45 protein-coding genes (2 of these 45 only partly in view) are annotated in these 57,671 nt (G+C 64.4%); 15 read left to right on the forward strand and 30 right to left on the reverse strand.

The genetic code is table 11. The features are described 5' to 3' along the window. On the forward strand, positions 1-609 hold the final stretch of the coding sequence (gene htpG, locus AB8841_RS26960; protein ID WP_370438807.1) for a molecular chaperone HtpG. Its footprint begins 1,284 nt before the window's first position; 609 of the gene's 1,893 nt are visible here — the last part of the coding sequence; its start codon lies off the left edge, out of view; the stop codon is at positions 607-609. 196 nt (positions 610-805) lie between these two features. On the opposite strand, the gene AB8841_RS26965 is transcribed toward htpG, so the two are convergent. The 9 genes from AB8841_RS26965 to AB8841_RS27005 form a co-directional block, all read right to left on the reverse strand. Then, entirely contained in the window at positions 806-1,846 is a 1,041-nt protein-coding gene (locus AB8841_RS26965; RefSeq protein WP_370438808.1) for an LLM class flavin-dependent oxidoreductase, read from the reverse strand. A 133-nt stretch (positions 1,847-1,979) separates the two neighbouring features. After that, positions 1,980-3,290, reverse strand: coding sequence for a plasmid replication protein RepC (gene repC / locus AB8841_RS26970; RefSeq protein ID WP_370438809.1), 1,311 nt, complete (start codon positions 3,288-3,290; stop codon positions 1,980-1,982). A gap of 1,026 nt (positions 3,291-4,316) precedes the next feature. Then, positions 4,317-4,766 carry a hypothetical protein gene (locus AB8841_RS26975; RefSeq protein ID WP_370438810.1) on the reverse strand — a complete coding sequence of 150 codons (450 nt, stop codon included), beginning with the start codon at positions 4,764-4,766 and terminating at the stop codon, positions 4,317-4,319. Between the two features lie 8 nt (positions 4,767-4,774). Further along, a complete protein-coding gene (locus AB8841_RS26980) occupies positions 4,775-6,082 on the reverse strand; it encodes an HlyD family type I secretion periplasmic adaptor subunit (RefSeq protein WP_370438811.1) in 1,308 nt (435 codons plus the stop codon). 48 nt (positions 6,083-6,130) lie between these two features. Beyond that, entirely contained in the window at positions 6,131-8,560 is a 2,430-nt protein-coding gene (locus tag AB8841_RS26985) for a cadherin-like domain-containing protein (RefSeq protein WP_370438812.1), read from the reverse strand. Beyond that, the gene (locus AB8841_RS26990; RefSeq protein ID WP_370438813.1) at positions 8,557-10,308 is read right to left on the reverse strand and encodes a type I secretion system permease/ATPase; all 1,752 of its coding nucleotides are present in this window, start codon (positions 10,306-10,308) and stop codon (positions 8,557-8,559) included. Before AB8841_RS26990 ends, AB8841_RS26985 begins: the two co-directional genes overlap by 4 nt. A gap of 86 nt (positions 10,309-10,394) precedes the next feature. Beyond that, positions 10,395-18,389 (reverse strand): peroxidase family protein, encoded by a 7,995-nt coding sequence (locus tag AB8841_RS26995; RefSeq protein WP_370438814.1) that lies wholly within the window; start codon positions 18,387-18,389, stop codon positions 10,395-10,397. 677 nt (positions 18,390-19,066) lie between these two features. After that, positions 19,067-19,717, reverse strand: a complete 651-nt coding sequence (locus AB8841_RS27000; RefSeq protein WP_370438815.1) for a response regulator — start codon at positions 19,715-19,717, stop codon at positions 19,067-19,069. Continuing rightward, the gene (locus AB8841_RS27005) at positions 19,710-21,128 is read right to left on the reverse strand and encodes a sensor histidine kinase (RefSeq protein WP_370438816.1); all 1,419 of its coding nucleotides are present in this window, start codon (positions 21,126-21,128) and stop codon (positions 19,710-19,712) included. Before AB8841_RS27005 ends, AB8841_RS27000 begins: the two co-directional genes overlap by 8 nt. A gap of 391 nt (positions 21,129-21,519) precedes the next feature. Here AB8841_RS27005 and AB8841_RS27010 point away from each other — a divergent pair, with 391 nt between their 5' ends. Beyond that, on the forward strand, positions 21,520-22,242 hold the full coding sequence (locus AB8841_RS27010) for a LuxR C-terminal-related transcriptional regulator (RefSeq protein ID WP_370438817.1): 723 nt from the start codon (positions 21,520-21,522) through the stop codon (positions 22,240-22,242). Positions 22,243-22,567: 325 nt separating this feature from the next. Here the strand turns inward: AB8841_RS27010 and AB8841_RS27015 are convergent, their stop codons facing one another. Continuing rightward, on the reverse strand, positions 22,568-23,095 hold the full coding sequence (locus AB8841_RS27015) for a BA14K family protein (protein WP_370439384.1): 528 nt from the start codon (positions 23,093-23,095) through the stop codon (positions 22,568-22,570). Positions 23,096-23,209: 114 nt separating this feature from the next. Further along, positions 23,210-23,647 (reverse strand): PACE efflux transporter, encoded by a 438-nt coding sequence (locus AB8841_RS27020; RefSeq protein WP_370438818.1) that lies wholly within the window; start codon positions 23,645-23,647, stop codon positions 23,210-23,212. Positions 23,648-23,982: 335 nt separating this feature from the next. On the opposite strand from AB8841_RS27020, the gene AB8841_RS27025 reads away from it, so the two are divergent. Beyond that, on the forward strand, positions 23,983-24,711 hold the full coding sequence (locus tag AB8841_RS27025) for a Crp/Fnr family transcriptional regulator (protein ID WP_370438819.1): 729 nt from the start codon (positions 23,983-23,985) through the stop codon (positions 24,709-24,711). A 235-nt stretch (positions 24,712-24,946) separates the two neighbouring features. On the opposite strand, the gene AB8841_RS27030 is transcribed toward AB8841_RS27025, so the two are convergent. The 5 genes from AB8841_RS27030 to AB8841_RS27050 all read right to left on the reverse strand — a co-directional run bounded on the left by AB8841_RS27030 (position 24,947) and on the right by AB8841_RS27050 (position 32,351). After that, positions 24,947-26,644: a methyl-accepting chemotaxis protein gene (locus AB8841_RS27030; protein WP_370438820.1), complete on the reverse strand. Its 1,698-nt coding sequence runs from the start codon at positions 26,642-26,644 to the stop codon at positions 24,947-24,949. A gap of 208 nt (positions 26,645-26,852) precedes the next feature. Beyond that, on the reverse strand, positions 26,853-28,613 hold the full coding sequence (gene ggt, locus AB8841_RS27035; protein WP_370438821.1) for a gamma-glutamyltransferase: 1,761 nt from the start codon (positions 28,611-28,613) through the stop codon (positions 26,853-26,855). A 267-nt stretch (positions 28,614-28,880) separates the two neighbouring features. Then, positions 28,881-30,305 (reverse strand): FAD-binding oxidoreductase, encoded by a 1,425-nt coding sequence (locus tag AB8841_RS27040; protein WP_370438822.1) that lies wholly within the window; start codon positions 30,303-30,305, stop codon positions 28,881-28,883. Positions 30,306-30,337: 32 nt separating this feature from the next. After that, complete coding sequence (locus tag AB8841_RS27045; protein ID WP_370438823.1) at positions 30,338-31,078, reverse strand: SCO family protein; 741 nt, start codon at positions 31,076-31,078, stop codon at positions 30,338-30,340. Positions 31,079-31,097: 19 nt separating this feature from the next. After that, positions 31,098-32,351: a selenium-binding protein SBP56-related protein gene (locus tag AB8841_RS27050; protein ID WP_370439385.1), complete on the reverse strand. Its 1,254-nt coding sequence runs from the start codon at positions 32,349-32,351 to the stop codon at positions 31,098-31,100. 265 nt (positions 32,352-32,616) lie between these two features. Here AB8841_RS27050 and AB8841_RS27055 point away from each other — a divergent pair, with 265 nt between their 5' ends. Continuing rightward, positions 32,617-33,693, forward strand: coding sequence for a GlxA family transcriptional regulator (locus tag AB8841_RS27055; protein WP_370438824.1), 1,077 nt, complete (start codon positions 32,617-32,619; stop codon positions 33,691-33,693). Between the two features lie 66 nt (positions 33,694-33,759). Here AB8841_RS27055 and AB8841_RS27060 read toward each other — a convergent pair whose 3' ends face one another. The 6 genes from AB8841_RS27060 to AB8841_RS27085 form a co-directional block, all read right to left on the reverse strand. Next, complete coding sequence (locus AB8841_RS27060; RefSeq protein ID WP_370438825.1) at positions 33,760-34,788, reverse strand: 2-hydroxyacid dehydrogenase; 1,029 nt, start codon at positions 34,786-34,788, stop codon at positions 33,760-33,762. Positions 34,789-34,821: 33 nt separating this feature from the next. Beyond that, positions 34,822-35,538, reverse strand: a complete 717-nt coding sequence (locus AB8841_RS27065) for a ribonuclease activity regulator RraA (RefSeq protein WP_370438826.1) — start codon at positions 35,536-35,538, stop codon at positions 34,822-34,824. Between the two features lie 18 nt (positions 35,539-35,556). Continuing rightward, entirely contained in the window at positions 35,557-37,293 is a 1,737-nt protein-coding gene (gene araD, locus AB8841_RS27070) for an L-arabinonate dehydratase (RefSeq protein ID WP_370438827.1), read from the reverse strand. A gap of 50 nt (positions 37,294-37,343) precedes the next feature. After that, positions 37,344-38,186, reverse strand: a complete 843-nt coding sequence (locus tag AB8841_RS27075) for an ABC transporter permease (protein ID WP_370439386.1) — start codon at positions 38,184-38,186, stop codon at positions 37,344-37,346. A gap of 32 nt (positions 38,187-38,218) precedes the next feature. After that, on the reverse strand, positions 38,219-38,980 hold the full coding sequence (locus AB8841_RS27080; protein WP_370438828.1) for an ABC transporter ATP-binding protein: 762 nt from the start codon (positions 38,978-38,980) through the stop codon (positions 38,219-38,221). A gap of 62 nt (positions 38,981-39,042) precedes the next feature. Next, positions 39,043-40,050, reverse strand: a complete 1,008-nt coding sequence (locus tag AB8841_RS27085; RefSeq protein WP_370439387.1) for an ABC transporter substrate-binding protein — start codon at positions 40,048-40,050, stop codon at positions 39,043-39,045. 153 nt (positions 40,051-40,203) lie between these two features. Between AB8841_RS27085 and AB8841_RS27090 the strand changes: the two genes are divergently transcribed. Continuing rightward, positions 40,204-40,926, forward strand: coding sequence for a GntR family transcriptional regulator (locus AB8841_RS27090; protein ID WP_370438829.1), 723 nt, complete (start codon positions 40,204-40,206; stop codon positions 40,924-40,926). A 125-nt stretch (positions 40,927-41,051) separates the two neighbouring features. Continuing rightward, complete coding sequence (locus AB8841_RS27095) at positions 41,052-41,516, forward strand: hypothetical protein (protein WP_370438830.1); 465 nt, start codon at positions 41,052-41,054, stop codon at positions 41,514-41,516. Positions 41,517-41,576: 60 nt separating this feature from the next. On the opposite strand, the gene AB8841_RS27100 is transcribed toward AB8841_RS27095, so the two are convergent. The 3 genes from AB8841_RS27100 to AB8841_RS27110 are packed head-to-tail and all read right to left on the reverse strand — an operon-like array spanning position 41,577 to position 44,413. After that, positions 41,577-42,191 (reverse strand): DUF938 domain-containing protein, encoded by a 615-nt coding sequence (locus AB8841_RS27100; RefSeq protein ID WP_370438831.1) that lies wholly within the window; start codon positions 42,189-42,191, stop codon positions 41,577-41,579. A gap of 39 nt (positions 42,192-42,230) precedes the next feature. Then, positions 42,231-43,829, reverse strand: a complete 1,599-nt coding sequence (locus AB8841_RS27105; RefSeq protein ID WP_370438832.1) for a copper resistance CopC/CopD family protein — start codon at positions 43,827-43,829, stop codon at positions 42,231-42,233. Between the two features lie 50 nt (positions 43,830-43,879). Continuing rightward, positions 43,880-44,413: a YcnI family protein gene (locus AB8841_RS27110; protein WP_370438833.1), complete on the reverse strand. Its 534-nt coding sequence runs from the start codon at positions 44,411-44,413 to the stop codon at positions 43,880-43,882. A 320-nt stretch (positions 44,414-44,733) separates the two neighbouring features. On the opposite strand from AB8841_RS27110, the gene AB8841_RS27115 reads away from it, so the two are divergent. From AB8841_RS27115 to AB8841_RS27155, 9 genes are all read left to right on the forward strand, one after another. Beyond that, positions 44,734-45,003 (forward strand): hypothetical protein, encoded by a 270-nt coding sequence (locus AB8841_RS27115; protein ID WP_370438834.1) that lies wholly within the window; start codon positions 44,734-44,736, stop codon positions 45,001-45,003. A gap of 355 nt (positions 45,004-45,358) precedes the next feature. After that, positions 45,359-47,290: an ATP-dependent zinc metalloprotease FtsH gene (gene ftsH, locus AB8841_RS27120; protein ID WP_370438835.1), complete on the forward strand. Its 1,932-nt coding sequence runs from the start codon at positions 45,359-45,361 to the stop codon at positions 47,288-47,290. 451 nt (positions 47,291-47,741) lie between these two features. Beyond that, positions 47,742-48,290, forward strand: a complete 549-nt coding sequence (locus AB8841_RS27125; RefSeq protein WP_370438836.1) for a sigma-70 family RNA polymerase sigma factor — start codon at positions 47,742-47,744, stop codon at positions 48,288-48,290. Next, positions 48,283-49,044 carry an anti-sigma factor gene (locus AB8841_RS27130; RefSeq protein ID WP_370438837.1) on the forward strand — a complete coding sequence of 254 codons (762 nt, stop codon included), beginning with the start codon at positions 48,283-48,285 and terminating at the stop codon, positions 49,042-49,044. The genes AB8841_RS27125 and AB8841_RS27130 overlap by 8 nt, the downstream gene beginning before the upstream one ends. A gap of 15 nt (positions 49,045-49,059) precedes the next feature. Further along, positions 49,060-49,776, forward strand: coding sequence for a Bax inhibitor-1/YccA family protein (locus AB8841_RS27135; RefSeq protein ID WP_370438838.1), 717 nt, complete (start codon positions 49,060-49,062; stop codon positions 49,774-49,776). Between the two features lie 32 nt (positions 49,777-49,808). After that, positions 49,809-50,390 (forward strand): DUF2076 domain-containing protein, encoded by a 582-nt coding sequence (locus AB8841_RS27140; RefSeq protein WP_370438839.1) that lies wholly within the window; start codon positions 49,809-49,811, stop codon positions 50,388-50,390. A gap of 239 nt (positions 50,391-50,629) precedes the next feature. Continuing rightward, positions 50,630-51,298 carry an exopolysaccharide biosynthesis protein gene (locus AB8841_RS27145; RefSeq protein WP_370438840.1) on the forward strand — a complete coding sequence of 223 codons (669 nt, stop codon included), beginning with the start codon at positions 50,630-50,632 and terminating at the stop codon, positions 51,296-51,298. A gap of 162 nt (positions 51,299-51,460) precedes the next feature. Continuing rightward, entirely contained in the window at positions 51,461-52,219 is a 759-nt protein-coding gene (locus AB8841_RS27150; protein WP_370438841.1) for a TerC family protein, read from the forward strand. Between the two features lie 268 nt (positions 52,220-52,487). After that, on the forward strand, positions 52,488-52,946 hold the full coding sequence (locus AB8841_RS27155; protein WP_370438842.1) for a hypothetical protein: 459 nt from the start codon (positions 52,488-52,490) through the stop codon (positions 52,944-52,946). Positions 52,947-52,976: 30 nt separating this feature from the next. Here the strand turns inward: AB8841_RS27155 and AB8841_RS27160 are convergent, their stop codons facing one another. The 5 genes from AB8841_RS27160 to AB8841_RS27180 form a co-directional block, all read right to left on the reverse strand. After that, positions 52,977-53,774: a putative hydro-lyase gene (locus tag AB8841_RS27160; RefSeq protein WP_370438843.1), complete on the reverse strand. Its 798-nt coding sequence runs from the start codon at positions 53,772-53,774 to the stop codon at positions 52,977-52,979. Positions 53,775-53,798: 24 nt separating this feature from the next. Next, the gene (locus AB8841_RS27165; RefSeq protein ID WP_370438844.1) at positions 53,799-55,154 is read right to left on the reverse strand and encodes an amidase; all 1,356 of its coding nucleotides are present in this window, start codon (positions 55,152-55,154) and stop codon (positions 53,799-53,801) included. Between the two features lie 40 nt (positions 55,155-55,194). Then, positions 55,195-55,878: a DUF2848 domain-containing protein gene (locus AB8841_RS27170; RefSeq protein WP_370438845.1), complete on the reverse strand. Its 684-nt coding sequence runs from the start codon at positions 55,876-55,878 to the stop codon at positions 55,195-55,197. Between the two features lie 165 nt (positions 55,879-56,043). Next, positions 56,044-57,327, reverse strand: coding sequence for a TRAP transporter large permease (locus tag AB8841_RS27175; RefSeq protein ID WP_370438846.1), 1,284 nt, complete (start codon positions 57,325-57,327; stop codon positions 56,044-56,046). 6 nt (positions 57,328-57,333) lie between these two features. After that, on the reverse strand, positions 57,334-57,671 hold the 3' portion of the coding sequence (locus tag AB8841_RS27180) for a TRAP transporter small permease subunit (protein WP_370438847.1). It continues 262 nt past the right edge of the window; 338 of the gene's 600 nt are visible here — the last part of the coding sequence; its start codon lies beyond the right edge, outside the window — the gene reads right to left on this strand; the stop codon is at positions 57,334-57,336.

The following is a 57,671-nucleotide window of genomic DNA, read 5'->3' on the forward strand; positions in this document are numbered from 1 at the left end:
ATCTACTATGTGACCGGAACCGATCTCGCCCGGCTCGAGGCCTCACCGCAGCTCGAAGGCTTCCGGGCGCGCGGCATCGAGGTGCTGCTGCTGCCGGATGCGGTCGACAGCTTCTGGGTCACGGCGGGCGTCGAGTACGAAGGCAAGCCGTTCAAGTCGGTGACCCAGGGCGCCGCGGATCTGGCGCAGATTCCCCTCGTCGAGCCTCAGGAGAACGCGGGCGCACCGTCGACGGAGGCGGTGACGGGGTTCATCCAATCCGTGAAGTCCACCCTCGGGGACGCCGTCGCCGATGTTCGCGCCTCCGAACGGCTGACGGAAAGCGCCGTCTGTCTCGTGGCATCCGAGACCGGGATGGACCGCCAACTGGAGCGGCTTCTCGCCCGAGCAGGTCAGCCGACATCCGCCGTCAAACCCGTTCTGGAGATCAACCCGCGCCATGACCTCGTCGTGGCCCTGGCCAACCTTGGCGAGGATCAGCAGGCCCTGCGCGAAGACGCTGCTTACCTGCTGTTGGACGAAGCGCGGATCCTTGATGGAGACCTACCGGCTGACGCGAAGGCATTCTCGCAGCGTCTTGCGCGTGTGATGCGGCGGTGCGTGCCTTAGAGCATCGGACGCAAAAGTGGGAACCGGTTTTGCGTGAAAAGATGCTCAAGACCATAGACTGACGGCATCGGACGCGGGAAGTGGAATCCACTTTTGGGATTCCACTCCGATGCTCTCACGATAGAACAGCGCATCGTTCTCGCGAAAAACCGGGCGATCCACCTGCCATGATCGGGAGAGCCGCCCCCAGGGCCTGTCACCCGGAGGCGAGCGCCTTGCGCACCTCCGGCGCAACCTTCGTTCCCAGGATTTCGATCGCTCGCATCAGCTTGGCATGATCCATCACGCCGATGGCCATCTGGATCAGGAAGCGGTCGAACCGGAAGGTCTCGTGCGCGGCCAGGATCTTGTCCGTCACCTCCGCGGGGCTTCCGACGAACAGCGCGCCGCGCGGTCCGCGAGCCGCGTCGAACTGCTGGCGGCTCGTGGGCGGCCAGCCGCGCTCCCGCCCGATCCGGTTCATCACCTCTGCCTGCGGCGCATAGAAGATGTCGGCAGCCTCCTGAGTCGTGTCGGCCACGAAGCCGTGCACGTTGATAGACGTCTTCAGGGTTGCGGGATCTTTACCGGAACGCTGGGCCGCCTGCCGGTAGAGATCGAACAGGGGCGCGAAACGGGCCGGCTCGCCGCCGATGATGGCCAGCGCCAGCGGCAGACCGAGCACTCCTGCCCGCGCGACCGACTGGGGCGTCCCGCCCACCGCGATCCAGATCGGCAACGTGTCCTGACAGGGACGCGGATAGACGCCACGATCCGCGATCGGTGGCGTATGCTGCCCGCCGGGCCAGCTGATGCGCTCGCCTTCGTTGAGCCGCATGAGAAGCTGCAGCTTCTCCGCAAAGAGCGTGTCATAATCGTCGAGATCGTAGCCGAAGAGTGGAAACGACTCGATGAAGGAGCCGCGGCCGGCCATGATCTCGGCCCGCCCCTGGCTGAGATTGTCCAAGGTGGCGAACTGTTGGAACACCCGGATCGGATCGTCGGAACTGAGCACCGTCACGGCGCTCGTCAGGCGAATGTGCCTGGTCTGGGTCGCCGCCGCGGCCAGCGCGACAGCCGGAGCCGAGATCGCATAGTCGGGCCGGTGGTGCTCGCCGAGGCCGAACACGTCGAGCCCCACCTGATCGGCGTGGACGATCTCCTCCACGAGATTCCGCAGGCGCTCGGCCGGGCCGATCCGATGTCCCGTCACAGGATCGGCGCCCATGTCACCGAAGGTGTAGAGTCCGATTTCCATCAGAATGGTCCTTCTGCAAAGCCTTCGATTGCGCCGTCATCCGATGCTCCCGTCTTGGAACGAGCGCATCGCTTGCTGCGTAAAACCATGGCCACTTTTTCGCACGATGCGTCAGCATGATGCCAGTCATCTCTTAGACTGCAACACATCTGCTGCCCTGCGCGATTGCGCTTTGCATGGAGATCCGGCTGGTGCCGATCCTCGCCCGACGGCGAGAGAGATGATCGGCCCGCGGCTCGCGGTCGGGACACGGAGCATCGCATAGCCCACGCCGCGACCAGGCATTTCCATCCCGTTGAGCCTGCTTGTGCCTGCGCAAGGTCAGCAATTCGGCCTGTAGGTCGATCTCGGTGTTCTTGATCAGGCGCACCACCGACCGGAAATATCCTCCGGGATTTCGAATGCTGTTTTTACCGCTTGCGACATCGTCTTCGTGAAGCTGCAGGACAAAGATGACGGCCGTGGCAGCCCGGATGGCGCCGAGTTCCTCCACCGCTTCGGTCCAGGCGCTCGGATGTGCCCCCAGGCAGGCACGCAGGAACTGCCCCGCCGCGACGAGATCGGCCGTATCCCGGATCGGGTGAGCATAACCAGCGATCACGGGGCAGGCTTCGACCACCAGGGCCGGCAGCGTCTGATGAAGCGGCGGCGTGTTTGGGGCGGCTGGCTCAGAGTCGTTCTCGCCGCCGTTGTGACAAGTCTCACTGAAGGATTCTTTCTCTGCCTCAATGTGCCGGAATGTCGTGCCGTCACAGCTTGCCAAATAGAAGGCTTCTTCAGCGAGATGCCTCATCTCGCTCCAGGCTTCTGCAAGCCCGGCCGGGAGCGCTGTCCCAGAGCGTTTCGGAGTGCGGGCTTTCAGCACATCGAGACGCCTCTCGAGATCGGTGCGGTCGACAGAGGCGTGGCATCGGGCAAGGGCATGCAGCGCCTCTTCCGTGGCGCGACGGCAGATCGTGATGTCGTCGAAGGAGCGTTTCAGGAGCTCTTTCATTTGCCGTTGTGCGGTGGTGGTGGCGGCCCATTCGTCTCGACGCGCATAAAGCGGCGTCAGATCGAAGCCGAAGGCATCAATGATATTGCCTCTCTCGTCCCGGACGGCGTAGCGCTTGCCGTTCGGGGAATCCTTCGGGAGCAACAGCTGGAGTTCGGTCAGGGCGCGGACGGCGTTGCGGATCGACCGCTCGGATAGGCCAGTGGCCGACGTCAGCCGCTGGTTGGACGGCCAGACGAGCAGCCTGCCGATGCCGTGTTCGCCCCAGCAGACGACCAGCTGGCTCAAGACCAGTCGTTGCGGCGCGCTCAGGCAAAGCGCCTTCGCGGCATCGCGAGCCGCCGCCGAGAGCTCTTTTCGAGTCACGGTTCGCCCGGAATCCAGCACGAACTTCCTCGCGGCCAGAGCGGCATGTCTCAGCCGCCGGCCTCCAGACGATGCAAGCTGCATCGTACCCTCCATGTTGAGGGCAAAGCGGGAGCGTTCACCGAATCCGATGTCCTTGACATGCAGCTTGTCGGGATGGCATAAGGAAGTCGCTCAAAACATTCCTGTCGCCGATCCCTCGGTGACTCCAAAGGCCCTCGAAGTTTCCAGCTTCGTGGGCCTTTTGCTTTGCCTGGCCTTAGTTCACGGTCTTCTCCTGTTCGAAGAGAGTTACGCCGTCGTGGATGATAACAACCCGACGAGACCGAGGACGCTCTCTTGCACCGGTCCCGTCACCGACATCCCTGAGCGCCAATACCGCAACCTTCCGAAGGCCGGTCTTTCGAGGACCTGTCGGAAGCGCTGTCGATCTGGCGGCTCAAGCTGTCGGTGGTTGTGAACACCACTGTGTCGCAACATCCGAGTGATGGCTGATTCGGTGTTGCGTGTGGAGTCGATCAGTAAGAAATGATTAATGCTGATCCCGCTTTCCACCGGGTGGCCGGGCCAAGCGAATCAAAAGTCCAAGCAAATCGAGTCAAGCCATGGAGCGAATATTTATTTGTTACCTCGCTGACGACTCAGCTTGACTCTATCCTGCTCAAGACCGGACCATGAATCGGATCCTTATCGGAAAGACTATCTGCGAATTTTACTCCATAACGGTGAGACCACTCGCAGATATTCCTAATGAATCTTGATGGCTGTTTGCTGGATCCGCTCAAGCCAAATGCCCCGGATCAGACTCGGCGGTCAGGACAGTGGTTTATCCTAATCGCGAATGGTGGAACCGGGCGTCTCTCCGGTCGGCATATCTTTGGATTACATCGACCGCCCCGGACTTCGGCCCCTTTCGGCTAGCGCATCGTTCGAAAAAGTGACTCCGGTTTCTCGCGAGAACGATGTGCTGTTCTAGAGCATCGGACGCAAAAGTGGGGACCGGTTTTGCGTGGAAAGATGCTCAAAACCATCAACTTACAGCATCGGATGTGGGTCCGATTTCACACCCGATGCTCTAAATGACTCAAGCAGAGCCCGGCCCATCGCAGATCAGAGAGCACATGATGGCCCGAAGCTCTCCACCACGCGGACTTCGCTGTTCCCGCAACGGGGACAGATCGTCCGGCAGATGACCATCATCGGATAGACAGGCTCCATCCCGAGGGGCAGCCCGCCCTCGATCGTGACCTGGATTGCTTCCGATGCAGGGACGTCAGTCCGCCCCGCGGATCGCGCCCGCAATAGGGACGCGGGGCATCCAGCGTCAGGCGGCGCCGTGGGCGGCAGGGCGATCCTTTCGAGTTGCTCGCGGATTCTCCCCGCCGCCTTCCGGCCGATGCCGGGCACGATCTGCTCGATGCGGGGAGCGATGGCCGTGAGCTGGGCGAGTGTCCGGATATTGTCGTTCTCCAGCGCCGCCCACACCCGCCGCGTTAACATGACTCCCTTGATGGGGCCGCTCCTCAGCACGCTGGGCGGCACTCCGCTCGCTCGGCTCATGGCAGCCCTCACTCTTCCCTGAACGCCTTGGCAAACTGGTCGGTGAACGGCTTGGTCAGGTAGGTCATCGCGGTCCTGTCCTGGGTCGCCACGAACACCTCGACGGGCATCCCGGGCTTGAGGGGCTGGTCCGCGAGCTTCTCCATCTCGCTGGGATCGATCTGGACATCGGCCAGATAGTGAGTGGTGTTCGTCGCCGGATCGCGCGTGGTCGCGGCCGAGACGTACGAAATCCTTCCCTTCAGCTCGGGCGTGGTGCGCTGGTTGAAGGCCGAGAACCGGAGCTTGGCCGACTGCCCTACGAAGACCTGGTCGACGTCGACGGGCGAGAGCCTGGCCTCGATCTTCAGCTTCGCCTGCTCCGGCACGATGGTGGCGAGGGTCTCCGCGGGCGTGATGACACCTCCGACGGTGTGGATCGACAGCTCGTTGACAACCCCAGACATGGGTGCGCGAATGTCCGTTCGCGCGAGGCGGTCCACGAGCGCGATGCGACGGTCGTTGAGCTCGGAAATCCTGGTCACGACGGCACTCAGCTCGCGCTGGGCCTCGGTGCGGGCGTTCTCGTCGACCGAGATGATCTGCAGCCTGATACTGCTCATCCGCGCCCGTGCGCGCGCAATGCTGGCTCCGATTTCCCCGACCTCTCCTGAGAGACGGGCAAGATCGCGGTTGATGCCGTACATCCGCGCCCCCTCGATCAGCCCCTTGTCGGCCAATCCCTTCAGCTTGCCGTGCTCGGCACGGACAAGGTCAAGCTCATGACTCTTGGCGGACTGCTGGGCCTGGAGGCCGTTGATCTCCTGCTCGAGCTGAGCGATCTCGGAGTTGAGCTGCTCCTTCTGGCTCTCCCGGTGCGCCCGGTTGCCCTCGAACAGCCTCACCTCGCCATAGGTGGCGAGATCGGCCAGCGTAACGGGGACCGCGTCCATCAACGGAACCACTATCTCGTTCATGCCCTCGCGCTCCGAGGTCAGCCTGACCTTGCGGGCTACGAGTTCGGAGAGTTGCGAGCTGACGATCGAGAGTTCCGCCTTGGTCTGCACGTCGTCGAGGCGCAGCATCACCTGCCCGGCCTTGACGAAGTCGCCTTCGCGCACGCTGATCTGGCTGACGATCCCGCCGTCCCTGTGCTGGATCACCTTCAGGTTCTGGTCGACCTTGACCAAGCCATGGGCGATCACCGAGCCGTTGATCTGGGCCACCGCTGCCCAGCCGCCGCATCCCACTACCAGAAGCGCCCCAAGGGCTATTCCTGCCGTGACCCGGCCGCCGAGATGGAAGTCGTCGTTGTCCTTCCCCGCGTGATTGCTCATTCCCTGTCTCCCTGATGCCGCGGTCGGAGCCTGCGGTCGTTGTCGTGCTTAGGCCTGTTCGACGATGACGATGGCCCTGTGGCCGTCGAGATAGATGGTGGTCTCGTAGATGCTGTCGCGGTCGATATCGGCCTCGATCACCGTGCGGTCGATGCTCTCCGACCGCTCGTGGCGGAAGCGGATCCGTGCATCGTCATCGTCAACCTTCTTGCCGTAGATGTTCTCGAACTGGTCCTCGAGCCTGTCGAAGACCTTCTCGAAGATGTCGTACTTGGACATCCGGATGCGGTCTCCCGCCTTGAAGTCGACGATCTCGTGGAGGACCGGAGCGGGCGCGCTCGCCGGGGGCGGCGGTGTGAACTCGAACAGGTCGCTGCCATCACCGCCCTTCAGCACGACGGGCTGCGGGCCGACAATGAAATGGTCGTCGCCCGATCCTCCGATCACGGTCTCGAAGCCGCTGATTGTGTCGCTCCCGATATCACAGCCGCTGGCTGTTCCTTGGGTGAGGTCGATCGTGATTCCGCTTTGCGAGGACGAGTAGTCCAGGGTGTCGCAGCCCTCGCCGCCGTCATAGACATCGTCCTCCCCATCGGCGGCCGCGCGGATGACGTCATTTCCGGCCCCTCCCGAGACGATGTCCCGCCCGGTCCCGTCGGCGAGGATGTCGTTACCGGCGCCGCCGTTCAGGGTGTCGTTGCCCGTGCCGCCATCGAGGCAATCATGGCCGTCGCCGCCATCCAGCGCATCGTCGCCGCCACGTCCGTCGATGCGGTCGTCACCCGCCCCGCCCGAGAGGGTCTCGTCGCCTCCGGAACCTGAGATCGCATCATGGCCGGAGCCGCCCCGGACGATCTCGAATCCGGCCACCGCGTTGTCTCCGATCTCGCAGCCCCCGGCGGATCCTCGGGCCAGGTCGACATGGACGCCGCGCTCGGTGGAGGACAGGTCCAGCGTGTCGATCCCGGCACCGCCATCGTAAACGTCCCTGTCGCCGTCGAGGGCGACGACGACATGATCGTCGCCCTCGCCAGCGGAAACGGTGTCCCGCCCCGCTCCGTCGAGGAGGAGGTCGGCACCCGCCCCGCCCTCGATCAGGTCGTCGCCGTCACCGCCCGAAACCACGTCGTTGCCTTCGCCGCCTCGCAGGGTGTCGTTGCCCGCGTTGCCCTCGATCCTGTCGTCCCCGGAATCGCCGCTGACGAGGTCGTCTCCGGCACCGCCGAACAGCATGTCGTTCCCATTGCCGCCGTGGATCTGGTCATTGCCGCCGTCCCCGAACACGGTGTCGTCGCCGTCGCCGCCGAACAGGCGATCATCGCCCTCGCCACCCGAGATTTGGTCGTGGCCGGCCCCGCCGAGGATGACGTCGTTCCCATCGCCGCCGCGGAGGATGTCGTTGCCGGCTCCTCCCACGATGTGGTCATCGCCCGCGCCACCGTCGATGAGGTCGTCCCCGTCCCGCCCGTCGATGAGATCGTTTCCGCCTTTGCCCTCGATCACGTCGGCGCACGCGGTGCCGAGAAGGACATCGTCGCCGTCGGTGCCGATGATGGAGTTTCTGACGACCGAGAAATAGGCGTGCTGGACAACCGTCGCCCTGCCGTCCGTGATCTCGTACGTGACCGTCACGGGGCCGAGACCGTTCGGGTCGTAGAGCCAACCGTTCGCGGTCCAGGTGATGGTGCCCGAGGATACCTTCAGGTTCCGGATCGACAGGGCATCCCCGTCAGGATCCGACGCGTTCGCCAGGAACTCCGAAAGGCCGATGAGGACGGCCGGGCAGCCTGCCACGTCGCGAAGATAGACGGGGCCGCTCGTCCGCGGCGCGCGGTTGGCCGAACCACGAGGATCGTCATCGTCTCTCTCCGCTGGCTTCGGGATTGGGTTCGAATGCCCTGGTTCGTCGTCTCCCGTGTCATCGCCGGGAGGGCTGTCGGCAGGATCGTCACCCCTTGGCTTCGAACCGCCGCCGGTGCTTCCGCCAGGGCGGCTGCCGGTGACGGATCCGACATTGTCGTTGGACGCTCGAAGCCCCCCCTCGAGCCGCGCAAGCCTGCTGACGTCCGCCCGCTGGACGAACGGTGCCGCGAACTGGAGCGGCGGCGAGTCGACCATCAGAAAGGTCGGCTCGGAAAGGCGGTTGTCGAAGGGCGTGCCGGAGCCGATCCGGAGCAGCTGGTCTTCCGGCTGGGAATCGCCTTGCTTCAGCGGCTCCAACGGACCGGACAGCAACCCGCCATCGACGAGCTTGAGGTGCGATTTCCCGCCGTCTTCGGGATGCAGAGGAGCCTCGCCCTCATCGGGGAGACGACCCCAGCCCGGCATGGCGCTCTTCAGGTAGGCGGCGATCCCGAGCACCAGGGCCCCGAATGCCAGCGGCATCTTCGAGAGCTTGGACTCCTTCAGCTCGTAGCGCTGGCGGGGAGCGGCCTCGTTGGCCTGCCCGCTCTTCGTACCTTTGACGTCGATGATCATGCCGGGACCCTCGCCGTGGCAGGTGCCTTCGCCATCGAGGCGGCTGCGTTCACCGACTCACGGATGCCGATGATCTCCTCCTTCGGCCCGAAGGCCGTCATGCGCCCGCCTTGGATGACGGCGACGAGATCGACCGCCACCAAGGCGCTCGGACGGTGGGCGATCACGAGAGCGATGCCGCGTCGCGCACGGACGGTCTTGATGGCCTCGGTGAGGGCTGCCTCGCCCTCCCCGTCGAGGTTGGAGTTGGGCTCGTCCATGACCACGAGGAAGGGATCCTTGTAGAGCGCGCGGGCGAGGCCGATGCGTTGCCGCTGCCCGGCCGAGAGGGCTGCGCCCTGCGCGCCCAGCCTGGTACGATAGCCATCGGGCAGGCGCACGATCATCTCGTGGATGCCCGCGGCCTGAGCCGCTGCCACGATGGCTCGGGAATCGTTCTCGGCATCGAAACGGGAGATGTTCTCCGCGACGGTGCCGTCGAGCAGGGACACGTCCTGGGGCAGGTAGCCGATATGGCGGCCGAGGTCCTCGTCCTTCCACTGGGTGAGCTCGGCCCCGTCGAGACGGACGCTGCCGCGCAGCACGGGCCAGATGCCGGTCAATGCACGCACCAGGGTCGTCTTGCCGCCGCCGCTCGGGCCGATGATGCCGAGCGCCTGCCCGGCGGCGACTTGGAAATCCACGTCGCTGAGCAGCACCCGGCCGGAATCGGGAGCCGCGACCGTCACGCGCTCGACCTGAAGCGTGCCCTTGGGGACCGGGAGGGAGAGCGGATTCTCCACGTCGGCGAGGGCGATCACCGTCTCCTTGAGCCGCTGGAAGGCGGTTCGGGCGGCGACCACGCCCTTCCAGTTGCCGATGGCCTGGTCGACCGGGGCGAGAGCGCGGGCCGAGGCCACGGAGCAGGCGATGATCGCACCGGCCGACAGCTCGCCCTGGATCGTCAGGTAGGCACCGAGGCCCAGCGTCGCCGATTGCAGGATCATGCGCAGCACCTTGGAGATCGCTCCGAAGGTGCCGCTGATGTCGTTGGTGCGCGTCTGGAGGCTCAGGTGCTCGGCGTTGGCCTTGGCGAACCGGGCGACCGCGCGCGATGCCATGCCCATGGCCTTGAGGATCTCGGCATTACGGGCATTGGAGTCGGCGATGGCGTTGCGCTCGATCGCCGCCTGGTGCGTCGCGCCGGCCAGGCGTCGGGTCATGATCTCTGTGGCGATGGTGAGCATCGTCAGGACGACGGCACCGCCCAGCACGAGAGCGCCGAGGAGCGGATGGAGGAAATAGACGAAGGCGAGATAGAGCGGCATCCACGGCAGATCGAAGAGAGCCGTCGGTCCCTGTCCGCCGAGGAAGCCGCGCACGGTGTCGACGTCCCGTCCGCGCTCCAATGCCTCGGAAGTCGAGAAGCCGAAGCGGGGCATATCGATGGCGACCTGATGCGCCAGGGGCGCGATGCGCTTGTCGAGCCGTGCGCCGACCCGGACGAGCACCTGCGACCGGATCACGTCGAAGAGTCCCTGGAACAGGTAGAGGCCGACGGCCAGGACCGAGAGCGCCACCAGGGTCGGCACGCTGCCGCTGCCCAGCGCCCGATCGTAGATCTGGAGCATGTAGAAGGAGCCGGTCAACGCGAGGACGTTGATGATGCCGGATACCGAAAAGAGGAAAATGACGATTCCCCGAAGCCCCTGGGTCAGCTTTTCCGCTGCCTTTCGCTTCTGGGCTGAGGTGAAACTGGTCCCGCGCATTTGGGCGTCCCTGTCGATGTTGTTGTTGTCTGTTCGGGTGGCCGGCGGGCCCTAGGGTCCGCCGGCCGTCCTCCCTCCCGTGGGGTTTAGGAGAGAACGAAGTCGGACGGCTTGAGGTCGTGGTTGCCCTTGAGGCTGATCTTGAATTCAGCCGCGTCGGGACCGGTGGTGTTGCCGCTGACAACCGTGTACTCGCCGTCTGCGCGGGTCTCGTGGGAGATCACGAGCTGGGCTGGCCCGGTGAAGGACGAGCCGTTCGCCAGCGTGAAGGCCTGCTTGCCCGCCGCACCCGTGTTGGCGTCGATCGCCGAGAGGTCGAGACGGTCACCTGGCTGGAAGCCGAGGATCGTGTCGCCGTTGGCGTCGGCCGCCGACAGGAAGCGGAAGACGTCATTGCCCGCACCGCCGTCGATCACGTTCACGGCGCGGCTCGCCGTGATCACGTCGTTGCCCGACCCGGTCACGATGTTCTCGATGCCCCAGATCGTGTCGATACCGGTCTGGCTGCTCGACACGGTGCCGTAGCTGGTGCCGTTGCCGCCGAGGTTCGCCGTGATGTTGGCGGTGATTGCCGACATGTCCAGGGTGTCGATCCCGGTGCCGCCCGTCATGTCGTCGCCGTAGTAGACGTCGTTGCCGTCGTTCACGGAGGCCACGATGGTGTCGTTCCCGGCCCCGCCATAGACGGTATCGTTGCCCGCCCCGGCATCGATCATGTCGTCGCCGGCATCGCCGAAGATGCGGTCGTTCCCGGCCTCGCCATAGAGCATGTCGGCATCGTCGCCGCCGAGCATGGTGTCGTCGCCGTCACCGCCGAACATGACGTCCCGCCCGGCCTCGCCGCTCAGGAAGTCGTTGCCCGCACCGCCATTGACGATGTCGTTTCCGGCTCCGGCGACCACGTTGTCGTTGCCGTCGAGCGCCATGATCGTCTCGCCCCTGGCCGTGCCGACCAGCACCTCGGTGCCGTTCGTTCCGGCGATCGGCGCGCCCACCGAGGTGTCGGGCTGGGTCACGGGAGGAGTCGTGCCGCCCCTATTGTCTCCCGGTCCGGCACCCTCGCCGTCATGACCGCAAGAGTCGTCGTCCTCCTCATCATCGTCGCCAGAGCCGCTGTCATCGCCCGGAGTGACGACCTGCCCGTCATCATTGCCCGGGTTGCTGACATCATCGTCCTCACCCTCGCCATCGTCGTTGCCGGAGCCGAACTGAGGCAACCCGCCCACGCTGGTGAAGCAGATGCTATGGCCGTCGCGGGTCATCGTGGTCACGCCGTTCTCGCCGGTCGTGATCTCGTAATCCCCCGGCACCGCTCCAGCCGGCAGCTCGATCACGTCCTGCGGGCGCAGTGTGCCCACGATGGTGTCGTTGCCGCCGTTGGAGCGGAACACGATCCGGTGTGACGAGGTCAGGGCCGAGATGTCCACCGTGTCGTCACCTGCGTTGCCATCGATGGTGATGGTGTTCGGACGCAGACTCGTGCCCGAGAAGTCGCCGACGATGTTGATCGTGTCCCCACCGATCGTTCCGGTGGCCGTAGGCTCGTTGCCGTTGATCCGGATCTCCTCGATGTCGACCAGCTCCGCGATGATCGCGGCGTTGTTAGTGCCGTTCCGGGTGATGACGATCTCCGTATCGCCTCTCAGGCTCGAGAGATTGTTGCCGGGGAGAGCGTCCCAGGCCGCCCTGGTGAAGATGGAGTAGGTCTCCGCCGAGGCATTGCCGTTGATGACGAACGTGTCGCCGAGGCCGCCCTCCGTGCCGCCGTTGACGTAGTCACGGCCGTCCGTTGTTCCTCCGACCGCATTGGCATTCCAGATGATCGTGTCGTCCCCGGTTCCGCCATTGAGGGTGTCGTTGCCGAGTCCTCCGATGAGCGTGTCGTTGCCTCCGTTCCCGTTGACCATGTCGTTGCCCGCGAGGGCGTCGATCAGGTCGTTGTTGTTGCCGCCGTTGAGGGTGTTGTTGCCGGTCGTGCCTGTGATCGTAGTGGCTGCGGCCGGAGCGAGGACGAAGTCGCTCTGGTCGATGGCAGAGGGAGCAACACCGTTGAGACGGATGGTGCCGATCTCGGCGCCGTTCGCATCGCGGATCGTCAGCAGCGTATTGTTGGTGCCGCCGACGGCCGCGATTCCGACCCGTGCGGTGAAGGTGGCCGCCGTGATGCCGAGGGTGCTGAGATCGATCCGGTCCTGGCCGCCCTGGGCGTTCGCATCGAAGGTGTTGATGACGTCCGCCCCGAAGCCGGGTGCCGTGTAGGCGATGACGTCGTTGCCGCCGCCGCCGAGGTTGATCGTGTCGTTGCCGGCACCGCCGATGATCGTGTCGTCGCCGCTTCCGCCGTCGAGGGTATCGTCGCCGCTTCCGCCGTCGAGCACGTCGTTCCCGCCGCCGCCGTTCAGGATGTCATTGCCGCCGCCCCCGAAGAGCTGGTTGGCGGCACCGTTGCCGGTGATCGTGTTGGCAAGTTCGTTGCCTGTGCCGTTGATCGCGGTGTTCCCCGTGAGCGTCAGGTTCTCGACGTTTGCCCGGAGGGTATAGCTGACGGATGCCTGGACCGTGTCCGTCCCGGCGTTCGCGGCCTCGACGACCACGTCTCCGGCATTGTCGACGATGTAGGTGTCATTGCCGACGCCGCCTTCCATGGTGTCGGCTCCAGCCCCGCCGTCGAGCCTGTCGTTGCCTTCCATGCCCAACAGGGTGTCGGCCCCCGTGCCGCCGGTGATGGTGTTGTTCAAGGCATTGCCGGTTCCGGTAAAGGCTCCACCCCCGGTATAGGTCAGGTTCTCTACGTTGGCACCCAAGGTGTAGGCTCCGAGGGTGGTCTGAACCTCGTCGGTGCCGCCGTTGGCGGCCTCGACGACCGCGTCTCCGGCATTGTCGACGACGTAGGTGTCGTTTCCAGCACCGCCGACCATGACGTCGGCACCGGTTCCGCCATCCAACTGGTCATTCCCGCTGCCTGCGACCAGCAGGTCGGCCCCGGCGCCGCCGTTCAGCTCGTTGTTCCCTCCGCTACCGAAGATCAGGTCGTTGCCTGCGCCGCCGATGATGGTCTCGGCGCCGCTCTCGCCGGCCACCAGGTTGTTGACGGTGGACCCGGAGAGATCGATCGTCCTTGGGAGCAGCCCGAACACCGGGCCGGCCGGGTCTTCCTTGCTGACGACGTAGTCCCCATTGCCGAGAGCGTAGCCCTCGTACGTGGCATTGTCGAAATTGATGAGTTCGACGCCGGTCTGGACGTTGGTCCCGCTGAAATGACCCGCGACTGTGATCCGCTGACCGTTGAAGTCGATGACGAGATTGCCGGCATTGGTTCCGGTATCGCTGTCCGACACGTTGAGGCCCGTCAGGGCCGCGCCGCCCGCCATGATGACGATGCGGTCAGCGGTACCGGAGTTGGAGCCTTCGTTGATCGTGTCGTTCCCGTCGGCCAGGCCGAAGGAATACGTATCGTTGCCCGCACCGCCGTTCAGGGTGTCGTTCCCGGCACCGCCCAGGAGAATGTCGTTGCCGGCATTCCCGTTCAGGACGTCATTCCCGCCGAGGCCGAGAATGATGTCGTCCTGCGCGGTCCCGTTCAGTGAGGGGGACTGACCGGACGGCCCGCTGTCATTGCCGGCGGTGCCCGTGATGACGTTGAGGGTGCTGCCCTGGAACTGGAGTCTCTCGATGTTGCGCAGCGTGTCGGTCCCGTCGGACACCGCGTTGACCTCTTCCGGGAGGGCGGGCGGAGTGAAGTTGGCGTGGGAGATCACCAGCGAACCGTCGGCATTGGTCGCGAACGTATAGTTCCCGACTACGTCCGTATAGACGGCGGTGTCGATGTCTCCGGCCTTGTTGCCGTCGACGATCTCGCGGACGATCGAGAGCTGGCCGGGGTTGAGCGTCCGGTCGAACATCGTCTGCTGGAGGGTCTTGCCGCCGAACTGCGCCAGCGCTCCCGCGACGACCACCCCGTTCACGTAGTCCGCCTCGCGGTAGATCTTTCCGTCCAACGTGTCAGCCGTGTAGGTCTGATTACCGACCGTGATACGGATGCGCACGTTGAGCCACTTGTCGCCGTCGATGATGTCGTTGCCGCCACCTCCCTTGATCGTATCGCTGCCACCGCCGCCGAGCAGGATGTCGGAGGCATCGTCCGTGTTCATCACGGCCCACTGTTTCCTACCGTCCGCGCCAGTCAGCTCGAAGCGCTGAAGGTGCGCCACGAGCTTGTCGAGACCGTCGATCAGCTTGACGTTCTTCTCCAGCAGCGCGTTGGAGTAGGACTCCAGCGGGGCATTGGGGCCGATCTGGGCGGCGTTGCCGTTCGCGTCGAAGGCACCCATGACCACATCCCGGCCGGTCAGCTTGTCGCTGAACTTCCAACCTGAGAGGCCTTCGACCAGGTCGAAGCGGTCCCGCAGGATGTTGTTCTGCTGGTTCTGGAAGATCGTGACCGTCATGTCCGAGTCGGCGGCCTGGTTGTGACCCTTGTGGATCGCCCAGTCGAAGCCGGCCATGCCGTTGTTGCGCTCGATGCCCTCGTTCTGGAACATGATGTCGTCGCCGGACTCGGCGTCGTAGTCGTTGTCGTTCCCGCGCCCGTTCAGGACGTCGTGGCCGATGATCGTCGAGTTGAAGAACAGCTCGGAGTTGTCACCCGCCAAGGTGTCGAAGCTCTCCCCGCCCTCGATCCAGTCGTCGCCCTCATTGCCCTTCAGGAAGTTGATGCCCGTGCCGCCGCGGATGAAGTCGTTGTCCAGGCCGCCATTGATGTCCTTGGCCTCGGTGCCGCCGAAGATGAAGTCCTGGCCGCTGCCGCCGAAGACGAGGTCGAGGCCGCTGCCCGGGTTGATGACGTCGTTGCCCGCGTCGCCGTGGATCACGTCGCCCGCACCGATATCCGTGCCGCTGTCGGTGATGATGTCGTCGCCGTCGCCGCCGTGGAGATGGTCGACGCCGTAGCCGCCCTCGAGGTAGTCGTCGCCGCCGTCGCCCCAGAGCGTGTCGTCGCCCTCGCCGCCGATCAGGGTCTCGCCCCGGTTCGAGCCGCCAAGTACGACGTGGTCGGTGCCGCTATAGCGAAGATAGTCGATAATCCCGTCGCCATTGACGTCCTTGCGGATGACCATTGGGCTGATCGCGCCGAGGATCGGGTCGTCATGCTGGGGATCGTCGTGGATCTGCCGGTTCCGGTCGATCTCGAGGATGTGGTCGGCCGTCTGGAACGCGGCGCCGTTGATGTGCGTCGACCTCCCGTCTCCGAGGCTGGTGTTGCGCATGATGAGCTGGGCGAAGGAGTCGGCCTCGAGCTCGTTGAGCAGGTTCAGGCCCTGCGTACGGCTCAGGTAGTAGAACCGGTCACCTGCCTGGAGCTGCTCCATCTGGTACTCGAAGACGTACGTGAAGGTCGATCCCAGCATCGACCCGAAGGTCATCTTCTTCTCCGCAAGGCCGCCGATCCAGAAGTCGACGTCATTGAGACCGCCGAGCCTGCCCTCCTCCGTGTCCCTGTAGGCACCCTGTCCGTGCAGGAAATCCAGCCGGTCGGCTGGGGCACCGTTGCCGCCCATCACGAGCAGGGTCGCCGCCGCGCGCTTGGCCTCGAGCGTGGTGGCCGAGGTGATGGACAGGTGCGTCCCGTAAGCGGCGATGAAGTTGATCACCGAGGCCGTGTTCTTCAGCGAGAGCGCGAAGTCGTACCAGCTCTCGTAGGGCTTGACGCGGGTGTCCTGTGTGTCCGCGTAGAACTGCTTGCGGGCCTCGTTGAGCGAGGGCACGCCCGTCTCGCGGGCACGGGCGATATTGGTCGCGCCGAGGTCGAGCGGCAGGCCGACGAGGTTGTTGCGCAGGGCGCCTGTCAGGAATTCGTCGATCTCGTTGCCGACCTGACGGGACATGCCGTTCAGGATGGCGCCTGCCGCCTCGTTCGGGTCCACGCCGGCGTTGCCGAAGGCGAGCGGGTTGAGGAAGGCCTCGATCAGGCCGATCTCGCTCTGGACGGGCCTGCCGTCCTCCCCGATGTGGACCATGTCGATGGTCTCGGTCAGCATCGAATGGCCGAAGCGGTATACCACGTGGGCAAACTCGGCCACGATGGCACCGGAAACGGTGGTGGTGTTGGAGAACAGGAAGGGATTCACGTCCGGCGCGGCGGCGCGGGCGAACTCCTCGAAGACGAGGTGCTGGTAGACCATCTCGGTGGAGAAGCGGGCTGCCTGGAAGAGGCGCTCGCCGTCCCAGACCAGGGCATCGATCTCCGCCTGCGTCGTCGGGATTTGCGTCACGTCGACGGCCAGCCACTCGTTGAGGAACGCGAGATCGCCGGACTCGAGCGCGATCTTCTTCGTCTCCTCAAGAATGCGGTTGTGCTCGGAGTGGAAGACGTGGTGGATCGAGGTCAGGCCGATGTTCTCGTTGCCGCGTCCGTCGCCCACGATGACGTGGCGGTCGAGCAGTTCGTTGTCGTAGGTTGTGTTGACCCCCATCGGGTTGGGAATGATCGGGTTACCGGCGACGTCGTCGCTGTCGGCGGCCTTGATCCCGTCGGCCACGCCGTCATGGTTGAGGTCATAGGTGCCGGGGACGGCGTTGTGGGCGATGTCGTTCAGGAAGGCGCGTCCGGCCGACATGGCTTCAGAAGCTGCAACGGGCTGATCGAGGTTGCCTTCCAGAGCCGGTGCCCCTTGGCGAACGAGTTGTGGGAAGCCGTTCGGACCGCGCACGAACTCGCCGTAGACGTCGGTCAGCAATCCGGGAACGCGCAGGACGTCCATGTCGGTCAGGAGGATGCCGAGCTTGGTCGCCGCCTGTTCCTTCACGTCAGCCCAGGTGGCCGGGCCGCCGTTCTTGCCCTCGAGCATGCGCCCTGTCGCGACGGGCTTGCCATCGACCAGCGTGTACTCGCGCAGGAAGACCTGGTGAGACGGGTTGGACGTGTAGACCTGGTTGAGGTCGATCCACGGCGTGGTCTCGTTGCGGTGGCCGAGAAGGACGTCGTCGGCCGTGCCCATCTGCCCGTCGGCCCCCGCGCCCATCACCGGGCTGGCGCGGGTCAGGACCATGAAGTTTGTGTAGCTGCCCTCGACGTAAAGTGGGTCGTCGGGCTGGAGCGGGATGTAGACCGTGCCGTTGTCGCCCTTGCTGACGAGGTCGAGTCCGTGGTCGAAGAACTGGCCGAACAGGGTGAAGAAGCCGTTGAAGGGCGCCGTGTCGCCGAGGTCGGCCGAGACGTTGTCGATCATGACGGTCTTGGGCGTCATCTCGATGTAGTCGATGCGGGCGAGTTCCAGCGTGTTAGTGGTAGCCCGCAGCTCGACGACCGAGCTCGGGCCGATCTTCACATTTTCGAAGGTGATGGTGCGCAGGTTTGCGGCCTGGGCGCCGTCACCGGGCTGGTTCGGGGCATCGAGCATCCATCTGTCGACCATCTTGCCATCGACCCAGAGTTCCATGGGGATGGCGCCGTCGTTCTCGTCGAGATAGGCGATCTTGATGTCATGGAAGGCGGATGAGGCTTCGTTCGACGATACGGTGGTCGAGGCCGCGCCGGTCTGGTTGGCACCGAGGCGAATGACCGTGTTTCCAGATGTGCCGCTGATCGTCTCCTCGAAGAAGGCGCCGGGATCCGTGAAATCCTCCGCTTCGATCCTGGTCGTCTCGCCGTATACGTAGTGAGCCTTGCCCTGCTGGATGAGCGCCTTGATGGCCGGGTTGTCGGGTGACTGGTCCGAGATCAGGTTCGAGATGATACGAGGGTCGGCATCCCACACGTCGCCCGTGTTCCCGTAGTGGGTCGGCTCCGCGCTTGCCGGCGATCCCGGCCCCTGCGCTCCGGCGGGCCTGTGGTCGGCGGGGACATACTTCGGATTGAGCAGGCGCGGCATGATCTGGTCTGCGGCGCCGTTCCACTCCTGGCCCGGGATCAGGTTGTTGTAGCTGCCGTCGACCGTGCGCAGGCCGTAGGGCAGCAGGTGGTGGCTGACGAGATCGGCGAGCGGTTTCGCGGCGTCGCCCGAGTGAGCGACAGAGTTCGCCTCGCCAACCTTGATCTGCGTCAGGATGAATTCGAGGTCATGTTTGACCAGTTGGACCATGATGCTTCTCCCTCTGAGGCCTAGCCTTGTGCGCGCATTGTCCCGGCCTGGGCTGCCTCGCCCATCGGCCCGCAATTTCGTCGACGATCTTGGCCAAGGCCCGCACGGACCGCATCGGCTGGAGGTACAGTGATTTTCCTGGCCATCGGTCGAGGTCGCGCCTCGTCTTTGGTCCAGGTGCGCCGGACCAAGGTCCAGGCCTTCCACGGAGCCCGACCGTGTCCACAAGGATGCTCGCTACCGTGCGGGGCGACGCGGGCGGCCGAGGCAACACGGATTGCGAGGCTGGGAATTGGGATGCGCCGCACGCCGTGAACCGACACGCGGCATTGCCCAGGAAAGTGCGGAGCACCTGAAGCAAAGTCAGGAGAACAACAGGCGTTCAACCGGCATATTTTGGATGGACCTTGAGGCGCTTGGACGGCTCGCGGATCACCGCGATGCAGAGCCTCCAAAGCCCTGCATCCGGACGCTGGCGCATCATGCGAAAAAGTGGACCCGGTTTTTCGCAGCAAGCGATGCGCTGTTCTCTACAGCATCGGACGTGAAAAGTGGATTTGCACTTTTCACGTCCGTCCCAGGCACGGCGCCGCCGTGCGGATTCGGTTCACGCCGGCATGCCGGGCCTTGAACGATCACTCGTGGTTTGCGCAGCGTGCGGCAACCCGAGCGTCGGCTCACATGATTCGTTCCACGGGTTCGCCCCATTCGCGCTGGGCGATGAGCACCGCCTCGACCCGGTTCCTGGCCTTGAGCTTCCTCAGGATGTTGGTCACGTGGTACTTGACGGTCTTTTCCTGCACGTCCAGCCGCTCGCCGACCTCGCGGTTGCTTAGCCCCGTGGCGATCAGGCGCAGGGTGCGCCTCTCCTGGTCGGAAAGGGATGTCAGAGGGCCGGTCTCCGTCCGCGCCTTGTTCGCCAGCAGGCGCAGTGCGAGATCGGGAGCCACGAACGTGCGCCCGCCCTTGAGGCTCTTGACCGTCGCAATCAGGTCGGACGCCCGGATGCCCTTGGGAAGGTAGCCGGCCGCACCTGCGTCCAGCGCATCCATCACGTCGTCGTCGTCCTCCGAAACCGTCAGCATCGCGACACGGGGCGGTTCCGGCATCCGGAGAATCTCGCGGGCTGCTTCGATCCCGTTTCCGGGCATCGACACATCCAGCAGGATGAGGTCGGGCGCAAGCTCCTTCGCGAGCTGCACGGCCTCGTCGGCCGAGGCTCCCTCCCCCACAACCTCGATCGCGCCATCGAGGGCGAGCGACTGGATGACCCCGGCCCGGAACAGCGCATGATCGTCGACCACGACGACACGGATCTTATCAACCATTCCGATCCCCCCCAGGAACATTCATGATCATCTCGACCCTTGTCCCGCCGCCTGGGGTCTTGCCCATACAGAACGTGCCGCCAAGGCTCTCCACGCGCTCCCGCAATCCAACGAGGCCAAGGCCGGATTCGAGTCCAGCCGAGCGGCCCGTGCCCGGACCTCCGTGGTCTTCCACCGACAGGCACAGCATGGTGCCCTCGACCGTGCAGGCCACGGCTTGACCGTTGCCTCCAGCATGGCGGAAGGCGTTGTTGAGCCCTTCCTGAACGAACCGGTACGCGCAGATCTTGATTGCGGGTGGGAGCGACGAGGTGACGTCCGCACAGCAGACGGCCACCGCGGTCCCGGTGCGCCGCTCGTGAGCGCGGGCCGCGTGCCTGATGACCTCCGCGAGCGGCAATCCCTCGATCTCCGGCAGCATCAATCCCTTCGAGATGGCGCGTATATCGCGGTTCGCGTCCTCAAGAACGGAATCCAGTGCCAGCAATTCCCTCTCCTGCTCGACGGCCGTGCTGGCGCGCCGGACGTGCTCCACTTTCAGCGCAGCCAGCCCGATGAGCTGGGCGGGACCGTCATGCAGATCCGCGCCGAGCCCGCGCAGGTAGCGCTCGGTCAATTCGGCGACGCGGCCCGAGGCACGCTGAACCCGCTCCCGGAGGACCCGGTTGTAACGGGACGTTCGTTCGACATCCGACATGCGCTCACGGAGCTGATCCTGCTGGGTCATGATGATCCTGTTGCCGCGATGGACGACCCAGAACAGGCCGGCCATGATCAGGGCAGTGGCGGCGATCCGCGCGAGCCAGCTCGACAGGCGCAACCACCACAGCCTTCTCTCCAGCGGCTCCGTCACCTCATGAATCTCCGCAACGGCGATGATCTGCCCGGTGAGGTGCTCTCGGATGGGGGCGTAGATCTCGAGATAGCGGGAGGTGAACCCCCGGGCCTCGTGCTCGGCGGCCTCCAGGTCGGTGTAATGCGCAGAAACCTCCCCGGCCAGGGCGGCGACAAGCCCGGCGGGTGGGGTGAACGTGCGTCCGATCAGCTCGGGTGATCTCGAATAGGCGACGAGGCCCCCCTTCTTCCAGATCTCGAGATGGGGAAAACGGCTCTCGAAGTCATCCCTGTCCAGCAGTTGGTCGAGTTCAGCCCGCTCGTTAGCAGGCAATGCGCCAGCAGTCGCAAGATGAGCGCCCAAAGGTGACAGGAAGCTATCCATGAACAGCGCGGTCGTCGCAGCGCTCCGGTCGATCGCATTCCTCGAGATGATCTCGGCGGTGAAGAGCCCTTCCACGATCATCGCCAGGAGCATGATGGTGCCGCCCGTCACTGCGAACTGGCGTGTCAGGCTCCAGGATTCCAGGACGCTGCTCCAGCGACGCGATCCCAGCCGTACCTCCAACCCCGACATGTCCTGCCCCGATCTTTCCCTTGGAAGCATGAGGATATGCAGGACGAGTTTCCCTGCAATTGACTAAAGTCCAACGCGGGACTGGACTTTGGTCCAGGGCCTGCTTTGGCCAGGCACAAGGGCTCGTGGTAGGGGCAGGGATGCGGACACGCTCTCGAACGGAATTTTCCCATATGGGCCAAGCCTTTGCGCAATCCGGAGGGCTTTGGGCGAGCGGGCGTCGCACATGCCGAGCCACCTCCAATGGAGTAATACCTCCTGCCATGTCTCTCCCTCGTCGGAGTGAAGGACATGTTTCCGGTTCGACGGCTACGTTTTTTAGGCAGGCTGGCCTGGGATCGCGAGATTCTACCGGATCCCTCCCCGCCAGATATGCGTCCGGGGGTACTTCATGAGTTCGATTTCGGTTGCCTTGATCGATGGCCATCCCGTCACGATCGAGGGTTTGGCGCACGTGCTTGCCTTGCAAGGCGCGTTCACCGTGGTGGCTTGCGGGACGAGCTCCACGGACGCGCTCACGATCGCCGAGCGGCATCGCCCCGACCTCATGATCATGGACTTGGCGATCCCCGGAAACGCCATCGCGGCGATCTCACAGATCGCAGCCGACCACCTGGGGACTAGGATCATCGCCTTCACGGCGGTGCCCGGCGTGGACCGTGCCGTGAAGGCCCTCGAGGCGGGAGCGCGGGGCTACGTGTCCAAATCCTGCGGGACGGACGAGATCGTCAGCGCCGCACGGGCCGTGGCCGCGGGGGACACTTACGTGTCGCAGAACTTCGGGAGCGAGGCGATCGCGGCGCTGCGGAACGCCTCAGTGCGCCGGATCGCCATGCAGGCCCTCAGGCTGAGCGCCCGCGAGGACCAGATCGTCCAGTTCCTGCTCGGTGGAAAGACCAACAAGGAGATCGCATCCAGGCTTGGGATCACCGAAAGGACGGTCAAGCACTACATGACGGTACTGATGCAGAAACTGAATGCGCGCAACCGCGTCGAGGTCGCGATGGCGGCACAGCATCTCAAGCGCATCCCGGCCGGACGGCACGAAGCCGAGCTCGGCCACCTGAGAAGCGGTGAGACGTTCACGCCAGATGGCGGACGATACCTCTCGTGACGTCCTGACCGGTTCGGCGTCCCATTGGTAAGTCTGCCTCTACGCAGGATGATCCGATGCTCTGTCTCTACACGAGCGCGCCGTGAAACGCGGACCCGGAGTATCGTGTCCGAGACATCGGGATCGCTTCTCGCTGCCCCTATCCTCCAGGTCCGTATGATGCGTTACAGCATCGGACGTGACATCAACCCCACATCCGATGCTGGAAGCCTATGGTCTCGAGCATCTTTGCGCGCAAAACCGGTTTCCACTTCCCGCGTTCGATGCTCTCCTTGCTTGAGCATCTTTTCACGCAAAACCGGTTTCCACTTTTGCGCTCGATGCTCTAGCCGCCGTAGGGCGACACGCAGACCTGCCTCGGTCCGCTCAAGGGCTGGTAACTGTTGTCCGACACGCGGTAGGACTTCCAGCGATTCGTGCACCAATTGACGTGTGCAGCGCTCAAGCGAACCGGAGCATAGACGGGCGGGGCAGCGACGACAGGAGGTTGACCGGCGACAGCGCCTCCAATGATTGCTCCCGCGAGGAAAGCTGCCGGCGGGAACCACCACCCATTGTACTGCCGGTAGCCAGGATGGTACTCCCGATATCCTCGGTGCCCGTTGTAGTACCCCCAGTCGCTGCGACGTTCGAAACGAGGACGTTCAACGCGACGCTCATGACGTGGGCGGTCGAACCGACGCTCAACTCTGTTTCTGTCATCGTTGCGACGGAATTGGACCTGCTGCAAGCTGGCGCCAGAGTTGTCCGGTTTCACGAAGGACAAAGGAGACGCACTCGCAGAACTAACCGCAGGTCCAAGCGCCCCAACGGCCAAACAAGTGACAACAATACCAGATACTACTCTCTTCATAACGAACTCCGCAGGCAAAATGTGAATGCATTGCCTGCGTTCAATTTCGATTGCCTTCAGTGAACGATGACTGAATGCTGGCATTAAGCTTTCGTAACCTTCAGGGCCCCGCCATCAAGGCGTCTGCGATGAGGTCTGCCAGGCGGGCAAGGGGAAAACCCGGTCGTAACCCCAATTGAACACGAACGCATAAACCATGTAGAAGACCGCGAAGCTCACATCCATGAAGAAGGCTTGCACGAGGCCGATGCCGAGATACCAGGCAATGAGAGGCATCAGCACGATCAGCAGCCCCGCCTCGAACAGGACTGCATGCGCGACACGGATTGCTACGCTCTTTTGAGTCCCTCCGGTCAGGCGCTGCATCAGAGCGTCAAAACCCAAGTTGTAGACGTAGTTCCAGATCGTCGCGATGGTTGCGGCGCCAACACCGACGACACCGATATCGGCCATGGGCATCCCGAAGATCCACGCGCCGAGGGGCGTGACGAGTGCAAGTCCGATGAGCTCGAAGCTGAGGGCGTGACGGATCCGGTCACGAGTCGTACGCATAGTTCAATCTTCCAACGGGAAAGGTCGGGTCGTCCCGAGTGAATGCCCAAAAAGGGGGAGGTCGTCCTCGCAGAGCCGTCATATATAAGGGGCACAAACCTCAAGCAAGGCGGCAGCCTCGCCATGACTGCCCAGCCTACGAAAGGATCTCAAGACTCCGTCCCGTCAGGTTCCGTGCGCATGCGAACTGGACTTCAGGCTGGACGGCGTCTCCGCGATCCGTTCTGTGAGCTCTGCCCACTCTTGCAATGCTAAAATCCTATATTCCCCGGGGCATCCGATGCGCCACAATCGGCATATGTCCACGTTGTATATAGCGGGGAGTGGAGATCGCCATGACCGAGGCTCTTAGCGCAGATCATCGCACGAACCGATTACTGGCGGCGCTCGAGCCCGAGGACTTTACTTCGCTGTATCCTTACATGGATATTGTACGACTCGCACGGGGCCAAGTGCTCTATGAGGCCGGCGAGCCTCTGCGTTATGTCTACTTCCCCCATAATGCCATGATTTCACTGGTGAATGTCATGGAGGACGGAGGCGCTGTCGAGGTGGCGGTGTTCGGACGAGAGGGCGTCATGGGCCTTCTGGCGGAAATCGCGACGCGAGAAGCATTCGGGCGCTATATCGTCCAGATGGCCGGCAGCGCCTCACGGATTGCATTCGAGCGGCTGAATGACGTGCGCAACGCGCGCCCGAACGTCCGCAAGCTGATAGCCAATTATAGCCAGGCCATTTTGATGCATACTTTCCAGAGCGTCTCCTGCAACGCCGTCCATCCGGTGGAAGCGCGCTCCTGCCGCTGGATCCTGGCCATGCATGATCGGGCTAACCACGATACCCTGCCGCTCACGCACGAGTTTCTGGCCGAGATGCTGGGTGTTCAGCGTTCAACGGTCAGCATGGTGGCCAGAACCCTGCAGACGGCGGGCCTGATCCAGCAGTCCAGAGGAAGCATCACGGTCATTGACCGGGCCGGCCTGGAAGAGGCAGCCTGCGAATGCTACGGCAAGATCCGACGGATTTACGAGCGCCTGCTCCCTGGCACCTATCTTCAAAACTGATCCTGAAAAGATCGACCCGGATCTGATTTTCAGTTGCATGTGGGCGACGGAGAAAGACCGGCACGGCGCGGACTTTCATGTCCTCTCGAACGCATTCGCTAAATCATGATCGAGGAGACGGCCGATCGCTTTAGCCAACTGCTTCAGGGCCAACGGCTTCAAGGCTAAGAGAAAAGGGCCGCTGCTTTCAGCGGCCCTAATGCGGCTTCCACCTCTCGCGTCCGATGCCCTAGCCTCAGGCGGCCTTGACGCCGGAGAGGAAGCTCGCGACCTCGTGGTCGAGCTCGCTGGAGTGGCGCGCCAGCTCCTGGGCGGCGCCCAGCACCTGATGCGCCGCGGCCCCGGTCTCGCCGGCCCCGTTCTGCACATCCGCAATGCTGCCGGTGACCGCCTCGGTGCCGCGCGCCGCCTCCTGGACGTTGCGGGCGATCTCGGCGGTGGCCGCGCCCTGCTCCTCCATGGCGGCCGCGATCGAGGTCGAGATCTGGCTCATCTCGGCAATCGTGCGCGCAATCTCCCGGATCGCCGTCACCGTCTCCTGCGTCGCCTGCTGCACCGCGCCGATCTGGGCCGCGATCTCCTCGGTCGCCTTGGCGGTCTGGGAAGCGAGCTCCTTGACCTCGGTCGCCACCACGGCAAAGCCCCGGCCGGCCTCGCCGGCGCGCGCCGCCTCGATGGTGGCGTTGAGCGCCAGCAGGTTGGTCTGGCCCGCAATCGTGCTGATCAGCTGGATCACGTCGCCGATGCGCTCGGCGGAAGCCGCGAGCGCCTGCACGGTGAGGTTGGTGCGCTCGGTGCCCTGCACGGCCCGTTCGGCCACCTGCGAGGACTGCCCGATCTGGGCGGCGATCTCGCGGATCGAGATCGACAGCTCCTCGGTGGCGGCCGCCACCGTCTGCACATTGGCCGAGGTCTGCTGGGCGGCCGAGGACACCGTCACGGTCTGCCGGCTGGTCTGGCCGGCCACCGCGCTCATCGACTCGGCCGTGGCCTCCATCTCGGTGGCGGCCGCCGACAGCCCTTGCGTCAGGGCCGAGACCTTGCTCTCGAAGCGCTGCGTGAGCGCGTCAAGCACCGCGGCCCGGCGCATCTTGGCCTGGGTCTCCGCCTCCTGCGCGGCCGCAAGACGACGCGCCTCCACCGCATTCTCCTTGAAGACCTGGAGCGCGCGTGCAAGCACGCCGATTTCGTCCTTGCGCGTGGTGCCGCTCACATCGACATTGAGATCACCGTCGGCCAAGCGGCGCATGGATTCGCTCATTCCCGTGAGCGGTCGGGTGATACCAGAGATCGTAATCGAGCAGATGAGCCCGATGGCAAGGCTAAGACCCGCTACTGCGGAACCGATCAGCCACCACATGGTGCTCGCCGCCAGAGCGGCAGAGGCTTCCTTGGCCTGATCGAGCTCCGCCATGACACCCTCGATGCTCGTGGTGATCTGATCGCGCAGTTGCCGGCGTAGATCGCGACCGACACCGTTCGTGATCTCAGTCGCCTGAGCGTCATCTCCCTTCGAGGAGAACGCCAGGCTCTCGTCCAGCTTCTTGAAGTAAGCGACGACCGCAGCCTTGAGGTTCTCGTTGAGGCTCCTAAACTCGGCAGTGCTGGAGAGCGCAACCAATTGATCCAGCTCAGCCAACGTCTTCTTGACGGCATCCTTGTAGGCGTTCTCGACGCTTCTGACGCGATCGGGCAGGTTCTTCGGCGTCAGGATCATGCTCTTTTCCTGGATCGTCGCCTCATTGATCCGCATGTTGATGCTCTCGACCAGGCCCAGGCGCTTGGCATCGGAATTCACCAAATTCTGCGTATCGGCCGCCATATGATCGAGGCCACGTACCGCCGTGGCGATCAGCCCGATGGCGACGGCGACAAAGAACGCGATCGGGATAGCAATCTTCGTAAGTAACTTTAAGTTATTGAGAAGTCTCATGATGCTTCAATGGCCTGCCCACATGGCCGTGGGAAGCACGCGCCCCAGTGACGCGCCGGACACAGGCAATCGAACAGATAGCCGGCGACGCTTGTCTGGAACTGATTGTCCAGGACCTTCCGCAGTCCGGACGGGCAGGTGTCGAAGGGGCCTGGTTCCTCTCTTCCGCATCCTGCCCGCAACTGTGTTGCGGAGCCGGCCAGCCGCATCAATTGCCGATGGCCACGCCCTCGCGGCGGCTGTCGGCGCCACCGGACAGACCCGTCGGGGCCACCACGATCGCCTGAATGCCGGAATTCATCTCGATCGCCTTGACCTCGTGCCCCTTGGCCTCGAGAGCCGCTTTCCAGGTTTCCGCCTCGGTGCCGGCTTCGATCTCCGTGGGACCGTTGCGGCTGCCCACATTCGGCAGATCGACCGCCACTTGCGGGTCGAGCTTCCAGTCCAGGATGGCGACGAGGGTCTTGGTCACGTAGCTGATGATCTGGCTCCCTCCGGGCGAGCCCACGACGGCATAGAGTTTGCCGTTGCCGTCCAGCACGATCGTCGGAGCCATGGAGCTGCGCGGACGCTTGCCGGGCTCGACCCGATTGGCCACCGGCTTTCCGTCCTCGTTGGGCGCGAAATTGAAATCGGTGAGCTCGTTGTTGAGGAGGAAGCCACTCCTAGTCATGAGGCGGGCGCCGAACCCGTCCTCGATGGTGGTGGTCATCGCCACGGCATTGCCTTCGCGGTCGACCACCGAGATGTGGCTCGTACCGAACTCGATCCCGTCGGAGGGAGCGAAGCGGAATTGCGTCTTCTGAAACGGCGGATCGCCGGCCTTCGCCCGGCCCATGGAGCGGTCAGGGCTCACCAGGGCGGCACGGCTCCTGAGGTAATCCGGATCGACAAGGCCGCGGACCGGGACGCTCACGAAGGCCGGATCGCCGAGATAAAGAGCCCGGTCGGCGAAGGCGAGGCGCCCGGCCTCGGCCAGCCAATGCACCGCGTCGGGGCCGGGCTTCATCGCCGCCATGTCCTGGGTCTCGAGCACGCTCATGATCTGCTGGACCGCCACGGCTCCGGAGCTCGGCGGACCCATGCCGCAGATCCGGTAAGTGCGATAAGGGCCACAGACCGGCGCTCTCTCCTCGACCCTGTAGGTCCTGAGATCCTCCAGGGTCATGTCACCCGGATTGCCGGTATGGCGCGTGACCGTCGCAACGATGTCGGCCGCAATATCGCCCGTGTAGAAAACATCCGCTCCTTTTTCGGCGATGTCACGAAGGGTCCTGGCGAAAGCCGGGTTCTTCAGGACAGTGCCGACAGGCTTCGGCGTACCGTCCGCCTGATAGAAATAGGCGCGGGCAATCGGGTCGTTCTGGAGATACTTTTCCTGGCCGAGGAGCCCGTTGAGCCGCGGCGAAATCGTGAAACCGTCCTCTGCGAGGCGCAGTGCCGGCGCGATGACCTGGGGCCAGGGCAGCTTGCCCCAACGCCCATGCGCCGTTTCCAGCAGACGAAGCGTGCCGGGGACGCCGACGGAGCGGCCGCCGACCACGGCATCGTAGAACTTCATCGGCTTGCCGTCGGGCCCTAGAAACCGCTCCGGCTTCGCGGCAGCGGGCGCCGTCTCTCGCCCGTCCAGCGTCACGAGGTTCGTTTTGTCCCAATAGAGCAGGAATGCGCCGCCGCCGATGCCCGAACTCTGCGGCTCCACGAGGTTGAGAACGAGCTGCACGGCGACCGCAGCGTCGACTGCGCTTCCTCCAGCCGCGAGGATCTCCCGTCCGGCCTGTGCGGCCAATGGATTGGCTGCCGCGACCATATCGCGGGTGGACGTGCCGGCCTGCTTCGTGATGCGTCCCGTCGAGGCTTCGGGAGCAGGAGCCTCGGTCTGGGCCTGCACACCAGATCCCCAAAGAGGCGCCAGGGCCAGAAGGCCCGCGCCGATAACACGTTGCCAGGAAAAAGCACGATTGGTCATAGAGCGGTCCTCACGAAGGATGCAGCCGACATGAGGAGCATAGCAGCAGGTTCAGGGTGGAGGAAACTCCGCTGCGTTCGACGGATCACCCTCTCTCGTCTGATGGCCGGAGGTTTCGACTTCACCCCGGGGAAAAGCGTTAGAGGCATCCCTCCTGTCACGGCACAGGAACTTTCTCGCGCATCGTGCGAAACAGTGGTCCGGATTTTTCGCAAGAACGATGCGCTTCTTTCCAAGAAGGAAGCACCGGCGCCCTTCCAGGACGGGTTACTGTGCTGGCCGGATGTTCTGGTTCATCCGAAACATGTTCCGGGGGTCATAGCGTCCCTTGATTTGAGCCAGGCGGGGATAGTTCGCGCCATAGACCTTCTCGATCCGATCGGCTTCGTCCTCCGGCATGAAGTTGACATAGGCGCTCCCCGTCGCGAACGGCTCGGTCGCCCGGAACAGGTTCCGTGCCCAGGCAATGCAGGCAGTGTCGTCCTTGTTCTCGCGCCAGCGGGTATGGACGTTCATGACGAAATGAGCCGTCCGCTGCGGGTAGGCAGTGGCATCGGGCGCGATCTGGCTCATCGCGCCGCCCACGTGAGCGATGAACAACTCGCATTCGTTGCCCGGCAGGGCACGAACCGCCTGGGTGATCAGATCGAGCGCTCCGTCTTCGAGCGTCTCGAAGTCATGGCTTTTCCAGTAGTTGCGGGCGCCGGTCGTCAGAAGCGGATCGAAGGCCGCCTGCCAGTCCACGAACCGGTGCGGGCCCACGACGTCGGCGATGGGATTGCCGAGCGAGCGGAGTTTCTGCGTAACCCTCTCACCTTCGGAAAGATCGCCAGCGTAGCACATGGCGAAGATCAGGACCTCCCGCCCATGCCATTCCGCCGGCAGGAACGGGAGCGGCGGCGCCCTGCGCATCACCACCCAGCACGTGAGTTCCTCGGGGGCGTCGGTCACGGCCTCGCGGTAGGACCTGAGCATGTCACCCGCTTGGTCGAAAGGATGCACCACGAGTCCGGACAGGACCTCAGGCCCGACCGGGTGCAGGTTGAATTCGAAGGAGGTGGCGATTCCGAAATTCCCGCCGCCGCCGCGGATCGCCCAAAACAGGTCCGGATTTTCCTCCGCGCTCGCCCGCAGAAGCCGGCCGTCGGCGGTGACCACATCGGCCGAGACGAGGTTGTCGATGGTCAGACCGTACTTGCGGGTCAGCCAGCCGAAACCGCCGCCAAGGGTCAGGCCCGAGATTCCGGTCGTCGAATTGATTCCCGTCGGCACGGCAAGCCCGAAGGCCTGCGTCTCCCTGTCGACATCGCCCAGCGTTGCGCCGGGTCCGACCCATGCCCGCCTGATCGCGGGATCGACGCGAACCGAGTTCATCGGCGAGAGATCGATCATCAGGCCGCCTTCGCACACGGCGTTGCCGGCGATGTTGTGCCCGCCGCCGCGCACGGCGACGACGAGATCGCGCTCGCGCGCAAAATCGACGGAGCGCATGACGTCGGCCGCCCCGTGGCAGCGCACGATCAGGCCCGGAGAACGGTCTACCATGCCGTTCCAGATGCTGCGCGCCATGTCATACCCGTCCTCGTCCTTGGCCAGGGCCGAGCCGCGCAAGCCTTCCTTCAGGGTCAGCAATGCCTCCGGCGGGATGAACGCCGTCTGGCCGCTGATCGTCGCAATCGAGAGCGTCGTCATCTGACTTTCCTTCCAGGTGGGAGGTGCAGAACTCACCTCGTTGGGGACATGCGTCGGTCATGCTGCTCCTCGTCGAGGATCAGAGTCCTGATGTCGTTGAGCACCAGCTCCGGATCGAGGAAGTCCAGGCTGTAGATGTTGCGAACCTGCCCCGACGGATCGATCAGGAAGACCCGCAGGATATGGGCAAGAGGACCGGTGCTGCTGGGCTCTGTCTTCGGCATGACGGGCTGGTCGTAGGCCGCGAGGATCGGCTGGAGCTGCTTTTGGTCCACCGTGGTCACATAGAGCCATTCCGGCGCATTCGGGTCGACAGAGCGCCAGTGACCCGCATAGTCGGCCATCACATCGGGCGTGTCGTGCTCAGGATCGAAGCTCATGGAGACGAGCCGCAGCCTGCGAGCGATTCCGGGGTTTCCGGCCGCGAGGTCCTGCAGCTGAGACAGGCGCAACGAGGCCGTCGGGCAGACGTCGCCACACCGGGTATAGATGAACGCCAGAATCGAGATTCGACCCCGCATCAGCTCGGCCAGATCGTGCCCCCGTCCCAGTTCGTCGAGAACGCCGCCCCCCGCCGCCGGCTTGATCGCCGGGAGCCGGTACGTTCCAGGCTCCGCGAGAGGAAAGGCATAGTCGGTGCTCGGACCGGCGACCATACTCCCGGCACTTTGGCTTCCGGGGCTTTCCTGATGACCGTCATGGGCGCTCGCCCCGGGCGCTCCGGCCAGGAGCACGAAGCAGACGAGCATGCGTGCGGCACAGGTGTCGATCATGGACCGCCTCTCTTCGTCGTCAGCTCGGGTACAGGCTCCGCGAGCCGAACTGCATGATGTGCGGCCTGCCGAGCTTCTCGGCCATGAAGTCGATCTCGAAACGCGGGGCGAGCTGCTGGCCGTCCCAGCTATAGGCTTTCAGGAATTGCTCGTTGTCCTGACCCGTCTTGTCCCAGTTCGCGAGCAGGGAGCTGGTGTAATAGAGCCGCGTCCCGTCCCAGCTCTGCGACACCATGTTGACCTGGCTGCCGATCTTCTTCTCATAGATCTGCTTCGGCTTATGGGGATCCGACACGTCGAAGACCCGGGTCATGCCATCCATGAAAGTGTCGACGAAGAGCGTCCTGTCGTCGGCGCTCAGGCTGATGTCCACGGGAACGGGCATCTCGGAGGGGGTCCCGATATCGGCAACCGCGCTCGCCTTCCACGCGCCGTCCCGGTCTTCGTAGACGAGCCAGATCTTGGAGGTGAGCGCCGTCGAGGTGAAGGCGTAGTTGTTGTACGGTCCCCAGGCCCAACGAATTTCCAGCGGGGCTCCCGGGACGTGAAAGACCTTCTTCGGCTTGCGGCCATGGAAGTCCCACAGCACCATGGTCTGGCCGAAGTGCTTCATCGCCTCCTGGTCTTTGACGAGATCTCCGAGAGGACGCATGTAGTTGTCGCGGCCGGTGAACGACGAGGTGAGCATGACGTTCTTGCGCGGCAGAACGCGGGCGTCGTAGCCATAACCATCGGCGATCGTCTCCACTTCCGCTCCCTGGGCGTCGGCGGCGGTCGGCATCCAATGGGTCGCGACATACGCGCCATCGTTGGAATATTCGACGAGCGCCGTCCGGCCGCTGCCGTCCTTGTTCGAGAGGGCCGAGATCAGGACGCGCCCCGGCAGCGCATAGGCCCCGTGCGGCCCGACGGCGCCGCCCGACTTTTCAGTGAAGTCATCGATCGTCTTCAGGAGCTTCGGATTTGCCGGATCGCTTGCAATGTCGAAAATGTAGATCCGGCTGTCGTCGAGGCCAGCCATCCATAAATACCGCCGGTCGTCGGTGAAGCCGCCGTGATGAGCTTCGCCGCGGCCGCCAATGGAATCGACGTCGATGACCTTGCCGAAACTGGGAGAATCCTTGCGCACATCGACAGTCACGATCTTGTCGGAGCCATCTCCGACGCCCTCGACGCCAAGGGTCCAGACATAGACGAACTCTTCCTCGCCCGTAATCTTGGCCATATACGGAGATTGACAGGTCTCATCGGCAAAAGCCGTGCTCTCCGCCATGCCGAAGCACAGGATCGGCGCGCTCGCGAGCAGCACCCGGAGGATGCGGTTGCGGGAGGAGGTTACGGATACGTCCCGGAGCGGAGCCGTTACCCTGTTCATGGCCTTCTCCTCTTCTCGCCTTTGACGCCCAATCCGGCTTTTGAATGCCTGTGCTGCGCCACACGTCTTGAACGGGAAGATCCGACTCTGCCCCGGGATTGCCTTGCCGAGGAGCGGCGATCGTGACAACGTGCCGGGGTAAGACTGCCAAGGAGAGTCCCCGATGCTCCACGTGGCTGTTCTGTTTCTCGATGGTGGATGCGCCTCGACGGCCCTTCTGCCGATGGAGGTCTTTCGCAGCGCCGGCGTGCTTTGGAACCTGCTCAACAATCAGGCGCCGGATGCCCGCTTCCGCGTGACGACGGCCTCTGCTGGAGGCGAGCCGGCCGTGACGGACCGGCTGGTCTCCCTCACCCCAGCCTGCGCCCTGGAGACGCTCGAACGCCCGGACATCGTCTTCGTCCCCGCAGGTGGCCTGCCCCTCGAGACGCTGATGCGCACCGGCTACGTCATCGACTCAGTGATGGAGCGAAATGCGCGCGTCATTCCCTGGCTGCGCCGGTGGGCTGCGCAGGGCTCGAAAATCGCAGGCGTCTGCTCGGGCGTGGCCCTGCTGGCCGAGGCCGGCCTTCTCGAGGGCAAGCGCGCGACGACCCACTGGGCGTTGGCCGACATCTATCGGCAGCGTTTCCCGAACGTGGACTGGCAGCCGGAATACCTCATCACCGATGCAGGCGATGTCTTCTGCGGCGGCGGCATCAACTCGGCGGCCGACTTGAGCCTCTATCTGGTCGAGCGGTTCGGCAGCCGGGACCTGGCCCTGGAATGCGCCAAGGCTCTTCTGATCGAGATGCCGCGGACTTGGCAGGTCGCCTTTGCCGATCTGGCGCTGCGCACGAGCCACAACGATGAGAGCATCCGGCTCGCTCAGGACTGGCTGCACCGCCATTATCAGCGGCCTGTCAGCGTGGATGCGGTTGCCGCCCGCGTCGGCATGAGCCCCCGCAACTTCGTCCGGCGCTTCAAGGATGCCACCGGACAAACGCCATTGAGCTACATCCATTGCATTCGGGTGGCCCTGGCCAAGAGATTGCTGGAGGACGGAGGTCAGACCGTTCAGGAGGTGGGCCAGACCGTCGGCTACGAGGACCAGGCCTTTTTCCGGGGGCTGTTCAAGCGCCACACCGGCATCTGTCCGACCGAATACCGAACCCGGTTCGGCACGCTGCCCATCGCCCGTCCGGGCGACAGGACGGTCTCCGGAGGAGGTGCGCTCAAGCCCGCCGATGCCCGGCGCTGACCCCATCTCCGGTACGCGACGGGATGAGGGAGTCTGGCCGGGCGACCGCCCATTCTGGAGCCTGGTTCAAGGGCCTCGACGTGCGATGTCGAGGAGTGCTGCCGAACGATCGGGTGCAGGTCCGAGCACGATCTCGTTCTGCAATGGCCTCCCGTCGAAGAAGGCCGCAATGTTGGACAGGACCGTATCCATCTTGCCCACGAACGAATCCCAGGTTCCGGCCGCGATGTGAGGCGTCAGGACCGTGTTGGGCAGGAGGGCCAACGGGTGGTTTGCCGTCACGGGCTCCGTTTCGAAAACGTCAATGCCTGCAGCACCGGGCCGACCCTCCTTCAGGGCCGCCGCAAGAGCGTCTTCGTCCACGATCCCGCCACGCGCGGTGTTGATGAGGATGGAGTTGGGCTTCATCAGAGAGAGTTCGTCGCGCCCGATCAGGTTGCGGGTGTCCGAGGTCAGCGGCAGATGAAGAGTGACCACGTCGGCCTCGCGCAGAATGCGGTCGAGGGATGCGGGCGCGAGCCCGAGCTCCTCCTCACGTTCGGGCGGCAGGCGCACGTTCGGATCGGCGTAGAGACCCTTCGTCCGAAAACCTCTGAAGCGCTCGGCTGCTGCCTGGCCGATGCGGCCCATTCCAACATACCCGACCGTTTTGCCTGCAAGTTCCATGGAAACCGGTCGCAGGCTATTGGCGTGCCAGCGACCGGTCCGAAGTTCCGGGTCGGCGAAGGTCAGGCGCCGTGCCGCGGCGAGCGCCAGCATGACCGCATGTTCCGCGACCCCGATGGTTCCGGCCGTGCTGACCGCGAGGCGGATGCCGCGCTCGGCCAGCGCCGACACGTCCACGGTGTCGTGATAGCCGACGCCTTGGTGCTGGACGAAGCGCAGGCGAGGAGCCGCCTCGATGGTTCGGCGCGTCAGGCGCGTTGCGGCCGCGATGATCGCTTCGCATTCGCGGACCTTGGCGACGCGCTCCCCGTCGTCATCCCTGTCCAGGAGGACAAGCTCCAGGGACGGCGGCTTCAAACGCTGCATGAGGTCGTAGATCTCAGGCGTGCCGAGGCTGTTGTAGAAGACCTTGACGACGGACGATGCCATTCCTGCCGGCTCCTGTTGCTGACGAGACCTCGGTCAGCGTCTGTTGACCTCGCGCCATGCGGCAAAGTCGGTCAGGGTCTGAGGATCGGTGGCGGGATAGAGGCCCAGGATCGAGCGGCCCTTCAACACCTCCTCCTGAACGAAATCCTCGAAGGCCGTCATCTCGACGGTCTCGTTCGCAATCTCGTCGGCGAGGTGCGCCGGGATCACCACCACGCCCTCGCCGTCTCCGACGACGACATCACCCGGCCAGACCGGCACGTCGCCGCAGCCGATCGGCACATTGATGTCGAGGGCCTGATGATGCGTGAGGTTCGTGGGGGCCGAAGGACGGTTGTGATAGGCCGGGATATCGAGACGGGCGATCTCCGGCGAATCCCGGAAGCCGCCATCGGTCACCACGCCGGCCACGCCGCGCTTCATAAGGCGGGACACCAGGATGCCGCCGGCCGATGCCGCACGCGCATCCTTGCGGCTGTCGATGACCATGACGGCGCCGGGAGGGCATTCCTCGACGGCCTTGCGCTGCGGGTGAGCGCGGTCCTGGAACACGCTGATCGGGTTCAGATCCTCGCGGGCCGGAATGTAGCGCAGGGTGAAGGCCTCCCCCACCATGGTGCCGAGACCGGGATTGAGCGGGCGGACATCCTGGATGAACTGGTTGCGCAGGCCGCGCTTGTAGAGAGCGGTGCAGAGCGTCGCGGTGCTGACGCCTTTGAGCTTCTCACGGGTTTCGGGGTTCAGGGCCATGGTGCTTGTCTCCAATCGTCAGAAGATGGCGGGCTCGCCCACGGGCGCGCCGAAGCTCGTTTCAAGGAAGTCGAAATCGCAGCCCTCATGGGCCTGGCGAATATGGCGTGTGAACATCCACCCGTAGCCGCGCTCGTAGCGCGGTTCCGGCTTCACCCAGGCCGCGCGGCGGCGCTCGATCTCCTCGGCGGGCACGTCGAGAATGATCGTACGGGCGGCGACGTCGAGCGCAATCATGTCGCCGTTTCTCACCAGCGCCAGCGGACCGCCGACATAGGATTCGGGCGACACGTGCAGAATGCATGCGCCATAGCTCGTGCCGCTCATGCGCGCGTCCGACAGGCGCACCATGTCGCGCACGCCCTGCTTCACCAGCTTCCTGGGGATCGGCAGCATGCCCCATTCGGGCATGCCCGGACCGCCCTGAGGACCGGCATTGCGCAGGATCAGAACATGGTCGGGCGTGACGTCGAGGGTCTCGTCCTCGACGGCGGCCTTCATGGAGGGGTAATCGTCGAACACGAGAGCTGGGCCCCGATGCTTCAGGAAGCGCGGGTCACAGGCGCTCGGCTTGATCACGCAGCCGTCGGGCGCGAGATTTCCCTTGAGCACGGCGAGCGCGCCTTCGGCATAAATCGGATCGTCCACCGTTCGGATGACGTCGTCGTTGTAGACCTCGGCCCTCGCGATGTTCTCGCCCAACGTCCGGCCGTTGACGGTAAGGGCATCGAGATCAAGATGCTCCCTGATGCGGGTCATCAGCGCAGGCAGCCCCCCCGCATAGAAGAAGTCCTCCATCAGATACCTGTCGCCGCTCGGGCGCACATTGGCGATGACGGGAACCTTGCGGCTGGCCGCTTCGAATTCTTCGAGGCCGATGCTCTGCCCCGCCCGGCGGGCCTGCGCGATGAGGTGAATGATGGCATTGGTCGAGCATCCCATCGCCATCGCTACCGCGATACCGTTGAGGAACGCGCCCCGTGTCTGAATCCGATCGGGCGTCAGCTCCTCCCACACCATTGCGACGATGCGCCGGCCGCATTCCGTGCTCATGCGGATATGGTTCGAATCCGCGGCCGGGATGGAGGAGGCGCCGGGCAAGGTCATGCCGATGGCCTCCGCGATGGCCGTCATCGTGCTGGCGGTGCCCATCGTCATGCAGGTGCCGTAGCTTCGGGCGATGCCCGCTTCCATGTTGAGCCAGTCCGCATCGGATATCGTGCCGGCACGGCGCTCGTCCCAATACTTCCAGGCATCGGAACCCGAGCCGAGGATCTTGCCCTTCCAGTTCCCGCGCAGCATCGGCCCTGCGGGAAGATAGATCGCGGGCAGCCCTGCGCTCGTGGCCCCGAGCAGCAGGGCCGGCGTGGTCTTGTCGCAGCCTCCCATGAGCACCACCCCGTCCACCGGATGGGAGCGCAGCAACTCCTCCACGTCCATCGCCAGCAGGTTGCGATAGAGCATGGTCGTCGGCTTGACGTACTGCTCCGCCAGGGAGATTCCGGGCAGCTCGACCGGGAATCCGCCCGCCTGGAGCACGCCGCGCTTCACATCGTCGACGCGCTGCTTGAAATGGGCATGGCAGGGATTGATGTCCGACCAGGTGTTGAGAATGGCGATCACCGGGCGGCCTGCCCAATCCTCGGGAGCATAACCCATCTGCATCATGCGGGAGCGATGGCCGAAGCCGCGCAGATCGTCGGGCGCGAACCAGCGTGCGCTGCGCAGCGCATCGGGTGATTTCTTGGCGGACATGAGGAGATCCCTGTTGAATGGTCAGGAGGGGGACGGAGCCGGGCGAAAGCTCAGCTCTGGAGCCCCCATTTCCGGATGGTCTTGCGCTCGATGGTCCTGAAAATCAGGTTCTCGACGATCAGGCCGATGATGATGACGGTCAGCAGGCCCGCGAAGACGGATGGAATATCGAGCAGGTTGCGGTTCTCGAAGATGAACCAGCCCAGTCCGCCCTGCCCCGACGACACCCCGAAGACGAGTTCAGCCGCGATCAGGGTGCGCCACGCGAAAGCCCAGCCGATCTTCAGCCCCGTGAGAATCGAAGGAAAGGCGGCGGGAACCAGGATCCTGAAGACATAGGACAATCCCTTGAGCCCATAGTTGCGTCCCACCATGCGCAGCGTCTGCGACACGCCCAGGAAGCCCGAGTGGGTGTTGAGCGCCACTGCCCAGAGAACCGAGTGAATGAGGATGAAGACGAGACTGCCGTTGCCGAGACCGAACCAGATCAGCGCGAGAGGAAGCAGCGCGATGGCGGGCAGCGGGTTGAACATCGCCGTCATCGTCTCGAGGAAATCCGTACCGATCCGGGTGTTGATGGCGAGGATCGTCAGGATCGCCGCAAGAGTCACGCCGGAGACATAGCCCATCAGGAGCACCTTCAACGACGTCCAGGCTCTCATCGGGAGCGTGCCGTCCGCAATCCGGTCGACCATCGTGGACAGGGTGTCGGAGAGCGTGGGGAAGAGAAGCGGATTGTCGAGGTACCGACCATACACTTCCCAGGCGATGCCGAGAAAGGTGATGATCACGCACTTGCGGACGAAGCCGTTCCCCCAGACGAGCTCGAAGGTGCTGAGCTTGCGCTCCACCTCGCCCGTATGCGCCTGGGTGGGGGCGGTCTCCGCGCGCATCACGATCTGTGCATTGCTCATGAGCGTCATCCCTAATGTGCGCCTTCTTCCGCGAAAAGAAGCTCGTGGATGTGTTTTTCGAGCTGGCCCGCGCTGCCGTCGGTCGGCGAGACGCGATCGACATCGTTCACCTCGGCCTTGACGCGACCCGGATGGGGCGACAGAAGCAGGATGCGGTTACCGATCTTGATGGCTTCGGCAATCGAGTGGGTGACGAAGAGCACCGTGAACTTCGTGTCCTCCCACAATTGCAACAGCTCGTCCTGACAGGTGCGGCGGGTCAATGCGTCGAGTGCCGCGAAGGGCTCGTCCATGAGCAGAATGTCGGGCTCCATGGCCATGCCGCGGGCAATGGCCACGCGCTGCTTCATGCCGCCCGAGAGGGTATGCGGATAGGAGTTGACGGCGCGGGTGAGATTGACCTTCTCGATATAGGCGCGGGCCTTGTCCTCGGCCTCCTTCCGCGGCAGCTTGCGTGCGACGAGGAGCGGGAACATGACGTTCTGCAGCACGGTCTTCCATGGCAAGAGCTGGTCGAACTCCTGAAAGACCATCATCCGGTCCGCGCCGGGCTCCGTGACCTCACGCCCCTTGATCCGGATTTTGCCTTCACTCGGATTGAGGTAGCCGCCGACGGCCTTGAGCAGCGTGGACTTGCCGCAGCCGGACGGTCCGAGCAGCACGAAGCGGTCCGATCGATTGACTTGAAAGCTGACCCTGTCGGTTGCTGTCACGAGAACGCTAGGCGTCTTATAACGCAGCGTCACGCCACTGACGTCGAGAAGAGCGGTCATGATGAAACCCGAAATGACATTGTGGGTGTGCACCTCGCAAAGAGCGAGGCGCACGCGTTCGGTCAGCTGCCGCTCAGGTCGTGGGCAATCGGCAGGTAGAAATCCTTCCAGGAAGCAGGCTTCGTCTTGAGCGTCCCGATCTTGTAGAGGTGCTCGGCGAACTTCATCGTCCCCTGCGGCTGAAGGTTCCACTCCATCATGCCGGGCTCCTTGAGCCATGCGAGCAGGTCCTCGGCGCTCGTCTTGTCGCCGGTGATTTCCTTGTAGATGTCGACGGCTTCCTTCGTATTGGAGCGGATGAAATCCTGCGCCTCCTTGGAAGCGGCCCGAACCGCCTCGATGACTTTCGGATTGGCCTCGGCGAACTTGGTCGTCGTGAAGAACTGTCCTTGCGTGAGCGGCCCACCGATGATGTCGGGCGATTGCAGGATGATGCGCGCGCCCGGCACGGTCTTCATCTCGATGTACTGGAAGGGCGGCGCTGCGAAGTGGCTCTTCACCTCATGCTGCGGGTTCGTCATGGCGACGACCGCATCAGGATGACCGAGCTGAACGGTGTTGGCATCGAGCTTCGACCACTGATCCTCGCCGAATTCCTTGGCGCTTGCCATCTGCAGCAGAATGGCCTGGGTCGAGACCTTGACGGTCGGCACCGCAATCTTGTCGCCAGCCCCGAAATCCTTCAGCGACTTGATCTTGGGATCGTGCGTGACCAGAGCCAGCGGCTGGGCGGATGTGGCCACGATGCCCTTCACGCCCCCCTTCGTGCGGTCCCAGAGCAGGAGCAGATTGCCGACGCCGGTATTGACCATGTCGACGCCGCCCGACAGGAGCGCGTCGGTCTGGGCCCCGCCGCCGCTGAAGGTCACCCACTTCGTCTTGAGTTCAGGCAATCCAAGCTGCGCCGCATGCTTCTCGATCAGATGCTGCTTCTCGATGACATGGGTCGGCAAATAGAGAATGCCGGGCTGACGGGTGATCGAGATCTCGTTCTTTTGCTGGGCCTGAGCGGCCCCTGCGAGCGCAAGCAGCCCGACGGCGGCTGCAATTCCGGCGCCGAGGCGCCTCATCTGCTTCTTCATGGTGCTTCCTCATCATGGCCCCTCTTGGCGGGGGCTTGGGGACAATCCGGCGATTCCGTTCCGGCAACTCATACACTAATGCATTAGTACACAGGCGGCAAGTATGCTATAGAGGCTCAACGAACGATCAGGTTATTCGACATGGCGTCATCGAAAGCAGCATTGAAGCAGCACCTCCCTCTGCGATCCACCGAGCGTCTGGAGCGTGGCCGGCAGGCAGCCCCTCAGGTCTTCGAGCGCCTCAGGGAAGCCATTCTGTCCCTGGAACTCACCCCGGGAACGACCCTGTCCCGGACGACGCTCGCGGGTCAGTTCGGGGTCAGCTCCACCCCGATTCGGGACGCTCTCATGCGGCTCGAGGAAGAAGGTCTGGTCGATGTCTTTCCGCAGCATGCGACGGTCGTCAGTCCCATCGACCTGACGCTCGCCCATCAGGCCCATTTCCTGCGGCGCTCGCTGGAACTGGAGATCGTCCGAAGCTTGGCCCTGAAGCCGGACCCGCGACTGATTGCCCGCCTCAAAGGCATCCTGGCGCAGCAGCAGGCCCTCATGGAAGCCAACGACCTGCAGGCCTTCGAAGTGGCGGATCAGGATTTTCACCGGCACCTCTATGAGGCGGCCCAGATGCAGGATCTCTGGCAGCTGGTGCGCAGCCGCAGCGGACATATCGACCGTCTGCGCCGCCTCAACCTGCCGACGCCCGGCAAGATCGAGAGCATTCTGCGGCATCACAGGCTGATCGTAGAGGCCATCGCCGACGGCAAGCCCGGCGACGCCCAGCAACACCTGCGCGATCACCTCTCGGGCACCCTCTCCCATGTGGACGAGATCAGCGCACGCTATCCTGGCTATGTGAGGAAATAGCCCCCGGTCTGACTCGACTTCGTGTCAGGGCTCGGAAATTCGCCCGCTGAGACGCATCCGTGACACAAAATGGCCGCCGATGTCATGGATAGCTTCGCCCCAAGGACGACAGGGATACTGCACACTTGGGCACCGGCATCATCACCACCGCGCTTCTCATCATCATCGGCTACATCGTCATCACCAAGGTCATCGGGATCGCCTTTCGCCTGGTCGTGCCCGTCGTCCTGATCATTCTTCTCGGAGGCGCAGGCATCTTTGCGGAGTTGTTGCCGCAAAGAAGCCCGGACCAGGACCTCACCCATCGCCACCAGCCATACGGCCAGGACCGCAGCGCGCCGGAGGCTGTCAGCCGCTTAGGGGACATCCGCCTTCGCGACATCGCCGATACGGTCGTCGACGCGACCCGATCCGTCCTGCGGCACGTCGCGGCTCTTCTGGACTACGCTGTGGATGACGAGCGACCGGAGCAATTGCCGCTCTATTCCGATCCCCGTTTCCGGCGCGACCGGTTCGGCGATACCGAGCGTCCTACCTACGGCGAACCCGAGGCGTGGGACGGCGCGCCCCGGCCCGGGCGTACCTATTGAGACGTCTGGCACGACAATCTCTCGGCATGCCCATGAGGAATCTATTTCACCCGCAGACGATCAGCGGCGGAAGATCAGGCTGAGGTTGTGCGCGGGCATGGGAACGCGCTCGATCAGTCTGAGACCGTGGGCATCTGCAAGATTCACCACCTCCTCGAGGTCGCGGACCCCCCATTCCGGATTGCGGCGTCTCAGATCCTGGTCGAAGGCCTCATTGCTTGGCGCTGTTTGAACGCCGTTTTCCTTGTAGGCTCCGTACAGGTAGAGCATGCCTCCCACCGGCAAGACACGGCCCGCACCGGCCATGAGCCCCTGGGTCGCCCGCCAGGGCGAGATATGAACCATGTTGATTGCCACGATGGCATCGGCTCGCTCCACCGGCCAGCCTGCCGCGGCGGCATCAAGAGGCAGCGGAGCAAGGAGATTGGGCAACCCCGCAACCGCCCGATGAGCCGCGATGCTGCTCAAAGCCCGCTCATCCCGGTCGGTGGGCTGCCAAGTCAGGTTCGGCAGGGCTCCGGCAAAATAGACCGCATGCTCGCCCGTTCCGCTGGCGATCTCCAGAACGGTTCCGGTCGGAGGCAGGAACCGTTGCAGGACGGCAAGGATCGGATCGCGGTTTCGCGCCGCCGAGGGAGCCGTCAGGGCTCCGGTTGCGTTCTGTGCATGCGTCATTTCATCCTCACATTCTCCGAACCTGTCCCTCACGACCGCTCAAGGCCGGATCTCGACCGTACCGTCAAGGCTGACCTGCTCAAAATCGGAAATCAGCAGTTCGACACGCACCCGCCACGCCCCGGGAACGGGCAAAACGAGCCCCTGAACGTGCCATGTTCCATCGGCCGCTTTCACGGCACGCCGTTCCATCGGCTCGATCCCGGCCTGCGGCTGCGCCAGCGTGACCGTCACCTCCTTCGGATCGAGCGGCGCAAAATCTCCTGTCATCAGCGATAGGCTCATCGTCACCGGACCAACCCGCCCCGATGACAGCGAGAGCTCGGCCACGGCCTGAGGAGCATGAATGTGCATGGTCACCGACTGAACGGCCGCAACCATGAGAGCTCGCGGCGGCGGAGTGAAGCGCCAAGCCGCCACCAGGCCGAGGATCACGACAGCAAGGCCGATCTCACCCATGATGGAGCGGATCAGATAGCGCGCTCCCGCGTCCTTTCGGCCAAGCATGGGGGTCAGTCGCTGCCGGTTGAGGGCCGCCAGCGCCAGCAGGCCCCCGACGGCCGCCATCTTGGCAAGGAAGATCCGGCCGTAATCCGTGGTGAGCAAAGCGGCCGGGCGCTCGATCTGCACGATACTCAGGAGAATGCCTGCCGCGATCATCACGCCAACGGAGGGAATGGCCAGGGCCGAAAAACGCTGGACGATAGGCAACGCCGCGCCTCGAAGATCGCGCACGATGAGCGCAAGCGGCACCAGCGCACCGACCCAGAACGCGGCGACCGTGCCGTGGACGAACACGGAGGGGCGCGTCAGCCATTGCGGCGCGGCGGCGCTGGCATGGCCGCTCAGCGCCAAAGCGAGACCTGCCCCGCCAAGCCCGATCAGGGCAGCCGACCTCATGCCGAAGCGCATCCCGCTCCAGGCGCATGCCAGCGCGAGGACGGCGGCTCCCACCGTGAGGCCATAGGATGTCTCAAGACCCTCACGCCAAGGATGGAATGCCAAGAGAGCGGAAAGCGGCTCGCCCAGAGCATCGAGCCCCTGCAGGCCGACAGACAGAAAGGCCGCAGCGAGCCCCAGGCCGATGGCCGCTCTCACGGTCGCGCGGGAAGCCGGTGTCGTGGCTTCGCGCCCGATCCAGGTCGTGAAGAAGGCACCGCCCGCACCCGCGAACAGACCGAGATAGAGCACGAGCCGCGTCAGCCAGATCGCATCTGCCAGGGATGAGCTTGCCAGGGATGAGCTGCCGGCCGACACCGGCTCTCCCGGCGAAGCGGTCGGGGCACCGATGGAGAAGACGAGCGAGCCCCCGACCGGATGACCGTCGGACGATATGATCCGGTAGCTCAGAACCTGCGTCCCTCGAGGAAGTCCCTGAGGCAGGTGGACCGTGATCGTCTGGTCCCGGGTTTCGTTATGCAAGCCGTCATGGGTCACGCCGTTGGCATCGACGAGACGAACGACGAGCGGCGTGATGGGCTCGCTGAAGCGAAGACGGACACTCGCTGGTGCGGTGGGGACGACCGCACCGTCCGCGGGCATCGTTCCGATCAGAGAGGCATGCGCCTCGGCCCTCCCGCCCGCCGCGAGGACACAGACGAGGGTCAGGCAGCAGAGGATGTGGCGCAGCCCGATCATGGCGCGCCCCGGAATATACCGATCGTCGGCTGGGACATCCAGGTCATCTATCAGTCGACCGCTTTGGGACGCAGCTTCACGCCGGGCGCGGGAGACTTGTAGTCGTCCGCGCTCCTGCCTTCCGCAGGAATCTCGATCCAGCGTTCAACTCCCTTTTCGCATTCCTGCACGACCGGGAAGTACAGAATCGTATCCGGCTTCAGGCTGTCGGTCAGATACGCCTGGAAGACGAACTCGTCATGATGCCTGTCGGGCAGCTTGCCGGTCCAGACGATCTCCCGCACCCCTTGCGTGATGGGCCTGCCGTTGTCATCGTAGGGCCGCTTGTAAGGGCCCTCGATCGTGTCCGTCTTCCAGCCCGGCTTGGGCATGGGCTCGACGGCGACGACGCCCTCCGGGATCTGAACGCGAATCTTGAGCGTCGGCGAGCCTCCGCAGCCATGGCCGACCCGCATGACGGCCTTGTAGGTCGAGCCTACCTGGGCACTCGGGGCTTCAAGGGTCACGTGGGCGAGAGCCATGGTCGCCGACACCCAGAGGATCGCGGAGGCGGCAATGCCGCAGACAAGTTTCGGAAACATCATTTCGCCTCGTGGAATCCGAATAGGAAATGGAGTGGACCTGCTCAGATCAAGGCCATGAACGCGCGGGTCCTGGGGGCCGTTAGGTACTGTGGCGTTCTCGACAGGCTTCCATGCGCAGTATGGGATTAACACCCTCGCGTGTCTCGTATACGCTGTATGAAACATATCAGATGCTGTCCTGGCGCTGTCGTCATTTCCATCCAGCCAGGCCCATGCAGCCAAGCCGCTGCTGCGGAACCGTCGGCGAGGCCTTGCGCCGTCGACACCTGTCGACTGTTCGGCCGCCGGCATGGCTGCATCAAGCCGCAACGGAGATCTCTATGCGGATAATCTACGCCTCGCGAAGCGGCAAAGCCGGTCCGGCCCCCCTCTGGAGCATAGCGGTCAAGCTCGCCCTGCTGCTCCTGAGCGCCGCCATTGTGCTGGCGGTGATGCTGATCGGCTTGTTTATCGTCCTTCCCGTGATGCTCGTCGGCGGCATTGCCCTGTCCTTCTACCTCCGGCGGAAATCGCGCCAAGCCCGGCGTGCCGCGCCCGAGACCGGCGTGATCGATGCGGAATATACCGTCATCGAGCATGACCGGAGATGACTTTGGCCGAATTCCCGGGATGACGGGCCAGTCTTGAACTCGGCCCTTTCACCCCCCACCTTTCGGAGACCAGGGTCCGGGCCCTCTGACAGCCTGTCCAGGCTGTGATGTCGGACTCTCTCACCTGAGGAGCGATGAACCCGCTCCGCGTCTGGGAGACGGCTGTGGAGTCCTGTTCCGATCCGCGTGTCTTCGACGCCATCGGCATTCGTATGGACGAGACGAGAGGAGGGCGCGATAGCCCTACCTGGTTTCTCGGCCATGCCTGCCCGTCCTCCGGACCCTCTCTCAGGCCATGGCCGGTTCCGGTGACCCCACGATTTGAGGCCCCCTTCTCGATAGGAAAGCAACCCTTATGAACACCCCGAATACCGGACCTGACTTTCGCAATCTCGCGATTGTGGTCGCGGTAATGGCGCTGCTGGCCATGTTCCTGTTTCAGAGCATGCCTTCACAGCAGTCCGATCAAGTCCCTTACTCAGCATTCGTGACAGCCGTCGATCAGAACGAAATTCGCTCGGTCACGATCCAGGGGCAGGAGGTCGTTGCGGAGCGCTCGTCCGGCGGTCGCATCACAACCTATGTTCCCCAAGGGGCCAACCTGATCGCTCAGCTTCAGCAGAAAGGCGTCGTGATCAAGGCCGAACCGCCGCCGCAGCCCAGCCTTATCGGCAGCCTTCTCCTATCGCTGCTGCCGCTCGCCCTGATGATCGGGATCATGGTTTGGATGTCCCGCAAGGCCATGGGCCAGCAGGGCGGTGGCGGCCTGCTGTCGATGGGCAAGTCGAAGGCGAAGCTGCTGACGGAGGCGCATGGGCGGGTGACGTTTGACGACGTGGCGGGGATCGACGAGGCCAAGGAGGACCTGCAGGAGGTGGTGGAGTTTCTGCGCGATCCGCAGAAGTTCCAGCGTCTGGGCGGGCGGATTCCACGCGGCGTGCTGCTGGTCGGCCCGCCCGGCACCGGCAAGACCCTGACGGCGCGCGCGGTGGCGGGCGAGGCCAATGTGCCGTTCTTCACGATCTCGGGCTCGGATTTCGTCGAGATGTTCGTCGGCGTCGGCGCGAGCCGGGTGCGCGACATGTTCGAGCAGGCCAAGAAGAACGCGCCGTGCATCATCTTCATCGACGAGATCGACGCGGTCGGGCGCCATCGCGGCGCCGGCCTGGGCGGCGGCAACGACGAGCGCGAGCAGACCCTCAACCAGCTGCTGGTCGAGATGGACGGGTTCGAGGCCAACGAGGGCGTCATCATCATCGCGGCCACCAACCGGCCCGACGTGCTCGATCCGGCGCTGCTGCGGCCGGGCCGCTTCGACCGCCAGATCGTGGTGCCCAACCCGGACGTGACCGGGCGCGAGAAGATCCTGCGGGTGCATGTGCGCAAGGTGCCGCTGGCGCCCGACGTCGACCTGAAGGTGATCGCGCGCGGCACGCCGGGGTTTTCCGGCGCCGATCTGATGAACCTGGTCAACGAGGCGGCGCTGCTGGCGGCGCGGCGCGGCAAGCGCATCGTGACGATGCGCGAGTTCGAGGACGCCAAGGACAAGGTGATGATGGGGGCCGAGCGGCGCACCCTGGTGATGACCGACGACGAGAAGCGGCTGACCGCCTATCACGAGGCCGGGCATGCGATCGTGGCGCTGAACGTGCCGGCGACCGACCCGGTGCACAAGGCGACGATCATTCCGCGCGGGCGGGCCCTGGGCATGGTGATGCAGCTGCCTGAGCGCGACAAGCTGTCGATGAGCTTCGAGCAGATGACCTCGCGGCTGGCGATCATGATGGGCGGGCGGATTGCCGAGGAGATGATCTTCGGCAAGGAGAAGGTGACCTCGGGGGCGCAGTCGGACATCGAGCAGGCGACGCGGCTGGCCCGGATGATGGTGACCAAGTGGGGGTTTTCGCCGGAGCTGGGCACGGTGGCCTATGGCGAGAACCAGGACGAGGTGTTTCTGGGCATGCAGATGGGGCGCCAGCAGAACGTGTCGGAGGCGACCGCGCAGAAGATCGACTCGGAGGTGCGGCGTCTGGTCGAGACCGGGCTCAACGATGCGCGCACGATTTTGACCGAGAAGCAGCAGGATCTCGAGGCGCTGGCGCGCGGGCTGTTGGAGTACGAGACCTTGACCGGCGAGGAGATCCGCAACCTGCTCGACGGGCAGCCGCCGGTGCGCGATGCCGGCGGCGACAGCGCCGCCCCGGCGCGCGGCTCGGCCGTGCCCTCGACCCGCACCGGGCGGCCCAGAGAAAACGACGGGGGGCTGGTCCCACGGCCCCAGAACTGAGTGCTTAAGATCCAAGGCGCATGTGGCCCAGCCCCATGCGCCTTCGTTTATCCGGTCTCGCGATCGGCGGCCCTCTTGCAGATCGCAAAGCTGCTCACCACCTCATCCTTGCCTTAGGGTCCGGGCCCCTCTGGCGAGCGGGTCGCCGCTCGCGATGTCGGACTCCTTCTCTTGCCCTTGCGCCCACGAGCGCGACCGCAACTGGAGGATCCGATAATGGATTCCACCCTCGTTCCGACGACGCATCCCGGCATCTTTCCTGTCGGAGGCTCTGCACGCCTTCGCGATCGGACTTCCCCCACACCTGAACAGATGAGCGACGCCACCGTTCCGGCTCGCTGCGGAGCGGGACAGGAGATGCTCGCCCCGCTTGCACAGGCATGAGACCGCGGGCTCGAATTTTTCGATATTCGCCCCGGATGAAGACACCGACCTGCATCGTATACCTCACATGAACGACGCCAAGCACACGGATGTCATCGGACTGCTCGAGCCTTTGCGGCGCTATGCCCGTTCTCTGGCACGGGACGAGGCGCATGCCGAGGATCTCGTGCAGGACACCCTCGTCCGCGCCTATGAGCGGCGAAGCTCGTTCCGCTCCGGGGGGAACCTGCGAGGCTGGCTTCTCTCGATTCTGCACAACACCTTCATCGACACCCGGCGCCGTCGGGCGGCGGAATTCCGCCGCCTGGAGCAGGCGGCCGCCCTTGCGGACACGGCCGCTCCGCCCGAACAGGAAAGCCGTGTCAGGCTTCAGCAGGTCCAGGCGGCTTTCATGAGCCTGCCGGACGAGCAGCGGGCTGCCCTGCATCTCGTTGCCATCGAGGGACTGTCCTACCAGGAAGCCGCGAACGCCCTGAAAATCCCCGTCGGCACCCTCATGTCCCGCCTGGGCCGCGCGCGCGCGGCGCTGCGGGGTTTCGAGGCGGGAGCCGATCTTTCGCAGACGCCCGGCGCCAAGCGGCCAAGCCTGCGCATCGTAGGAGGATCCAGTGTCTGACCCCATCACCGAAGCGGACCTTCTCGCCTATGTGGATGAGCAGCTCGATCCTGCGAGGAGGATCGAGGTCGAGGAACACCTTGCCCGCGACCCCGAAGCCGCCACCCGGATCATGGCCGACCTGAAGGATCGCGACGCCCTCCGGCTGCTCCATGCGGTTCCCCTGCCCCGCCCTGCGGAAGCGATGTTCGCGGCGGCGACAAAGCTCGAACGTGCCCTTGGCTGGCAGGCCTTCGGGCTGAAGCTCCGCCGGGTTGCCGCCGTCGCGGCGCTCGTCGGGTTTGGATGGTTTGCCCACGGGCAGGTCGGCCTGGGGATCTCCGACAGCGAGGCCTCGCCCAAGCCGCCCGCCTTCGTGGAGGATGCCCTGCATTCCCATGAGACGGGCCTTCTGCGCGCCCGCATGACCTCGCAAACCGGTGTCGGAGCCTACGACCCCGCCGAAATTCTGGCCGAGACCGGAATCCAGCTCCCGGCGCTGCCCAAGGATTGGCAGGTCCGCGACGCCCAGGTCTTCCCATCCCGATATGGGCACAGCATCGAGGTCGCCATCGATGCCGGCGATCTCGGCCGGGTGTCTCTCTTCGCCGCGCAGGCTCACGCCTTCAATGTGATCGCCCCCACGCTGGCCCGCTTCGACACGGCGAAGGCCGTGTATTGGCAGACCGGCCAACTCGCCTATGCGCTGACCGGAACCGGCAGCGACAAAGCCCTTGAACGGGCAGCCCTGCGGCTGTCCCGCAAGCTTCAGTAAACCTCGGAGATATTCATGAACACACCCTATGCCTGGCAAACCGCCACGGCCCGCACCAGCGGCGCCCTGTTCGACGAAGGCCTGCGCCAGCACATGCTGCGGGTCTACAACTACATGGGCATCGGCCTTGTCGTGACGGGACTCGTGGCGTTCTTCGTCGCGTCGACTCCGGCCCTGTACGTTCCGATCTTTCAGACGCCGCTCAAGTGGGTCGTGATGCTGGCGCCGCTCGCCTTCATCTTCTTCTTCTCGTTCCGCATGGACCGGATGACGGCGGCGTCCGCGCGCACCGCCTTCTTCGCCTTCTCGGCCGTGATGGGCCTGTCGCTGGCCTCCGTATTCCTCGTCTTCACGGGCACCAGCATCGCCCGCACATTCTTCATCACGGCGACCATGTTCGGCGCCACCAGCCTCTACGGCTATACCACCAAGCGGGACCTGTCGAAGTTCGGCTCCTTCATGATCATGGGTCTGATCGGCGTCATCATCGCCTCCCTGGTGAACATCTTCCTCGCGTCGAGCGCCCTTCAGTTCGCGATCTCGATCATCGGCGTGCTCGTGTTCACGGGGCTGACCGCCTACGACACGCAGTCGATCAAGGAGCAGTACGCCGAGAGCTTCGGTCATGAGGCCAACAACAAGATGGCCGTGTTCGGGGCCCTCTCCCTCTACCTGAATTTCATCAATCTGTTCCAGCTGCTTCTCAGCCTCACCGGGCAGCGGGAAGAGTAATCATCGTCCATTGCCAGAAAGGATCGAATTTCATGGACCATCAGGACCGTCAGGCCATTGAGCAGCTCTTCGGCAAGATCGACCAGGTCGAGCGCCAGTCCACGCCCCCGGACGCGCAGGCGGCGGATTTCATCCGCTCCCGGATCGGCCAGCAGCCGAACGCGCCGTATTACATGGCTCAGACCATCGTGGTGCAGGAACAGGCCCTGAGCGCCGCCCACGGCCGGATCCAGCAGCTCGAACATGAGATCGCCAGCCGTCCGGCGGGCGGCGGCGGGTTCCTGTCCGGCCTCTTCGGCGGCGGACAGCCGCGTCCGCAGCCGCATCAGCCCTATCAGCCGCAGTCGATGCACGGCATGTCGCCCCAGGCGCCCCACATGGCTCCCGGCATGGGCATGGCGCCCGGACGCGGAGGCGGCGGCTTCCTGGCGGGAGCGGCGCAGACCGCCATGGGCGTCGCCGGCGGCGTGCTCCTGGGCAACATGATCGCCAATGCCTTCTCGGGAGGGGGTGAGGCGAACGCAGCCGAGTCCGGCCAGGCCGAGCCGCAACAGGCGGCAGCCGAGGATTTCGGCGATGCGGGAGGCGACTTCGGCTTCGACGAGGAGATCTGACGGGAGCGGGCGTTGCCCCGATCATGACGCCGGGGCCGCGTCCATTCTTGAGAATTGCCGTTCTGCCGGCGCAATGTGCCGGCACGATCGCCCGGGTGCCCTATCGAGGAAAGACCCATGATCGAACCGGCCCCTGCCCCGACACCATTACGAGCTTCCGGCCTCAATGGCTTCACGGCCATGCGAGTGCCTGACCCATTCCACGAATAACGCTTCATCCAAGATCCATAGACAGGACCATGTCCGACCCATCGAGTCGTCTCTCCGCCGCCGTTTCGCCGAAGGGCGGCGGAGAGCACCGGCAACGGTTTTCCGAAGTTCTGAGCACCCTTGCCGGCAGCCCCGGCCCGGTCGTCAGCATCGGCGACGTGCTCAACGCGTTCGGCGACCGGGCCTTCGGCGCCCTGATGCTTCTGTTCGCCGCCCCCAACGTGCTGCCGCTTCCGCCCGGCATGTCGGCGGTTCTGGGAGCCCCCCTCCTCTTCGTCACGGCCCAGCTGATGCTCGGACGCCCGACCTTGTGGATGCCCCGCTTCATCTGCGAGCGCTCCATCTCCCGTGACGTCTTCGTCCTGCTGACGGGAAAGCTCGGCCCCTTCCTGAACCGGTCTGAGCGCCTCCTGCGGCCCCGTGTGGGCATCATGCTCGGACCCATCCTGGAGCGGATCGTGGGTGGCATCTGCCTTCTGCTCGCGATCATCCTCTTCCTGCCGATTCCGTTCGGCAACATGCCTCCGGCTTTCGCCATCACGGCGTTCGCGCTCGGGATCCTGGAACGCGACGGCCTGGCCACGCTCGTGGGTTGGCTTGCGGCCGTCGGCAGCCTTCTGATCCTGGCGGCGATCTCGTCTGCGATCGTCGCCGGCGTCAAGGCCTTCCTCGACCACTTGTGGGGCATCCTCGGATGAGGAGCCTCGTCACGCAACCTGCCGCCTCGCCACCGTAACGGCGCTTAGGCCATCCCCGCCGCCGCTCCTGCGGACCACGATAGACGGGAGCGACCGAACCTGCCCGCGGCTTCGCCCGCGAAGACAATGCCATCCTGTTCACAGGATCGAAAGGAACATCGAATGGACTTCGCCTGGATCGCCGATCCGACCGCCTTGGCGGCGCTGGCAACCCTCATCGTAATGGAGGTGGTGCTCGGCATCGACAACCTCATCTTCATCTCGATCCTCACCAACAAGCTGCCGGAGCACCAACGCTCAAGAGCGCGCCGCATCGGCATCGGCCTGGCGCTGATCCTGCGCCTCGGCCTGCTCGGCACCATTGCGATCATCGTCACCCTGACCGAGCCGATCTTCGCGGTCTTCGGCCATGGATTCTCCTGGCGCGACCTGATCCTGATCGGCGGCGGCCTCTTCCTCGTCTGGAAGGCGACGAAGGAGATCCACCACAATGTCGACCCCACGCCGTCCGATGATGTGTTCGGCACCGCCAAGGCGACCATGACGTTCGGCGCGGCGATCACCCAGATCCTTCTGCTCGACCTGGTCTTCTCCCTCGACAGCATCATCACGGCCGTCGGCATGACGGATCACGTGGCTATCATGGTGATCGCGGTGATCGTCGCCGTCACGGCGATGCTGCTGGCCGCCAATCCGCTCGCCCGGTTCATCGCCAACAATCCGACGGTGGTGATGCTGGCCCTGGGCTTCCTTCTGATGATCGGCATGACCCTCATTGCGGAAGGTTTCGGAGCGCATGTGCCGAAGGGCTACATCTACGCCGCAATGGCGTTCTCCGCGCTGATCGAGGGACTGAACATGCTCTCGCGGCGGGCCTCCCGGCGCAAGGCGGCCGGATCGTCCGCAGAACCGTCTGTCTAGCGCATCATGCGGAAAAGTGGACCCGGTATTCGCTGACGCGGCCCTTCGGGTCCGCTGGAATGATGCGCTGTCCTCTAATGGGAGCATCGGATGCAATCCCAAAAGTGCAAATCCACTTCCCGCGTCCGATGCTCTAGCCGCAGCGGTGAGATCTCGTGGCGGGGCTCCGTTAGAGCATCGACCGACAGCATCGGATGTGAGTTCGAATTCACACCCGATGCCGTAGGCCCCGCCGTCTCGTCATCACGTCACGAAAAGGAGCCAATGAATGGCCATCACGAAGTCCCTCGCCGCCGCAGCTTCCGTCCTGACCGGCGTGCTCGTCATGTCCGGCGGCAGCGTCCTGGCTCAGAGCAGCAGCGCCTATCGCAGCGCCGACATTACGGCAGGGCAGCAGCACCGCCTCGGAGTTTACGGCAATGTACAGAAGGACTGCACATCCGGGCCGTTGCCGACGATCCGCGTGGTGACGCCGCCGAAGCACGGAGAGGTGAACGTGCGGAGCGGAAAACTCAAGGCGGGCCGGATCTCCCGCTGCCCCAAGCTCGAGGCCGTCGCGCAAGGGGTCTTCTACAAGGCCGGCCCGGCCTACAAGGGAGCCGACGAGGTCCGATACGAAGTCAGGACTGCCAACGGCAAGGTGGAGAGGCACATCGTCCGGATCAATGTGAAGGGTGCTGCGTCCGGCGACGTCAAGTCGGCCCCGGATGCCGAGACCGATCTATGACGGCGGAGCAGGCGCGCCCGCTCACACGGATCAGAGCACCGCGATCGAGGAGTTCAGAAGATCGGTGACGAGCATGTGCCCCGGTGCGTGAGTGATGCAGAACTCGGGGCGAACGTTGGCGATCACGGATTGGGGCGTGACGCCGCAGGCCCAGAAAACCGGGATCTCGCCTTCGCGGATCTCGACCGCATCGCCGTAATCGGGATTGGCGATATCGCCAATCCCGATCAGCGAAGGATCGCCCAAATGGACCGGGGCGCCGTGAACCGAGGGGAAGCGAGACGTCACCTGCACGGCGCGGATCGCGTCCGCCGCCTTCAGGGGCCGCATGGACACGACGAGCGGCCCTGAGAATGGCCCGGTGGGCACGGTCGGAATGGTCGTCCGGTACATGGGGACGTTGCAGCCCTGCTCGATGTGGCGCACCGGCAGGCCGTCGGCCAGCATGGCCTCCTCGAAGGAGAACGAGCAGCCGATCAGGAAGGCGACGAGCTTGTCGTTCCAGAGATCGCGGATATCCGTGGGCTCCGCGACCAGCTCGCCGTTTCGCCATACCCGGTATCGCGGCACGTCCGTCCGGATATCGATGTCCCGGCCCAGTTCCGGCAGGAATGGATCGCCCGTTTCGGACACCGCGACCAGTGGGCATGGCTTGGGATTGCGCTGGCAGAAACGGAGGAAGTCGTGCGCCAGTTCCTCCGGCAGAATGGCGAGATTCGCCTGAACGTGCCCCGGAGCCAAGTTGGCGGTCGGCCCGGTCAGGATACCGGCGCGGGCCTCCAACCGGGCTTTGTAGGCGGCGTCGTTGGTGATCGTTCCGGACATCATCCGATCTTTCTGCCAGAGTGTAGGTTATGCCCGCGCCTGCGAGCGCAGAGCTTCCATGGCCATGCCGATGGACAGGATCCTGCGGTCGGCACCGGCGGGTCCCGCAATCATCAGGCCCACCGGAGCTTCGCCCGGTGCATGGCATGGGACCGACAGGGCAGCTCCATCGAGGAAGTTGATCATCGTCGGATTGCGCAGGATCAGCCCGTTCGTCGCATAATAGACCTCGTCGCTCGCGGCGAGGTCCGCGATGGCGGGGGCGACGACCGGCACGGACGGCAGCAGCAGCGCATCGTAATCCTGGATCCGCGCCTCGACGCTTGCGCGCCAGGCTTTGCGGGCTGCGAGCAGGTCCAGGTAGTCGGCGGCGGAAATATCCTTGCCCCGGCGGATCCGCGAGACGACGCGCGGATCGTAGCGATCGCCCGCCCGCTCGATCAGGTCCCGGTGCCATGTCCAGGCCTCGGCCGCCGTAAAGCCGCCCTTGGCGTTGATCGCCGCGAGTTCGGTAAATTCGGGCACGGCGATCTCATCGATCCGCGCACCGGACGACGACAGACTTGCCAGCGCCTGTTCGAAAGCACGCGCGACATCCTTGTCCATTCCCTCGAGCACCAGGGTCGTGGGAACGGCGAACCGGAGCTTGCCGAGATCGGCCGGACGCGGCAGCGGCTCCTCGTCCGCGGCCATAATGGCATCGAGGACAGCGCAGCACGCGACGGAAGGAGCGATGGCCCCGATGGAGTCGAGACTGAACGAGAGCGGCAGAGCACCCGTCAAGGGCACCCGCGCGGCCGTCGGCTTGAATCCGACGAGGCCGCAGAGCGCTGCGGGAATGCGAACCGATCCGCCGGTATCCGACCCGATCCCCGCAACGGCCATTCCGTCGGTCACGGAGACCGCGGCACCGGACGACGAGCCGCCGGGAATGCGCCCGGTCTGGCGATCCCAGGGATTGCGCGGCACGTCGTAGTGTGGATTGAGGCCGAGCCCGGAATAAGCGAACTCGGTCATGTTGGTGCGGCCCACGATCACCGCGCCTGCGGCGCGCAGCCGCCTGACGACGACCGCATCTTCCGCAGCCGCCGGCTCACCGGCACGCGCAACCGACCCGGCCATGGTGACCTCGCCCGCGACATCGAACAGGTCCTTGATCGAAACAGTCAGGCCGTCGATGGGGGAACGGACGAGGCCTGCCTTGCGCAGAAGGTCGGAAGCCTGGGCCGCGGCGCGGGCCGCATCGGGGTAGAGCTTCGTGAAGACACGCGCGCCCTCTCCGGCCGGATCGGTTGCGCGGCGAAGCGCTTCCTCCGTCAGAGCCAGGGATGTGGCGCGGCCCTCTGCGAGCGCCTGCTGCTGTTCGTTCACTGTCGACGTCATGTTTCATCAACCATCGTGGTGGGTTGCAACGAATCCCGGATCAAGCGACTTCCGGCAAAACCTCGATATCATAGTTATGGCTCAAGGTGCGTCCGCGGCGTGGATCGAACAGCTCCATGGTGAAGGACGGGGCCGGACGGATGCCTCCCTTCGCCCCGACCGTGCCGCAGATCATGGCGACGCCCTCGGGAAGCGTGTCCCCGCCCGCGAAACCTGAGACGAGTTCCAGCGGAGGCCGGAGCGAAGCGAGGGTGCCTTCCTGATAGAGCACGCGCTCGCCGTTCTCCTGAATGTAGGAGCGGATGACGAGCTCGTCCCAGTATTCGGCAACATCCGCATAGAGCCATGCCTCGGCGGCCACCGGCTTGGCGCAGACCTGCTTGGATAAGGCGACGCTGTGCGTTTCGAGCTTGCGGTCGGTGTGATCGGACGCGATGCCGACATAGAGCTCGCCACCGGCCTTGAACACAAAGGTTTCCACCTCGCCGGACGTCTCGCCTCCCACGACCTGAATGCGCGAGGCCTGGGTCAGCTGGTTCTCGGAGACGCGATAGTACAGCGGCACGGAACTCGGACGCGGCACGCCGATGGCGAACAGCTCCTCGATATGGTGCTCGATGGCGTGCTGGTCGCGCCCGGCCCAGCCCGCGACGACGAGAGAGGAAATCTCGGCGTCGACCGTGCGGGAGCCTGATTGTGTTTCAACGTTGAAGGACAGTTTCATGGTCAATCCATAAGGGTTGAAAATGCGGTCGAATGCGCTCGGGGCGTCGGCCCCGAAAGTGGATCTGCACTTTGAGACCCGATCCGGTGCACGGGTCTTGGATGAGGGTATCGGGGATGCGGGCCCGAAGAGTCGCCGTCACGAGAACCGGGTCCGCACGACGTGCTAGCTGAAGACGCTCGGAAGCCAGAGCGCCAGGCCCGGGAAGAACGACAGGAGAGCGAGCAGGATGAACATCGCCACCACGAAGGGCAGCGCCCCTGTGATCACGGCGCCCATCGAGCCGCTCTTGCGCAGGCTCTGCACGACGAAAAGATTGAGCCCCACGGGCGGCGTGATCAGAGCGGCTTCCACCAGAACGATAATGATGATGCCGAGCCAGATCGGATCGTAGCCGAGAGCGAGCATGATCGGCGCCACGATCGGAATCGTCGTGATCATCATGGAGAGCGTTTCCATGAAACAGCCGAGCACCAGGTAGAAGATGATGATGATCACCAGCATCCATCCGGGCGACAGTCCCAGACCCGTGATCGATCCGGTAATCGCGTCCGTGAGGCCCGTGGCCGACATGATGAAGTTCAGGAAGGCGGCGCCGATCACGATCAGCATGATCATCGCCGTCGATCGCATCGTCCCCTCGACGGATTCGCGCAGCATCGTCCAGGTCAGGCGACGGAACCATGCCGCGAGGATGAGAGCCCCCAGTACGCCGAGAGCGGCAGCTTCCGTCGGCGTTGCGAGACCGGCATAGATCGAGCCCACGACGAGAAAGAAGATTCCGAGTGGCGGCCCGAGATGAACAAGGCTCCGGAAACGCTCGCTCCAAGTCGCGTGAATCTTGTGCCCGCCCCAGGACGGCTTTGCGATGCAGCTGACCACGATTACCAGCATGAACAGGCCTGCCATCATGAAGCCCGGGATGATGCCCGCGAGATAGAGCTTGGGAACCGAGGAGTTGGTGAGAACGCCGTAGATCACGAGATTGATCGAGGGCGGGATCAGAATGCCCAGAGTGCCGCCGGCCGCGAGACTGCCGAGAAAGAGCGGCTCGTTGTAGCCATAGCGCTTGATCTGCGGGATCGCGACGGTCCCGACCGTCGCGGCAGTGGCGACGCTTGATCCCGAAGTCGCCGAGAACAGGGTCGAGGCCCCGATATTCGCGTGCATCAGGCCGCCGGGCAACCAGGAAAGCCAGAGGCTCATGGCGCCGTACATCCGCTCGGCGAATCCGGCCCGCAGCAGAACCTCTCCCAGCAAAATGAAGAGAGGCACAGCCACCATGAGGAATTCGTTGTTCGTGCTCCATGCCAGTTCGCCGATTGCGCGGGTCAAGGGGAGCATGGAGTAGAGGGGATCCAGGACGAGCCCGAGCACGCCGAGGGCGGCGCCCACAGGGATGCTCAATCCGATGAGGACAAGCAGGAGGATGAGTGCGGTGGCAACCATTTCGTCTTAACCCTTCACCATCCGCTCGCCAGCAGCGGCTTCTTCTTCTGCCTCTTCCTTGGTCGAACGAACGCCTGCAATCGCCTTCACGTCGTCGATCCGGCCCGTGACGAGCGCGACGGAAGCCCTGAGCAGCATGAGCGCCAGAACCAGGCACATCCAGATCAGACCGAGCAGCCAAAGGCCCTGAGGAATGTAAAGCGGCGTCGCCAGAGGTGTGTTGGCGGCGGAATTCTGCGCCCATGAGGTCGCGGCGACGTCATAGGCATAGTACGTCAGCATCACCATGAAGACGCCGAGCGCCACGAGGGAAAGCCAATCCAGGATGGCCGACACGCGAACGG

The organism is Microvirga sp. TS319 (assembly GCF_041276405.1).
Lineage (GTDB): Bacteria > Pseudomonadota > Alphaproteobacteria > Rhizobiales > Beijerinckiaceae > Microvirga.

Excerpts from the sequence above, each read along its gene's own strand:
- AB8841_RS26965 (WP_370438808.1), bottom strand. The coding sequence starts at position 1,846 with ATGGAAATCGGACTCTACACCTTCGGTGACATGGGCGCCGATCCTGTG.
- repC (WP_370438809.1), bottom strand. The coding sequence starts at position 3,290 with ATGCAGCTTGCATCGTCTGGAGGCCGGCGGCTGAGACATGCCGCTCTG.
- AB8841_RS26975 (WP_370438810.1), bottom strand. The coding sequence starts at position 4,766 with ATGAGCCGAGCGAGCGGAGTGCCGCCCAGCGTGCTGAGGAGCGGCCCC.
- AB8841_RS26980 (WP_370438811.1), bottom strand. The coding sequence starts at position 6,082 with ATGAGCAATCACGCGGGGAAGGACAACGACGACTTCCATCTCGGCGGC.
- AB8841_RS26985 (WP_370438812.1), bottom strand. The coding sequence starts at position 8,560 with ATGATCATCGACGTCAAAGGTACGAAGAGCGGGCAGGCCAACGAGGCC.
- AB8841_RS26990 (WP_370438813.1), bottom strand. The coding sequence starts at position 10,308 with ATGCGCGGGACCAGTTTCACCTCAGCCCAGAAGCGAAAGGCAGCGGAA.
- AB8841_RS26995 (WP_370438814.1), bottom strand. The coding sequence starts at position 18,389 with ATGGTCCAACTGGTCAAACATGACCTCGAATTCATCCTGACGCAGATC.
- AB8841_RS27000 (WP_370438815.1), bottom strand. The coding sequence starts at position 19,717 with ATGGTTGATAAGATCCGTGTCGTCGTGGTCGACGATCATGCGCTGTTC.
- AB8841_RS27005 (WP_370438816.1), bottom strand. The coding sequence starts at position 21,128 with ATGTCGGGGTTGGAGGTACGGCTGGGATCGCGTCGCTGGAGCAGCGTC.
- AB8841_RS27010 (WP_370438817.1), top strand. The coding sequence starts at position 21,520 with ATGAGTTCGATTTCGGTTGCCTTGATCGATGGCCATCCCGTCACGATC.
- AB8841_RS27015 (WP_370439384.1), bottom strand. The coding sequence starts at position 23,095 with ATGAAGAGAGTAGTATCTGGTATTGTTGTCACTTGTTTGGCCGTTGGG.
- AB8841_RS27020 (WP_370438818.1), bottom strand. The coding sequence starts at position 23,647 with ATGCGTACGACTCGTGACCGGATCCGTCACGCCCTCAGCTTCGAGCTC.
- AB8841_RS27025 (WP_370438819.1), top strand. The coding sequence starts at position 23,983 with ATGACCGAGGCTCTTAGCGCAGATCATCGCACGAACCGATTACTGGCG.
- AB8841_RS27030 (WP_370438820.1), bottom strand. The coding sequence starts at position 26,644 with ATGAGACTTCTCAATAACTTAAAGTTACTTACGAAGATTGCTATCCCG.
- ggt (WP_370438821.1), bottom strand. The coding sequence starts at position 28,613 with ATGACCAATCGTGCTTTTTCCTGGCAACGTGTTATCGGCGCGGGCCTT.
- AB8841_RS27040 (WP_370438822.1), bottom strand. The coding sequence starts at position 30,305 with ATGACGACGCTCTCGATTGCGACGATCAGCGGCCAGACGGCGTTCATC.
- AB8841_RS27045 (WP_370438823.1), bottom strand. The coding sequence starts at position 31,078 with ATGATCGACACCTGTGCCGCACGCATGCTCGTCTGCTTCGTGCTCCTG.
- AB8841_RS27050 (WP_370439385.1), bottom strand. The coding sequence starts at position 32,351 with ATGGCGGAGAGCACGGCTTTTGCCGATGAGACCTGTCAATCTCCGTAT.
- AB8841_RS27055 (WP_370438824.1), top strand. The coding sequence starts at position 32,617 with ATGCTCCACGTGGCTGTTCTGTTTCTCGATGGTGGATGCGCCTCGACG.
- AB8841_RS27060 (WP_370438825.1), bottom strand. The coding sequence starts at position 34,788 with ATGGCATCGTCCGTCGTCAAGGTCTTCTACAACAGCCTCGGCACGCCT.
- AB8841_RS27065 (WP_370438826.1), bottom strand. The coding sequence starts at position 35,538 with ATGGCCCTGAACCCCGAAACCCGTGAGAAGCTCAAAGGCGTCAGCACC.
- araD (WP_370438827.1), bottom strand. The coding sequence starts at position 37,293 with ATGTCCGCCAAGAAATCACCCGATGCGCTGCGCAGCGCACGCTGGTTC.
- AB8841_RS27075 (WP_370439386.1), bottom strand. The coding sequence starts at position 38,186 with ATGCGCGCGGAGACCGCCCCCACCCAGGCGCATACGGGCGAGGTGGAG.
- AB8841_RS27080 (WP_370438828.1), bottom strand. The coding sequence starts at position 38,980 with ATGACCGCTCTTCTCGACGTCAGTGGCGTGACGCTGCGTTATAAGACG.
- AB8841_RS27085 (WP_370439387.1), bottom strand. The coding sequence starts at position 40,050 with ATGAGGCGCCTCGGCGCCGGAATTGCAGCCGCCGTCGGGCTGCTTGCG.
- AB8841_RS27090 (WP_370438829.1), top strand. The coding sequence starts at position 40,204 with ATGGCGTCATCGAAAGCAGCATTGAAGCAGCACCTCCCTCTGCGATCC.
- AB8841_RS27100 (WP_370438831.1), bottom strand. The coding sequence starts at position 42,191 with ATGACGCATGCACAGAACGCAACCGGAGCCCTGACGGCTCCCTCGGCG.
- AB8841_RS27105 (WP_370438832.1), bottom strand. The coding sequence starts at position 43,829 with ATGATCGGGCTGCGCCACATCCTCTGCTGCCTGACCCTCGTCTGTGTC.
- AB8841_RS27110 (WP_370438833.1), bottom strand. The coding sequence starts at position 44,413 with ATGATGTTTCCGAAACTTGTCTGCGGCATTGCCGCCTCCGCGATCCTC.
- AB8841_RS27115 (WP_370438834.1), top strand. The coding sequence starts at position 44,734 with ATGCGGATAATCTACGCCTCGCGAAGCGGCAAAGCCGGTCCGGCCCCC.
- ftsH (WP_370438835.1), top strand. The coding sequence starts at position 45,359 with ATGAACACCCCGAATACCGGACCTGACTTTCGCAATCTCGCGATTGTG.
- AB8841_RS27125 (WP_370438836.1), top strand. The coding sequence starts at position 47,742 with ATGAACGACGCCAAGCACACGGATGTCATCGGACTGCTCGAGCCTTTG.
- AB8841_RS27135 (WP_370438838.1), top strand. The coding sequence starts at position 49,060 with ATGAACACACCCTATGCCTGGCAAACCGCCACGGCCCGCACCAGCGGC.
- AB8841_RS27140 (WP_370438839.1), top strand. The coding sequence starts at position 49,809 with ATGGACCATCAGGACCGTCAGGCCATTGAGCAGCTCTTCGGCAAGATC.
- AB8841_RS27145 (WP_370438840.1), top strand. The coding sequence starts at position 50,630 with ATGTCCGACCCATCGAGTCGTCTCTCCGCCGCCGTTTCGCCGAAGGGC.
- AB8841_RS27150 (WP_370438841.1), top strand. The coding sequence starts at position 51,461 with ATGGACTTCGCCTGGATCGCCGATCCGACCGCCTTGGCGGCGCTGGCA.
- AB8841_RS27155 (WP_370438842.1), top strand. The coding sequence starts at position 52,488 with ATGGCCATCACGAAGTCCCTCGCCGCCGCAGCTTCCGTCCTGACCGGC.
- AB8841_RS27160 (WP_370438843.1), bottom strand. The coding sequence starts at position 53,774 with ATGATGTCCGGAACGATCACCAACGACGCCGCCTACAAAGCCCGGTTG.
- AB8841_RS27165 (WP_370438844.1), bottom strand. The coding sequence starts at position 55,154 with ATGACGTCGACAGTGAACGAACAGCAGCAGGCGCTCGCAGAGGGCCGC.
- AB8841_RS27170 (WP_370438845.1), bottom strand. The coding sequence starts at position 55,878 with ATGAAACTGTCCTTCAACGTTGAAACACAATCAGGCTCCCGCACGGTC.
- AB8841_RS27175 (WP_370438846.1), bottom strand. The coding sequence starts at position 57,327 with ATGGTTGCCACCGCACTCATCCTCCTGCTTGTCCTCATCGGATTGAGC.